Here is a 57671-nt window from a genome sequence, read left to right on the forward strand (position 1 = left end):
GCAATTTCCTCCTTGAGATCCTTATTTTCTTTCTCTAGTCTTTTTTGCTCTGCATCTGCTGGTCGAAGTTTACCTTTCCCTGGGAAGGCATCTTCTCCATGAAGGCTATACTGTTTTACCCATCTTCTAATACTTGTAGGGGTAACGCCAATATCTTTGGCTACATCAGTTGGTTTTTTGCCTAATTCTGTAACAAGCTTTACTATTTCTTTCTTATAATCTTCAGTGAATTTATTTTTATTACTCATAGCTGTAACACGTCCTTTCTAGGTTTATTATAGCAACCTTTATACGTGTCCAGCAAATCTAATACACTCTAAACTTATACCGTCTAATGCTTTAACTTCCTTTGCTCCCTTATAGGCATTATATATCTTTGTTAAATTATTTACCCTCAAAATCTCCATATTATATCCCCCTCATGTACTAAGAATACAGCATCTCTTATTTGTATATTATATATTCTTAGTATAAAAGGAAATCCACAATCTTTAAATGGATTTCCCTTACATAACCTTACATTTTGGAAAGGTTTTTTATTAAATTATATAATACCCTACTTGTTAAATATAATCTTAACTTGTGTTCCAACACCAATCACTGACTCTATTTCAACACTATGTCCAAGTTTTTTTGCTATAATCTTTACCATATAAAGCCCAATACCCGTTGAACTTCTTTCTATTCTACCATTACTTCCAGTGAAAAATGGTTCAAATACTCTTGATAGGTCTTCTTTAGTTATTCCAATACCTTCATCCTTAATAAATAGTCCAACTGTGTCACTGTTATTTACTTCATATACTTCTATCTTACTACCTTTTTTATTATTTGAATATTTTATAGCATTAGACAGTATTTGTTCTAACATGTATCCACACCATTTTTTATCAGTGTAGACATAAGTGTCCTCATCTATGTCCACTTTAGGAAATACTCTTTTATAAATATAGTCTCTTTTCTTCCCATTGACTACATCATTAACCAGTTCTCTTAAATTACAAGAACTTAAAACATAGTCCCTTGAGAAGTCCTCTAATCGGAGTACAGTTAAAGCTTCTTCCAAATTCTTTTTAAGTAAATTGTTTTCTTCTTTTATATCATTAATCTGTTTATCATCCTTAGTATGTGAACTGCTCTTTTCACAGGCTAGATCTATTACAGTTATGGAAGTTTTCATATTATGAATCCATTGGGAAAATAAATTATCTCTATCACTTATAAATTGCTTTAATGTATGAATCTCCTTAAGATAATTCTTGTGGATATGGCTTATTGTATCTAATATTTCTTCCTCGCTAGAATTATCACTTAAATTATCATAATCAGGGCTTACTTTACTCTCTTTTAATTTTTCTATAAACCCCCTATATCTTACAGTGACAATAATAAAATATACTAGTATTACAAATCCGCTTAACCTAAGGGGATATACAACTTCACTATTTTCGTATAGAAGATTATAAAATACTAACATAATAAGAGTATTCATTAACAGCGCAATTAACTCAACACTTTTAACTCTTAGTACCTTAACTATCAACTCTACTAAAGACATAGCCTACTCCTCTTTTTGTTATAATTGCATTATGAACTCCTAGGTTGCTTAACTTCTTCTTTACTCTAGTCATATTAACTGTCAAAGTATTATCATCGATAAAGTTAGTATCATCCCATAGGGCCTCTAAGAGATCTTCCCTAGTAATAATTTTTCCAACGTTGTTTAGTAGCATATTTAGTATTCTATACTCATTTTTTGTAAGATCTATAATCTTATCTTGATAATTTAGCTTCATACTATCATGGATTATAGATAACCCACCTTGATATTCTTCCTCTGCTTCACTATATTTACTTACTCTTCTTAATAGGGCATTTATTTTGGCGAGTAAAATCCCTATACTAAAGGGCTTTGTTACATAATCATCGGCTCCAATCTCCATTCCCCTTATCTGCTGGCCTTCATCGCTTCTAGCTGATAGTATTATTACTGGGATATTATATAATTTTCTTATAAGCTTTAAGAAGTAAAATCCATCAAAGCTAGGTAAATTAATATCTAGTACTATTAAATCAGGATTGACTTCCTCTACTTTATCCATTACATTATCAAAATCATCAATTCCTGAAACACTATACCCATAGGCTTCTAAATACTCACTAACATATTCTTTTAGTTTTATATCATCTTCTATCAATAAAATTTTCATAATTCCTCCCAAATTATCTAACTCAACAATAGTTTTATGATTGTAAATATAAATAAAATAAACGAAATTAGAGTCTTTCCAATATCAGAACATATGGATATTATTAGTAAACTAATTACTATGATAGGGTTTAGCAGCCTTAATAATTTTCTCGTAAATATACTCCATTACCATTCCATATATTTGTATCAAATTCCTTCTTTTCTAGCAGGTTTACTGGTATCTTATTTATTTTTATAAAGCCTGGTTTGATATCGGTTCCATCAATTCCTTCAATATACTCTTTCTGCCAAATATGTACAATTCCATCAATATCATTATCTCTGATTTCTTTACTAACTCCTCTTCCATAAAAAGACCCTGTATTAGTAACAATATTTAATCCAGATTGCAATGAACACTCCTTAAGGATTCTAACCGCTCTTCCTTCCCCTGGTGGTGTGGAGTCTACTAAAGAATCGCATCCTACCTCTTTCATCTTTATTAGATATGGAACCATTCTTTTTAAAATGTTTTTCTTATCATAATTTGTAGTCTCTATATGATCAGCGCCACTACTGTCACATATAATATGTTCATGCATCAGTGTTTTTCACATTTTATTGGCTTTTATTGCTCCTGTAACTGTACTTATCATTTTAACTCACCTCCGTTATTAAGTGTCATGTTAGAGTCACGGTAGACACGCCGGTTACCCGTCGCACCCCGCAGTCGAGTAAGCCAAAGGAATCTCCCCCTTAACTTCTCAGAGAACGGGACTTGAAAGACTCCCTTCATCCGGCTCTTATCATTCAACTCATTTTAATATTCCTGTTATGGTATTGCCAGTGTGCAAATAAATTTGGCTCTCTTTTCTTCACTTCAGATAGCCATTTTTCTGCTCTCTTTCTATGTCCTCTAAATCTTTTAAATTTGCACATTGCCCATTTATTTAAGTTTCAGTCCAAGAGCTATGACCACAATTTTCTTATTCATAGAACTTAAATTTATCTATTATCTTTTCTAAAGAGGCTTTAATGCCATAAGCTGGATGAGAATCATAACCCCCATGAATAGCAACTACTTCACATTTTATATCCTTTCCCATTTCATACATAGAACCATTTTTCCTCAAAGCATGGGCTTGAGGCCACACCTTTGTAAATATTTCATAGCTATACAGACTATCATCGTTATGAATTTCTATTGGGGCATGGCTATAATAGTTGCTAACAGTCTAAAGACCTCAAAATGCACTAATTCTATATTTTATCTTAAACAACCTTTCAAATGTATTTTTTATAAATAATCTAAGTACTAATTAATTCTGTACCATACACATCTTCCGTAGCATTAATAAGAAATATCAATACTCCTATTGCATACACTACACTAAGTATTCCAAGGACTGAAAACACTGAAACTTTGTCTAATAAAAATCCAAATACAGCTTGTCCTAGAGGTATTCCCAAACCGAAAATAAACTGTGTAGTAGCTAAGACCCTAGAACGCATATTATTGGGAATCATTCTTTGGAGATTAGTCTCAACTGGAGTATCATAAATTATATCTATACCTCCCATTATCGCTAATACTAACCCAACTAAAATCATATAACTCAAAATAAACTCCTTGAAGTATTTAATTGCAAAGGGTGAAACAATCAATGTGAATATTATTACAATAATAATACTTGAGAATAAACCTAATCTTATAATAGATCTTTCCTTCAAATTAGATAATAAAGTTCCTATAGCAATACTTCCTATGAACATTCCTACAACGTAAGATGATTGCAATATAGAAAACTGATAATCTGAAAATTTTATTACCTCCTTAAGTACAAATGGAATTACAACCGAAATTAGAGGAATAATTAGTGTACTGGAAAAAGTATAAAGGTAGCATATTTGCTTTATTCCTTCATTTCTTTTAATAAATCTAAACCCTTCTAGAAACTTTTCATATGAGTTGATAATTGAAACATTCTCTTCTACCTTACTCCTATTATATTTTATAAAACATTCACTTAACCCTGATAATATAAAGGATATTCCATTAATCAAAAATACAATTTTTATTCCTCCTAAACCATATATAATGGCTCCTAATATAGGCGCCATCACTTGAGTAAAATTTTCTATACCCTTTATTGTAGCATTTGATTTTGCTAATTCTTTATCTGCTACTAACTCTGGAATCATCGCTCTTGTAGCACATCTAAATATAATACTAAGCATCGACAGTATTGCTTGAACTATAAAAATAATAATCATATTTGTGTGTCCTAACATCGTTAATATAAACAAAGTCAATACTAAAATACCATTTGCCAAATCAGTAACCACCATAATATATTTTCTATTCCATACATCTCCTATTACCCCGCTTATAGGTAGTAGAATTAACCGGGGAATTGTACTCATTAAACCTAATATCCCAACCATTGTACCTGACTTAGTTATATCTAGAATATAAAGTATTATTGCTATGTCCTGAATACCACTTCCTATTATTGATATAAATCTCCCCATTGTATAAAGAGTAAAATTTCTATTATTAAAAATCATAAATGTCCCTCTATTCTTTTTGTTTTATAGCAATTTAATCAATTAACATTCAATAACTATCGAACGTTATGATAAAAAAATTATATAATTAGTTTATCTATAGAAGAATTAATTACTTTTCTTAATTCTTCTTTATCTAATGAAAAATAAGTTTTATTGTCTTCTTTTGTATTTATAATAAGATTATGAAATATTAGCATTGATGTATGATAGGATATATTTGAATTTGATAATTCTAATTCTTGTGCTATCTCTCTTCCATACATGCTTTTCTTTGATAATAGCTTAATAATATTTAATCTAGTTTCATCAGCCAGGGCTTTAAATATTTGGACATTTGACAGCAAGTCATGTTTTCCTTTAACAAAGATATCTTGATATCTATATCCAATTAAAAATATGTAATCATTCTCATCATTACTTGAGGACATACTTCCAAATTCATAGCTATATGATAGTATTAATATTACCCTCCTGAAATTCTTTAACTTATTAGGTTTTATATTAAATAGTAATTCTAAGTACTCATTACCGTATTTAGCTAATGTATTTTTAATTTCTTTAGTGTTTTTATATAATACCACTTTAATTTTTTCCTCTTCATAAACATATATGTTTTCATAAAACCATGTTAGTAATTCAATTAATTCTCTCTTCATTTTTTCAGGATCCACAAAAAATTGAAGAAGATCCCATTTTTGTTTTGAAGGTATTGATATCTTATCATTTATATATGCTGTTGCTTTTTTATAGTTATTAATTAATTCCTGCACTAAATCAGTAGATACTAATCCATCCTTTGGCCCATATCCAGTATCAATAAAATTTTTCAACATATCAGTTGGAGGTATTGATTTTAATACATTAATAAACTCTTCAATAGAATTTATTTTATAATCAACAATATAAGGAATTAAACACATACCATAATAAGTTTCTGAGTCAAAAAAGACACTCATTTTTGTCATAACTTCCTCAGAAATTTTCTTTTTACTTCTCCTTGTCCAATCTATTATATCTTCATTTAATTTAAAATTCATTACTAAATCTTTATATTCACTTATATTATCAATCATTTTCTCATTATTGTTCAATCTGTATAAACTTGCTAAGAAATCATAGGTCAAATTATTATGTACTTCTATATTATCAATTATCATAAATTTACCACCGTTCTATATATTTTGATTTTATTATATTTCAAGTTATATCGAATGTCAAGTAATGTTATATGATTTGCATTATTTATATAAAACCACGGTTATTTATGATCGGTTCTCCATTTATAATTCTAGATCCCACAACAATGCAATATCTACATTATCCAATGTATCCATAGGTGTATGGGAGATATTCATAACATCTTAGAAAAGTATATTTCGTGTTTTGAATTTTTACCTCAACTTCAATAAGTCTGTTGGATTTATAGCTTCGCCCTGCTTAGCTTTGAATTTGAACAAAGCTTATTGAAAGAATACCTTATGCAACTATTCCACCTAAAGTAGAATATGTTTTAACTAAAAGTGGACAATCGTTAGAACCTGTTTTAACAGAATTATGTCGTTGGGGCAAAGAGTATATGTTATAAAGATGTGCAACCTACGACTAGTGAAGCTAGTATCAGAAGTATTGCAAACAAACATATAATGGTAGATTATAAATCATAAAATTCATATATATCTCTTGTAACCCTGAGTTTATAGGGACATCAAAAAACCGCCGTCATTTATGGATACGGTTCACCGTAACTGGCATAATGTAGACCTCTTTATGTTATAAATAAGTATTGGGTCAAATGAAGTCTTACTATTCTAGATGTAAACTATCATAAAATCAATACTTAAAGTTAAATTTAATAAACAAAAATGAGCCACCTAAAACAAATTAGGTAGCACATTCCGTTTAAATAATCTTCATATATACTAGTATTCCTTTTCAAAAATTCATTCTTGCTATTGGTAAGTTTACCCCATGCAATTTTAAAGGACTTACTTTTCCAGTAAGTCCTTTAGTTCTTCTACCATAAAAAACCTCCCCTCATAATAAACTAACTGTCTACTACAAGGGGAGCATATCATTTATGATACGGCACTTCTGTTATTATAGCCATCCTTACTTATTTAATAATATTGTAAATGTTTCTCCAGCTTGCTCATAATCATTACTCATCCTACCACTTTCTTCCGGCAGTTTTGCAGCATATGGAGTTAAGGTAATTGAAGTAATTTCATCAGAAAAGTCTTTATAAAAATTCTCATATTTAAATACTAAATCTTCATTTGATTGCCTACTTAAATAGAAGTTTATTTCATTTCCTAAATTATCATGTCCTCTTAAATCTAATTGATAAAAACTTTTAGATTCGCCTTCTACTTTTCCTTCTATCTTTTGACTTACAGAATTGTATCTAAATTCTTCTAAGCGGTAGGTTTTATTAGCTATTTCGAAGGAATAATCTAATGGAAGTACATGAGTATCTTTCATTAACTCACTACCATCTGCTGTAAATTCAAAAATCCACTTTCCTTTCACTTTCCCTTCTACCACATTATCATTTTGAATAGTAAAGTAATTCAACTCATTAAAGGCAATTTTTATATCTAGATTTTCTTTAGTATCAATATCTTTAATAACAATATAATCAATTTGGGTAAATATCGTTTCAGTGTCGTCAACTTTTCCATATGAACCTGTGCCACCCCAAGGTCCAATCTTTTTTCCATTAATAAAAATGTTATAATCCAAACTAAACCCCTCTACAGGCCTATTTGTGTTTACTACTGTACAAATAATCAACTCATCTTTATCAATAATGACATCAGTTAATTTTATTTCTACCCCTTTATCCTCTATTACTTTGTTAACTACATTGCTATAAATCTCCACATCTCTTTCAACACCTAACGCTCTACCAATAGAATAAGATATTTCTGAAATCATTGATTGGGTGCTGGCATAAACTTCTCTTCCAGAACTTGTTTGACTAAAAATTCCTATAGTTAATACTAAGGCTGCTGCAATGCTTCCAAATTTCTTAGCCTTGTGTTTTTTTCTCTTGTTTTTAAAATTATTTTTTATAGTATTTTTTAAATATTTCTTTTCTATATCTGTAAGGTCTTGCTTTTCATAGTCATTAATATCAAAATCCATTTCATTCAATAGCTCATATATATTAGTATCCTTCACCTTTATACCCTCCCTGTTTATTAATCTTATCACGTAGCTTCTTCTTTCCTCTAGAAATCCTATTATAAAGAACCGATTTACTAATCCCCATATCTTGAGATAATTCATCTATGTTTTTATCTTGTAAATATAGCTTTTTAAAAATAATTTGATCCTTTTCCGATAAATTACTAAGGATTTTTTCTGTTTCCTCCCTAACTTCATTTATAAGAATTTCTCTAAGGGACTGATCTTCTACTTCAACAATTACCTCTTCCATATTTTCATTTTCTATATTCTTTAGATATTTCCTCACATAATCAATTGACTTATATCTTGCAATTCCACCTACCCAATTTTTAAAGGTAGATTTATTAGGGTTATAGTAATGAATATTTTTCCAAATAGCGAGCAAACAATCATTCATACATTCCTCATAAAATTCCATGAGGTAATAGAGGTGTTTTTTTAAAACCGTTTTTATAATCCAAGTATGGTTGTCAATAACATACTCTAAAGCTTTCTCGTTCCCCTTCTTCAACTCATCAATAAAATTTTCCTCTGTTATTTTCAATGCTTCACCTCCTTTGAGTTTTATTTCTACATGTAGATCATTTTATATACTTACCTTTCACTTAATATTTCGTAGCAAAACAAGTAAATCTATCAAAAATTTTAATATTTCTATTTCTGCTTAAAGCATGTAAATTAAACATAATCCTAACTGCAATATCTTTTTTTAAACTATCAAGCCCACTAATTTTTTAAAATTAGTGGGCTTATTCATACTCTTAGTTTTATCTATGTACGCTTCTTTTCATTGTATTTCTATTTTATAGTAATTGTAACCTTTTCACTTAAGTGTGAAGCTCTCCTTTATTATAGCCTAACTCATCTAGTTTATCTTTTTTCATTATATCCATTCTAAGGCCCTTCTCATTTTTACCCATAGACCTAGTATTGTGGCAATGCAGCCCAAGGATTTTTCCTCCAATCATATAAACCATCACTGTCTATTCATGTTATTTCTTTTTTCTCTAATATTATGAAGTATCTAAACTTCCTTCTTACTTCACACTATTAGATTCGATTTTTTTGCCCCCATCTACATATGGTATCTAGTATAGGAATTAAGGATTTTCCCCGCTCTGATAACTGGTATTCTACCTTCGGTGGTATTTGCGGATATTCAATTCTAACAATCAAGTTGTCAGATTCCAGCTGTTTTAATGTTGAGCTTAATGTTTTGAAAGAAATATTCCCTATGCGCCTTTTTAATTCATTGAAACGTAAAACTTCATATTCAGCCAACCAATATAAAATAATCATTTTATATTTTCCATTAATAATACTTAATGTATATCCAAATGCTGTATCTTTTAAGTCAACACCTGTTTTACTACCCATAAACACACTCTCCTTTCGGTAAGTATCTGTAGTAAATGTGCGTACTTCACACACCCTACATATAATTATATACTAAAGTGGCAATGAAGTTAAAACATTTTACAAGGGGAATGATTATGTCAAAAAATATTTTGGTTCTTACAGGTAGTCCAAGAAAGTATGGTAACAGCGATCTATTGGCAAATGCTTTTATTAAGGGCACACAATCTAAAGGACATAATGCAATTAAATTTGAAACTGCATTTAAGACAATACATGGGTGTAAAGCTTGTAATACCTGTTGGAGTACAGGTACCGCTTGTTCCTTTCATGATGGATTCACAGAACTAGAACCACTGTTGGAAAAAGCAGATGTCATAATATTTGCTTCTCCTTTATATTGGTTTGGAATGTCCGCACAAATCAAAGCGGTTATTGATAAGTTTTATTCATATGTAAGACCAACATGTAAAAATCAACTAAAAATAAAAGAAAGTATTTTACTTACATGTGGTGCAGAAAATGAAATAGAATGGTTCAATGGAATAATTGAAACCTATAGAGGTATAGTTAAATACATGAATTGGCAAGATAGAGGGGCTATAGTAGTTCCAGGTGTTTATGATATAAGTGATATTGAGAAAACTGATGCATTACAACGTGCTGAAAAGCTAGGAGCAAGCATTTAGCTACTCTACCTATAAATTTCAAATTCTTAAATCTATCTGATAAGGTACTAAGTATTTATACTTAAACTATAATAATGATTTTAAGGAGGATATTTCAATATGCTTGAACAAATAAGAACACGGAGAAGTATTAGAAAATATATAAATAGATCAATAGAAGAAGAAAAAATAACTCAACTAATAGAAAGTGCCAGACTTGCTCCTTCTGGTAGCAATTCGCAGCCTTGGCATTTCATTATAGTAAAATCAGAGTTAAATAGACAGAAACTAAGCTACGTATCTCATAATCAAAAATGGATGCTTTCTGCCCCAGTCTTTATTGTATGTGTCGCAGACATGCGCTCTAGAGTAAAGGGGGAGGATATATCAATTAATGAGAGTAGTCCCCATCCCGAGCTAAAGCAAATCATTAGAGATACCACTATTGCTATTGAGCATATGGTAATCGAAGCTGAAAATTTGGGCTTAGGAACCTGCTGGGTGGCATGGTTTACTCAAGAAGAAATACGCCCGATTCTAAATATTCCTTCTGATAAATATGTTGTTAGCATTATCACTGTTGGATATAGTAGCGAAATGCCAAAGGCTCGTCCCCGAAAAAAACTAGATGAAATCATACATAATGAAAGCTGGTAGTAATAATTTGTTAGTAAATATAAGAAGATATAATCTTACATTTTTCACAAGTTCAAATAGAAATCTATATACTTTTAAATGTAAAATAGGCTCTGAAAAATATTCCAGAACCTATTTTAATGCATCTGTCTAATTTTACACCAACCAAGGCCTAGTATGTCTAGCAACGTGCTTCTATCGTCAAGCTTTATTCCATTTTAGAGTTTACACAGAATTTGGGATATACCCTTAGCTTTTTCTACAAATAGGTTGGATACATCATTTGTTTTTCTAGTTATACCAGCAAATATTCTAAAGCATACCTTGCACGATCCAATCAACGATTATGATTATTGGATTGAACGAGCAATTTTCTGACATTCCTCTCTGCCTATATCAGCACAATCAATTAGCATATAATTAACTTTTTCTGTTGTCCAAACTACAGCGTTATCATACATGATACCAGGGTTGCCATTGATATCAATCTTAATTGGTTTTTCCCCTGCACCTGCTTCCCCTGCTGTTTCTTCACAATTAAATCGTTGCGACATATAAATATACCCCTCTTCTCCCTTCTTTGTAAAGTAAAGACTTATAATTTTACGATTCTTTATGTCTTCTAATCGTTCCCCTTCCTTTTCAGGGTGTAGTTCTGCATAATCAAAAACATAACCTTCTGGCAAGTAGTTTGGCATCTTTACCTCAAAACAAGTATATTGGCTAAGTATACTAGTATCTGTGATTTTAAATGATTCTTCTTCATCCTCTGCAACTATTATAGAATTCGCCTCTGCCCATTTCTTTTCGCGGGATGCAGTTAGAATACCATCCTTTGCTACATCCTCACTAACAAAGGCTATAACTTGCTCTCCCTCTGCTGTGTATAATTCTCCAATAGTTTTCGGCATTATTTCAATAAGATTTCCATTGCTATCAAAAAGTTTTCCTTTATATTCGGCAGGCACAGGCTCTCCAGTCCTGAGATCTAGATATTCAGCACCTATATTTCCTAATGAGATACGCTGTACAAAGCTTTGAACTAAATTTTGTGCAGAAGTAGTTTGTAATGCAAGTATTCCCACGATAAACAAAGAAGCAATTGCCACTGCTGGCTTTTTAAATCTTCTGTACGCATGTATCTTTTTTTCTTCTTCACATTTCTCTAGATTAGCTCTAAATCTCTCTCGCATTCTTTCTACTCCTTCCCCTGTACTAAAGTCCATTTCTATAAGATCCTTTTCTATTTCTGATAGCTCTTCATAGCCCTGCTCTATACTCTTTTTAAACATAACACATCCTCCTTCACTATTTCCTTTCGTAGCTTTTTTATTATACGATAGACAATACTCCCTACATTTGTTTCCGATATATTCATTAACTTTGCGATTTCTACATTCGCCAGTTGAGCCCCATATTTTAAAGCAATAATATTCTTTTCTCTTTGATTTAATTTGTTAACTAACTTAATCAGCTGATAGCTATTTTCTTCAATAACCGCCTCTTCTTCTGGTGTTTTTTGCGGTGAATTTAATCCTACTATACTTTCAAAATCAAAAGGAATCCATCCCCACTTCTTTTTTTCACGCAAATAATCGTTTACACAGTTTTTGGCAATACCAAATAACCACCCTTCAAAATGTCCTTTATTCGGTTGATAAGTTTGATATCTACTGATGACCTTTTCAAATACCTGATTGGTTAAATCCTCAGCATCATAGGAATTGCTAATTCGATAATAAATATAGTTGTATACACGTCTATGATAATTTTCAAAGATCTCTATAAACACTTCTTTTCCCAACCGAATCACCTCCCTTGTCTCTATAATCCTTGCTTCTACTTACTTCCTCTTGATTTTTTATTTCACTTAGCTAAGTCTTTCATCTAGTAATACGAATATTATAGAAATCCATCACACTTTTTTTAATTTAAAACACCTACAATATTTTATAAAAATTGGAATAGCTTTTCTTTTAAGAAGAAAATATCGAAGAAAGTCATCAGTTCACAAAGACCAATGACTTTTTATTTAATCACTATTGACTACTAACTGAACTATCTTTTATCCTTATGATTCTATCACCTGATATTTAGTCAGAAGCATATACTATTCCTACCGTCACTTCTCTGTTCTCTACATATGTATAGTAAGCAAGGTCCGTTCCCACTTGCCTACGATTAGCCAGCCGTATATTTTGAAAATACTAACCTTTGTAGAAAACCGCAGTTACAACGGTGCGGTTCACCGTATCGCTGTAACTGCGGTTTTTCTATGAGTAGAGAAAAGTGAAACTGCTACCTCTCACATTTAGTTCAATTTCCAAAGTGGTTATTTAAAAACTGAAGGACTCGCTCTGAGTACTCTTTGTCATTTTGTGGGTTTAAAAGACTATCTCTTTCTACAATAAAATGATGGTATCCTTCTCTTACCCAACTTTCAGCATGTTCGGGAGCATTTTTCATAATTCTTTCAAAATTCGAAAACGGCACTTCCGGATCTTCACTAGAATGCATAATCAGTACAGGTCTTTCCCCTGCATTTCTTATCTGAATCTTAGGACTTATATCGATTGATTCAAACCCATATTTAAGTGTTGTATGAAGCTTCATAAAAGGTTTTTGCATATAAGCAAATGCTTTTGGCACCCTCATATTAATCATAGTATCACAAAATACATCCTCCCACGATGAAAAGGCTGACATACTTATTAATCCATCTATTTCGGGAATTTGTCCAAATGAATTTATTGCAGTAGCCCCTCCCATGGATGCCCCGTGAATTACAATTGGTACATTTTTGTATTTATTATTTGACTTGATATACTCTACTACTGCTTTAGCATCTAAGTGTTCTTTGTACCCTAATCCGATTACATTTCCTTCGCTTTCACCGTGGGCTCTTAGTTCAAGTAATATAGATGCATACCCGTTTTCTTGCAACATCTTAGAATGACCAAAAAAAGCTGTAATAGAAGGATTATGAATACCTGAAATAAGTATTACTACGGCTTTGGGTTCTGATACAAATACCTCATGAGCTATTATATTAAGACCATCAGCCGTTTTTAGTTTTAACTTTTCAGAGGTTATCTCAAAGTCTTCTGCTGTGTATACGTCTTCATACTCTACATGTATGTTAATAAATTTACTCATAGTAAATATCTGTACTGCTAAGAAAATTGTTAACATTATCCCAATAAGAATAGATAATATATTTATATACTTTTTAATTTTTTTATTCTTATGTTTCTCTACCATAGTTATGGAACTTATATTTACTTTATTATCCAAATTGCTTTATCCTCCATTCTCCACTAATTTTTTTAAAAGTACAAACATATGCTAGCTAAAAATAATTTTTCCAATTTAAATCCTATTTTACAAATAATTACCATATGCTAAGATATCATTGGTGTAGCATATATCAAACAATCAAACAATTTAGATTACTCCATGTCCCTAGGTACTATACTGTGAAAATACTCACTTTCAAAGAAAAAGAATACCTTATTTAAAGATATTCTTCTAATTTTAATTAAATCCTTTTTATGGCATTCATTAATCCTCTAGGAAATCTTTTCAATCCCTTGTTGTTATATCTATTTTGATTTAGATAAATAGTAAGCGTATTCTAATGGTCGTTTATAAATAAGTTCTTTGCACTCTAATTCTTCTATATTATCGTATATTGTTTTTTGAGGTTTACCATTCACCTCAATAATCCAGAGCTTTCCTGTAACATCTAATCCAAAATCCACTGCCATTTCTCCCAATTGCCCCCTCTTTGCTTCAATAATTCTAGCAGCTATTAAACTCACTTTATTCAACTCTTCAAAAACTTTATCCCTTTTCACAGGACATTTATACAACTGGTCAAACACCTTGACAGATGTATATACCTTTTGACACAAGCTAGTATTAAAGATATTATGATAGGCTATGCGACTGACAATAGTTGTAGTATCCCAATTCCCCACTATATTTTTTTGCACTAAAACTCGTATGTCAAAATACATACCGTCTATCTGGGCAAGATCAACCCCTTGTTGCACAATATATTTTCTACCCCAAGTATATTGAATTATTTTATTAAAAAAATCATCATTTCCTGTAATAATTTCCCTTGGAAGGAGGGTATCCTTATACACTTCTTTTTGATCATCTTCCCCTAGTTTTATTAAATAAACGCCTTTTCCTTTATGTCCAAGACTAGGCTTAAGATAAAACCTCTTGTACTTCTCCAACAGATTTATAATATTGTCCTTATTACATGGAAATGTTTCCGGTAGATAATCTTTAATTATAGAATTTGAAAGAATCTTATAGATCCACCACTTATTGAAATGATTAATTAAATTAAAACATTTGTTTTTACCAATATATTTTTCAAGACGACGAATTGTCTTTCTCACATTTCGGTAACACCGATTATAGATTACATCCGGAAAAGGAAAAGATGCTTCAATCCATTTTCCATCTTCTAGATAGATTCCTTGTATCTCTTTTTTACTCCAGATAATATCTGCAGGAGCAAATGTGAAGAGTTTTAGATTTAAATCATTGATGTAGAAAAAGGTATTTGATAATTCTCTCCTTCTTCTGTTTGATTGCATTATACCTATTAAAGGGGCATTATCCACCTAGTACCACTCCCTTAATTACTTATTATTAGTATCTTATGGGCAATAGCTGCACCTGTTACTATTGAAAGCATTCTAGCAACATAAATGAAACCATTTGGAATTATTCTTGTAGGTAAGTAATACAAAACGTAACAAAGAGTAATGTATATCATATTGATAAATAGAGTAGTGTAAATTGATAGGACAAAATTGAGGGTTTCCGGGAAGTTTACACACTTTATGAAAGATGTTAAATATAATATAAAAACTAAAATCATCCCAAATAATATTACCTCCCATTGGTACTATTAGGGATGGAAGGGAGTTATAGTCATGGGAATTCGGATGTTAAATGTTTTAGCTTGGGGATTTAACGGTTCTGGTCAACTGGGTGACGGGACCAACACCAATAGTAATGTTCCTGTCACCGTCAACGGATTAACTAATGTCGTCGCCATTGCAGGAGGAGGTGCTCATAGTCTCGCCCTTCTTTCTGATGGAACGGTCCACGCTTGGGGATTAAACAGTGCTGGTCAACTGGGTGACGGCACCAACACCAGTAGTAATGTTCCTGTCACCGTTAGCGGATTAACTAATGTCATCGCCATTGCTGCAGGAGGTGCTCATAGTCTCGCCCTTCTTTCTGATGGAACGGTCCACGCTTGGGGATTAAACAGTGCTGGTCAACTGGGTGACGGCACCAACACCAGTAGTAATGTTCCTGTCACCGTTAGCGGATTAACTAATGTCATCGCCATTGCTGCAGGAGGTGCTCATAGTCTCGCCCTTCTTTCTGATGGAACGGTCCGCGCTTGGGGAAATAACTTTTCTGGTCAACTGGGTGACGGCACCAACACCAATAGTAATATTCCTGTCACCGTCAACGGATTAACTAATGTCATAGCCATTGCAGGAGAAGCTAATCATAGTCTCGCCCTTCTTTCTGATGGGACGGTCCGAGCTTGGGGACGTAACATTGAAGGTCAACTGGGTGACGGCACCAACACCAGTAGTAATGTTCCTGTTACCGTTAGCGGATTAACTAATGTCATCGCCATTGCAGGAGGAGTTAACCATAGTCTCGCCCTTCTTTCTGATGGAACGGTCCGCGCTTGGGGATTTAACGGTTCGGGTCAATTGGGTGACGGCACCAACATCAGTAGTAATGTTCCTGTCACCGTCAGCGGATTAACAAATGTCATCGCCATTGCAGGAGGAGGTAATCATAGTCTCGCCCTTCTTTCTGATGGAACGGTCCGCGCTTGGGGACGTAACATTGAAGGTCAACTGGGTGACGGCACCAACACCAATAGTAATATTCCTGTTACCGTTAGCGGATTAACTAATGTCATCGCTATTGCTGGAGGAGGTGCTTATAGCCTCGCCCTTCTTTCTGATGGAACGGTCCGTGCTTGGGGAAGTAACTTTTTGGGTCAACTGGGTGACGGGACCAACACCAGTAGTAATGTTCCTGTCACCGTCAGCGGATTAACTAATGCCATCGCCATTGCAGCAGGGGAGTCTCATAGTTTAGCGATTGAAATACAGTGATTGGAAAAACAAGACCGTATGAGGGCTAATTTCTCAATTGAATCGAAGGAAGATAGGAAAGACTAGATGAAATAGATCAATCTGGTTTTATTACAATAATAGTTTATTATTCTAACGGGAATCGAGAGTAAATTAACTTGATTTCCGTTTTTATAAGGGTGTTTTACAGATGGAGGTGAGTCTATAACTCACCAAAAACCTCAGTTATTTATGATACGGTTCACCGTACCGGTGTACTGGCGGTTTTATATTGTCAAAACAAATGATCGTTAGATCGGTCCCCTCGACTCACATACCAAAAATATTAAGTCTAATGCTTTTTTATCATCAAAAAATATTGAATTTTCAAGACTCATAGAGGTATTTCTATATGCGAAGTTTTAGTTAGTTACTTTATAGAATCCATTAGTTCAAAGAAATATTTGGGTTCATGAGTTTTATACACATTATACCACGACTGTAATGTTTCTGGCTTTAAAACATCTAAAACTTTCAACACCTGCATCGTAAATTCTAGTGGAGCTATTCCAGATGCAGTAACTAAGTTTTCATCTATTACTGATGGCTCGAATTTATAATATTTTTTACCTGTATAATTTGGAACTACCATTTTAAGAAATCCCAAGTCATTGCTTGTGTGATTTCGAGAATCTAGTAACCCCTTCTTTGCAAGGCCTAATGTTGCACCACAAATTGCTGCAACTACAGTTCCTTGCAACAAAGCTTTTTCAGTTTTTTCCAATACAGTATCATGAATTGATTCTGTCCATGTAAATCCACCTGGTAGAATCAAAACATCTGTGGTTTCAAGATTACACTCATCAAGAGAAATTTCCGGTATTACTTTTAATCCTCCCATTGTAGTAATAGGATTTCTATCACTTCCAACTGTAATCACTGTTAAAGGCTGCAATCCTTTCTTAAAATATCTCCCTGAGTTTAGTTCAGCCGTCAAATAACCTATTTCCCAGTCTGACATTGTGTTAAAAACATAAAGATACACTTTTTTTCTGTTCATATATATACTCTCCTTCTATAATTAATTGATACAATTTATTTAAAACAGCATTCCTGTTTATAATCCTAATTATAAAACAACTTCACTGACAGCTTCGGTCAGTGAAGTTGTTAAACTTGATAATATTTTATTAATTCTGCTAGAACTTCAACAATTCTTTGCTTTAAACTTAATGGTTCAATTACTTGAACAGATTTCCCATAAGGTAAAAGTAAATACGGTACGTACTTATGAATTATTTCCTCTTGAAGTAGAAATATAACTTTATCTGAAGTTCGTTCTTTAAACTGATGTCCCAAAAACCAATGCTGACATAAGTTATCCAACGCACTTGTCTTACCACCGACCACTAATTTCATAAGCTCTTTTTCATCTTCTACTGCTGGCACTAGTTTTTCCATAAAATTTTTACCTGCTGAAAAACCTTTTGGACGATTAAACTTGATTTCTGTTTCCTTAATATTTGTAATTCGGTCTACTCTAAAACAACGGATTTCATTTCTAGTATGACAAAATGCAATAATATACCACTTATTATTCCAGTAAACTATTCCATATGGGTCAACAATCCTACACTTTGATTGAGCTTCTTGGCTTGTATGATACTCAATTTCTATAGATACTTCATTGATTACATTCTTATCCAGTTTCCTCAACACTACCTCTATAGCTGACTTTCCAACCGAACTTATTACTTCAAGTCCTTCTAAATGTCGCTTCAATACTCTTTCCTGCTCTTGATTTGAATACATTTTTAGTTTCGATGTTGCTCTGTTTAGTTCCTCACCAAAAAAGTATCCCGCTTCTTTTGCAAAAACAGCGGCCTGAAGCAGTGCAGTTTGCTCCTCAACATCAAAGAAGAGCGGAGTTTCAATAAAATTATTCAATAAGGTGTACCCTCCATTATGACCTGTATCAGATATAATAGGTACACCGCTAGCTGAAAGTTTATCAATATAACGGTATACAGTCCTTATATTAATCTCTAGCTTTTCAGCTATTTGCTTTGCAGTAATTTTTCTACCAGACTTAAGCATCCATAGAATCGCCATCATATTATCAATTTTTGTCATATTTCACTTCCTTTCTATTCTTCTTAAGAAAATTTTTCTTCGGAAGGACTTAACAATCTATCCAATTCTACTTCCATTAAACCCCAGAGATTTAGCAAATGGGGCCGGTCCTTGCTAGCCTACTAATTGGATTTGATTATTACTATGTTTATTGCTTTGTAATACTTATATTTAAGTTATAGTACGGTCTCTAAACCGTATCATAACTCAAATAAACTCCCCTCAGCATATAACCTTATTTTCCTTACTTCATATAAGTTAATAATTAAAAATTAAATATATAAATCCTTTTTTATCCCAGTATTTATAAGACTTTCAATTAAAAACCGCCCTCATTTATGGTACGGTTCACCGTACCGGTGTACTGGCGGTTTTATATTGTCAAAACAAATGAGTCGTTGGATCGGTCCCCTCGACTCACATTCAAAAGCAGAGTCAATAAGCACCGCCCCTTATAATGACTCTACTTGTCTCTTTATTGACTTATTTTAAGTCAAGTTTCATGTAAATAATTATTAAAGATTGGAATTCATTATAATGTCGTGTATACTCCATCCTAACGAACCTGCACACCATCCTTGATTAGCTAATAGCACCACATCTAAATCAATGCTAGGATAATAATATAGTCTACAACTAACTCCGTATTCTTCCCCAGTATGACCACATCGAACTATCTCCTTGCTTTCTTTATTTAATATGAATTCATTTCCATAGCCATACATCCATATGTAACCCCTTGGCGTATCATCATATTCCAGAACCTTTGGCATAAACATCCCCTTTGACATTTTTTCACCAAGTAATTCATTATTTCTTAATGCTTTTATAAACTTTATTAGGTCCTCAGCACTTGAGGTAGCTCCCCCATCTGAAGCGGCATCAGGTGTTGTTATGTAAATGTTCTTTTTCCAGCCTATAATTTTTTCGTCACCATCTAATATAGCTTCATAACCTTCAGCCACTAACTCATCTACACCGTCTAAAGAAAGAAAATCTGAATCATTCATATTTATCTTTGAGAATATATATTCTCTAATATAATCAAAATAGGTTAAGCCTGATGCTTTTTCTATTATAAGACCCAATAATATATATCCTGCACCACTATAATGGTATTTTTCATTAACCTTACTAACTGGTTCTTTATACATAAATAGCTCTAAATAATCTTCTAGTTTACGCATTTTATAGATTGGGATACTAGACCAAAGCTTTTCCCACTCTTCACCACCTAGATCTTCATCAAAATAATCCCCGATACCAGAGGTATGTGTAAGTAAACTTTCAACTGTTACATCTTTTGGAATTTTAGTATTTTCAAGGTTTAAATATTCAACAGCTTTAGTATTAAAAGATAACTTTTCAGCTTCAATTAATTGAAGAATGCCTACTGCTGTGAACATTTTAGATATTGATGCAATTCTAAAGCGAGTTTTCAATGTGTTATTTATTCTCCAAGTTCTATTTGCATATCCATAGGCTCCCGAAAAAATTTCTTCATTTTCTTTTTTAAATAATACAACACCTGAAAACTGGTTTTTATCCACCTTTTCAGAAATCAATTTATTAATCTGTTCGCATAATTTCATAATCATCCCCCTTAACCCGCAATATGAAAATGATACCATATTAATACATCTTTGTATGCTTAAATATTGAAATAACATTACGATTTTATAAATTTTTAACACATAGTTATTGCATGTTTGCTAAGTAAGTCATATCCTAGTAATATTGATACTTCACAAGAAAACCACCTTCATTTATGGTACGGTTCACCGTATCGTTGTAACTGCGGTTTTTTACCAGAAATATATCTACCTTGGAAAAAAACAGATTATACCATGGGTTTAATTGTGTCAACATCCCAGTCACCTTGTCACAAGTACGACAAAAACCCAACAATAAACTGTTCAATGTTGGGTTTCAGAAAACTAAGTTAGAAACTGATTATTCTTTACGGATTTATTTCGCCGTTTTATTGATAAAATCAATTTCATACTGGCTTTCACCGTATTTTCTTTCGTTGTCAGTAATAGTACCCTCTGTGAGGACGATACGCAGAACGATTGAGTTCGGATTGTATTCGTCGCCAACTTCATCGAACCAGTTGAAGATTTTTTAAATTTGGATCTGATTTCCGCATTCTTCTCGTCCTTGACTCAACCTAGATTTTCAGCCGTGCCATGGAAAGCATACCAGCGACGGAAACCTCGTTGTTCTTCTCAATTTGTAGCATTTTATTTTTTTGGCATCTGTAGAAATATAAAATACGCCTTCTTCATAATAAGCGCATACCATACGGACAGCAGGACGAGGATTACCTTCAGTGTTCGGGTATAGTTATATTATTTTTCATGCTGTAATTATAGTCAAATTGTAATATGTAATCTGCCTTACCCTTCGAACTTATTCTTAACCCTTCTCCTTAATGGGAAACAATAAATCAAGCTGTAAATCTTCCATATTACTGCCCTTTTGTACAAGATTATAAAAGTTCAACGTTTCTTCAAATCCTTGTCCTGCAACGGTTTCCGGCGATACCCATCGAGGAGAACCCCAATCGTTATCATACTTATCACTTGCATTAACCCATTCTTTAAGCCACCGCCAGTCCGAAAAATCCCACGCTCGGAGTACATGAGCGGCATATAATCCACCGCTGAAATCTCGTTTCACGAGTGGTGACGGTATTTCCATATCGTCGGGAACAGATACCCATACTTCATAAACCTGCGAGTTTTCACCAATTCCTGTTGCTCCCCCAGAACAGTCAAAACCAAAGCTTCGCGCATCAGGTTTTATTTTTAATAAACCGCTTTCATTTGTAAATCTACTTATCATATCTAATGCTTTACCTTCACAGCCCTCTCCCGAAGCGTAAGCAGCGGCTATGGTCATAGGTGGCAAATAGACAATGCGGACATCTTTGTCCTCCAGTTTGTTTAAATTTTCACTTGCTTTGTTTAATTCTTTCATTGATAAATCCTCCTTCGTTTCTTTAATTTGGTTGTCAGAAAAAGAAAGAGAGTTTATAACAGAAAACAGTACTTCGTCACCGAGTAATTTCAAATTTACATCGGCTTTTTCATTTATTTCCTCCGCAAAACGTGTCAATATAGATTTAACGGTAGACAGTGCTATGATTTCATTATCAAGCTGATTTATATTTTGCCTGAAAATCTCAACAATTTGAACTGCATCAGAATTATTAAGTATACTTATTATTTGCTTCACAGGGACACGTAATTTGCGTAAGATTATTATTTGTCGTAAACGAATTACGGCACTTTCGTCATAAACCCGATATGCATAATCGTCTTTCCGTAGGCTTTCTATTAACCCCACTTGCTCATAATAACGCAACATTCTTGCAGAAATTCCGTAATCCTTAGACACTTGACCGATTTTTTGAAGTTCCATGTTATACCTCTTTTCTTTTAACTATGTTTAAGTATAAAGTACGACACGGTGTCAGAGTCAAGGTGTTTTATAAAACATTTTATCAAATACGGATTATATAAAGTATCAAACTCTCCCGCACTCAACACGGAATTTTACTATACTGATATAATTATACCTTACGAGTATCCTGTTGCATTATGATGAAATGTTGAAGGCGTACGATAACCCAAACAAGTTCGTAATATCATATAATCTCATTTTTCTGCTTAATATAAGTTAATAATTAGAGAGTAATAAAACACATTGTCTTGTGTCTTAGTTTTTTTCAATGCTTTTACAAAAACCGCAGTCATTTATGATACGGTTCACCGTATCGCTGAATTGGCGGTTTTTTATCCAGTTTAAGTAATGGTTCTGTTAAAATAATTTATCTATCTTGGGACAACGTACCTGTCCCCTCGTCCCTGTTTTTAAAGCCCCATTAACTAAACTAATTGTTCTAGTACATCTACCGCCTGTTTATAGAAATCATATGCATTATTTCTAGCCCAAGAACAAATTTCTAAACATAATGATATCAAATAATACTTATGCTTGTTCTCAAAGTCTTCACTCAAATCTAAGTTTTTACGATATCCAGAAATGAAAAGATTAATATCTTTGTTAAAGTAATTTTTTAATACCATTTTTGTTAAGTCAGATTCTGGATCACTTGGATAACTCAACTCAAAATCAATAATACCAACAATTTTTATATCATTTCCTGACCTATCTACCAAAATATTTCTATCACTAAAATCATTATGACATAGACTAAACATATTTACAGATGATAAAGCATCTTCAAGATCGACCATCTTTGAATACCCTAATTTAAATAAATTATTTTCTGGATAATTTTGTGATAATAGTTCATTTCCTCTTCTTCTATTTTTTTCTGTTTCAAAATCTTCAAAGGTCAACCAAGATCTTTTATTCTTCATATTTTCGTCCCATTCACCAAAGCGGTGTGCTTTACTTATTTGATGAAAGTTGGATAATACATGACCCATATCATAAACTATCTTTTTATGTTGACTTCGAGTAATTTCATTAACTATTTGTGATAGCGTAATTCCTTCTAACTTACTCATTATTATCCAACATAAGCTATCTTCAAATATCCCATAATCAATTAATTTAGGAATATTAACTTCTTTATTCTTTAAAAATTTTAATGATGCTACTTCAGCTTCCCATCGTCTTTTATCACTATATATCTTTAATACTTGATCTGTATTAGGTATGAAATACACATTATTTCTTTCAAGCTCCTTATGACCTATATTACTCATATCAATTTTTATATTAAAATAATAAATAATAAATCTCTGAAATAAATCGTTGCTAATCACCGAGTCTCACCTCATTTTTTAAATTTTATTTGGAAATACTTATGTTCATTAATGCATACAAAGGAACCGCAGTCATTTATGATACGGTTCACCCTTAATAATCCGAAATCCCCTATAAACCTGCTCTAGTAATATCAGCCTCATCAGCTGATGGGGAAATGTCATTGGTGAAAAGGATAGCTTAAAGTCAGCTCTTTTAAGCAGAATATCGGCTACCCCCAATGACCCCCCTATAATAAATACTATTTGACTATTTCCACTTACACCTAGGTCTTGAAGTTTGTTTGCTAAATCCTCTGATGATATCATTTTCCCCTTAATATCAAGCACAATTACGTACATACCGTCCTTTATGTGTTTAAAAATACCCTCTGCTTCTTTATCCTTAATCATTTTAATTTCAGTATCACTTAAGTTCTCTGGTGCCTTTTCATCTGCTACTTCAATTATATTTAATTTACAGTATCTTGTTAATCTTTTGCTATATTCATCAACTCCAGCCTTCAAATATTTTTCTTTTAATCTTCCTACCGAAATAATAGTAATATTCATTAATAAAACCTCCATCTAGATTTATCAATGTCTAGATTTTATCATATATTTTCATTTAATAATGGCAGAGTTTCTTAGGAAGCTTCTTTCTTAAGTTTTACCTCAAATATGGTTTCATTAGAGTCACTATTAGCCTCTATCTTTCCTCCATGGAGCTCCACAATAGTTTTAGCTATTGCCAAACCTAAACCAGCCCCTCCCTGCTCATGGGAACGAGATTTTTCAACTCTATAAAAACGATCGAATAAATGTGGTATATCCTTTGCTGGAATAGGCTCTCCATAGTTGATAAAGCTTATGGAAACTTCGTCATTACTTTCACGTAATCTAATATCTAAATATTTACCCTCTCTACCATATCGGATCGCATTAGCAATTAAATTTTCAAAAACCCTTACCAGCATATTGGCATCTGCCTGGACATATACCTCCCTTTGAGATGTTTTTAATCGACAGGCCATGGAGGCTTCATTGAATAACGGTACAAATTCTTCTGTCAGCTGCTGAAGCAACTCTACCATATCAATTTTTTGAAAATTTATCTTCACACCACTATAGTTTACCCTTGTGTATTCAAAAAGCTCATCAATTAACTCCTTTAACCGTTTTGACTTGGAATAAGCAATATCAATATAATATCGAAGTGCAACCTCATCTCGATATTGATCATTAACCACCAGCTGCAAATAGCCTAAAATGGAGGTAAGTGGGGTTCGAAGGTCATGGGAAACACTGGTGATCAATTCGGTTTTTGCTCTTTCAGCCTTTAGCTCCTCCTCAATTGATTCCTTTAGTTGGGAAGTCATTAAGTTAATGTTATCAGCCAGCACACCCAACTCATCATTGGAACGAACAGGTATTTTTATATCAAAATCTCCTTTTGCAACTTGATTCAAATTTTCCGTGATTTCCTCTAAATACCTTATGCTTCTTTGACTTAAAACAAAGAAATACAAAAGGAAGAGTATTAATCCAGTTAAAACACTTACAGGAAATACACCGATATTAATTTCAAGAAATTTTAAAATCAAATAAAGAATTCGTATATGGCTTACATACGTAGAAAGTATTATTAAGAGAATTACTGTTGCAATTGACAATACTATACTCATGCTAAATACCAGCAAAATCTTCCACCTAATACTTGATTGAGGTTTCGTTTTCAACTTTATAGCCTACCCCCCATACAGTTTTAATTAAAAAAGGCTTCTTTGGGTCACTTTCAAGCTTCTCTCTGAGCTTTCGAATATGGACTCGGACAGTATTATCTGATTCTAAATAATCTTCCTTCCATACATTTTGGAAAATAGCATCAACAGTAAATACCTTGCCAGGGTGTTTTGCAAGTAAATATAGAATATCAAACTCTATCGGCGTTAAGCTAATCTCTTGATTAAAGAGACTAACTTTATGTGTCTCTTTATTTATCACCAATCCATTAACTGAAATAACATTTTCTTCCCCACCATTATCATATTGCCGATTAAAGGTAATAAATCTTCTTAGCTGTGATTTAACTCTAGCTAGTAACTCCATAGGATTAAAGGGCTTAGTCATATAGTCATCTGCCCCTGTGGTCAGACCCATTACTTTATCCATATCCTCGGATTTGGCACTTAGCATAAGGATGGGAATATTCCTTACCTTCCTTATTCTTCTGCAGGTTTCTAAGCCATCTATTCCCGGCATCATTATATCTAATATAACAAGTTGAATAGCTTCCTTTTCTAATTTTTCTAAAGCCTCTATCCCTGTATTTGCCTTATATACCTGATAACCCTCATTTGCTAAATATATTTCTATTAAATCAGCGATTTCCTTTTCATCATCGACGATCAGAATCTTTTCTTTATCCATATCCCATATCCCTCCCTTATCAAATCATATAAACTTATAGTTTTATATAATTTTTCCTGCTAGACATTTTATTATAGCCATTATACCAAGCATTTCTCCCCCTGCCAAATTCTTTCTGTTAAGACTTCTACTGGCTTCCCATTATAATAGTACACTCTTGGAACTCTATAGCCAATCATTGAAGGAATTTCCTGAGGCACACTTTCTATATGGCTTGCCAAGTCCTCTAATGTGATTTCTTCCCCCTGCTGCTTGCCAATTAATGTTACTTGTGTTCCCACTGGAATCTTTTTAGGCAGCTTAATCATTAACTGATCCATACATATCTTCCCAACAATTGGAGCTTTTTTGCCCTCCACCAACAGGTAAAACCCTTGAAAACATCTATACCATCCGTCTGCATATCCCACAGGTATTGTTGCAATCCATTCATCTTCCTGGGCTTCATAGGCTGTATCATAGCCAACCACACTCCCCTTTTTAACCTTTTTTATGTGGAGGATTCGTGAATGGAAGGAAAGGGCTGTTTCCAATGAAATAGGTGTATCCCTCTTGATCTCCTTGGATGGATAGATTCCAAACATTCCAACACCTACTCTAACGATATCAAGGGAGCATTCAGGATATTTTAAGGTGGCAGCTGTGTTGCTACAATGATAGGCTTGGATTTCAAGTCCTTTATCCTTAGCCCATTCCATAACTTCAGAAAACAACTGAAATTGTCGTCTAAAAAAGGAGTCATCTTCTCTATTTGCGGTGGCAAAATGGGTGTACATTCCTTCTATAAATATATCCTCTGTTGATAGCATAGGAAGAATTTCCTCAAGCTCCTGTATGTTTCTTAGTCCAAGCCTTCCCAACCCTGTGTCAATTTTTATATGAACCTTAAGGGGCCTTGGGTCCTTCTTATGCTTTCTCATCTCCTTCAGCCATGAGGACTGAAAAATGGTTACCGATAGATCATTTTCAATTGCAAGATTTACATCACTTGGCAAGATTGGTGTTAAAACTAGAATTGGTGCTTCTATTCCATTCCTTCGAAGAAACAGAGCTTCTCTTAAAATAGAAACTGCTAACCCCTCTGCTCCTGCCCGTAGTGCAATTTTCGATACCTGTAGATCTCCATGTCCATAGGCATCGGCTTTTACAGCTGCCATCAGCTTGGTTGATGGAGGGAGATATTTTCGAAGCTCCTTTACATTATTTTCAATTTTGTCTAAGTGAATTTCCACCCAAGTATCTCTATGGAGCAACTCTGGATTCATGCACTTTTACCTCCTTTTTTGTGAAGGTCCTCTGTCATTAAGATATCTACAAGAGTTTCCAGCTCCTCTTCTCTTGAGCCCTTTATTAAAACAATAGCGCCAATTTCTATTACCTCCTTAACAATATCAATTAAATCTTGGAGGGAGGTACAATGAATAACTTTTCCCCTAGAGAATTTTCCCATTGCTGCAGATGCAATTTCCATTGACAATTGCCCAATAGTAAAAAGATAGTCAATCTGATTCGGATCAATATCGGCTGCTGCAGCTTGATGAAGCTTTACTCCAGCTTCACCTAACCCGTTCATATCTCCTAAAATAGCAATTTTTTGTCTATATCCCTTTAAGCTATATAGGGTTTCTAGCGTTGCCTTGAGGCTGAGGGGATTTGATTTATAGGAATCATTTAGGATAGCAATATCTTTTGCTTGAATTAATTCGTTCCTCCCACCTGTGGCCTCAACTCTTAATAGTCCCTCTTTTATATGATCCAGGGAAATGTCAAAATAGTCGGCAACAATAATAGCTGCTGTAGCATTGTACATTTGATGCTTTCCAAGCATTGGTAAGAAGAAGTCTCCGCCAGCTACCTCTTCAAGACTAAAATAGATTCCTTCTTCATCTAAACCCTTTAACTGGGGTCGGTAATTTGAATTTTCTCCAAAGGTTTTAACTTCTAAGTTTTTAAGCAGAGACTCTGGTATTTTCTTTAAAAAAGCATCCTCAGCAGAGTACACAAATAATCCATTTGATTTCAATCCTTCTAAGATTTCCAGCTTAGCTTTCAGAATATTATCCTTTGTCTTAAGCCCATCTAAATGCGCTTCACCAATATTTGTTATAATGGCTGCATTGGGTGCTGCAATAGATGTTAGCAACTGTATTTCTCCTAAAGCCGACATCCCCATCTCAATAACAGCTATTTCAGTATCTTCACTCATTTCTAATAGGGTTAAGGGGACCCCAATATGATTATTTAAGTTTCCAAAGGTTTTGTGGGTTTTATATTTCATTTTCAGTAGACCTGCTAAAATATCCTTTGTAGAAGTTTTTCCGTTGCTTCCGGTTATTCCTATAATTTTAACTGGTAATTGCTGACGATAGGTCTTGGCTAAGTTTTGTAGTGCCATAAGAGTATCATCAACAAAAATCAAGGGTATTTTCGTTTTGGGAAGGCTTTCATGACGACTCCACAAAGCCGCCTTAGCTCCACCCTCTACTGCCTTTTCTATATAATGATGCCCATTGAAACGATCTCCAATAATGGGTACGAATAACTGATTTGGTTTAATTCCTCTAGAGTCGGTGGATACCCCTTTAACTATATGTTCCTCATAGGATTTTGGTAGGCCAGTGCCCCCTATCATCTCTTGAATTTCTCTTAATGTTCTAGTTATCATTTTTTCCTCTCCTTCAATATTTTTTTCTTTTGTTGGTGATTTTCAAAGGCAAGCTCAATTAGTTTTTCGATCAGCTGTCCATAGGTTGTTCCATCGGTTTTTTCCCACAGGGCAGGAAACATACTAAAGCTAGTAAATCCAGGCATTGTATTAACTTCGTTTACATAAAATTGATCTTTGTCAGTAACAAAATAGTCTACCCTTAGTAAACCAGTACAATTTAATAGTTTAAATATTTCACCTGCATTCTCCAACATTTTTTTCTAGTATGGGGAGTTAAGACTGCTGGAATAACGGGAATTAGTTGGCCATCAACATACTTAGCTTCATAGTCCATAAATGATTTTACTTGAATATACTCTCCCACAACGGAGCACTGTGGCTCATCATTACCAATCACAGCTATTTGCATCTCTCGCCCTAATATTTCCTCTTCAACAATAATTTTTTGGTCATACAGCAAAGCTTCGTCTATGGCTTTTTTAAGCTCTATTGGACTATGACAACGACTAATCCCTACACTAGAGCCCATTTTTGCTGGTTTCACAAAACAGGGATACCCAATTATTTCTTCAGTTCGACAACAAATATTTTCTGGATTATTTGCCCAGTGATGATAATTAAAGAAGATGTATTTGGCTTGAGGGATATTATACTTTGAAAATATCTCCTTCATAACAACCTTATCTATACCAATTGCTGATGCTAAAACTGTATTCCCTACATAGGGAACCTCCAACAGCTCAAGAAATCCCTGCAGTGTGCCATCTTCCCCATTGGTTCCATGTAACGCAGGAAATATAATACTCTTTTCATCTTCCTTAAAATCCTCAGTTAAAAATCTACCCATGGAACTACCGACTGTGGTACTACTATGTTTTTGTAGATGCTTAACATCTTCTATGCTTGATTTTTGTAGCTCCAAACAGCACCAGTGTCCCTCTTTTGATATATAAACTGGATACACATTGTATTTTTCCTTATCCAATGCATTGATTACAGAAAAGCCAGTTATAAGTGACACTTCATGCTCTGCTGATTTTCCTCCGTAAATCACATATACGTTTGTCTTCATGTTTATTTCCTCCCATCTTTTCCTTTGATTTTCGCCTCGGTTTAGCTTTAGTTTATCGTAGGTCGGGGGGAAAAACCTTCGGATAATCTTGAAGAATTTCTTAAGATTTTATTAAGATGGACAAAAAAAAGAAGCACATGTATTGTGCTTCTAAATGTAAATAGATAAAAATCTTCATATGATAAAGCAGATGTTACTATACTTTATAAACATTATATTGAGCAATCTCTATCTCCTTTTCATTAGAGCTTTCCTTCTCACTCAATATTCTTTCAAATCTATATTGTTCTTGCCTTAAAGCTAATTCCATAAAGTAAAGAAATATCCCCATATCGATACAATTGTATAATAAAAGCCTTTCCTTAGGAAAAATCGATTTCACTTCTGTGGAACGAAAAATTCGGATCAGTTGATTCTCATGAACTACACGCCAAGGTTGAGAATTACAAGCACTTGGTGCAAATCCCACAACATTAGTGACATTGGTTATATGTTCACCACTCCAAATTATTTCTAACTCCTTACGTTTTGCTTTCGTATAGTCTTTCCTAAACTCCTCTGGTCGAGCCTTTCCAAAAGCCAACATAATAACATAGTCAAGTCCATCATACTGCAACTTATCAGTTTTTCCTACCCCATACCAACACACACCGATATTTTGTGATGCCAGCCATAGATCTAATTGCTCCAAGGTATATCCAATATTTATTAAGCAATTTTCTTTTTCTTCACTATACACCAAAAGACAGTACTCACCACGCTTGCACGATGTCTCTTGACGTTTAACAATCCTATACTTTATTTTAACATCATCAAGTAAAGGTACAAGTATCTTAAGGTGTTGCTGAATTTTTTGTAGTTCCTCACTAGAAAGTGATAAAGAATCATCGAAGCGCCTAAAGGACTTACGTTTAAAAATCATATCGTACAAATTATACATAATAATCATCTCCCAGGTTAAGTTTATACTCAAATGGTAATATGTTATAAAATTATTATCAACATAATTTTTAAAACTCTATCTAAAGACCATTTTCATAATAACCAGCCTGAAATTTTGTTTATTTGATCAATCAGTAGATAAAAATCTATCCTTCCATAAATTGTACCAATTCTTTGTTAAACTAATAAATGGACCAAACCCTATATCTCTATTAATTCCATCTTAGTTGCCACACCACCAGGATGCAGACAATATACTATAAATTGTTTAACATATATGAAATCACTTGATAAGAAATAACCGATCTATTATTAAAAATATCCAACAGCCCATTTGGATGGAGGGCAAAGATTCCATTCTGAAGCATGGCTACTCCATAGCCCCTTTCGTCTGCACCATTGTATGTTGCTAATACACAATGTTCGGCTGCATTACCACACAATACAACAAAATCAACATTTCTTTCCTTTAATATTTCCTCTAAATTGGTTCTCCAAAAACTATTACTGAATTCCTTCAAAACTTCTATATCACTATCCTCAACATTTAACTCCTTTACATTTTGAAAGTTTTCATCGTCGCCACCTTCAATATCTCTAACAATTATTACAGGTTTATGGGCTTTTCTGAATAATGCTGCTGTTTCATTTATGTATTCAAAAGTATTGCTATATCCTTGCTCCCCTCTTCTTTGACCTATAAAAGCTTCTTGCACATCAATTATTAATAATGCGATATTCATTAATTTGTTACCTCCTTAAATAGTATGTGATTCCAACTTTGGTTCAATTATGTCAATATCAATTTAACCCCTTTATTTGCTGGACTTACTTTAGAGCTTCAGCCGATACTATAGTAATATATTACCATTAATGAATATCACATAACAAGCATATTTAATCTGTGTAGATATGTAACATAAAAACTAAATTTTGAATAAGATAATTAATACCTTTAAACAAAAGGGGGTATTATCTTGAGCTTATCGGTTACTTTTGAAAGTGTTATATCATTATTTATTATAATATTAGTAGGGGTTTATGGGAGTAAGAGAAAGATCATCACAGCAGAAATGAATAAGCTATTAGTCAACATTCTTATACAGATAGCTCTCCCTTTTATGATTCTTTCTTCCTTCATATATACTTATGATGAAACTATTAAATCTAATGTAATCAAAACATTTTATTATTCTATTGCAGCCTATATAATAATGATTGCTGTATCTTATTTGATTTTACTACCCATTAAGAAGGATAAAAAAACAATATTACACTTTTCAAATGTATTTGTTAACACAGGATATATTGGCTTTCCCATATTAAACTCTGTGTATGGGCCAGAGGGCATTATATATGGTTCAATTTTTAACTTATTTTTTGTAATATTATTATGGACCTATGGACTAATTTTATTTAAGGGTAATTTTCAGACTGGTGAATTAAAGATGGAGCTAAAAAAAATTCTTCTAAATCCATCTATAATAGCAGTTTGTTTAGGTATTATAATCATGATATTTAAAATCACATTACCTAGACCCATATTATCCAGTGTTCAATCCATTGGTAATATCACAGGTCCTTTATCCATGATTATTATTGGTGTTATACTCTCAAATGTTAGTATGAAAAAGTACCTAAAGGACTGGACCCTCTATTATGGCATAACTGTTAAGCTAATTGTTATTCCAGTTATTATGTACTTAATATCGTTATGGGTAGGAGATTCATCAAAAGCTATTAATACGGTAATTATTATGTCTGCCATGCCAGCCTCCGCCATGACTTCTATATTGGCTGAGCATTTTGATAAAGAAAAAGAATATGCAGCTGTTGTTGTATCGGTAACCACTTTACTTTCTTTAATTACTGTTACTTATCTTTTAAAAATAATACTAAATTAAAGCTGCTGGTAGCTTTAAGAAGGGTCCCTTCTTTTACATCCATAAAATATAGTTTTATGCCCTTTCCTAATATGTAAATATTAGTATGCTTCTAGGGTTGCTGAAACCCTAGCTTTATATTCGAAATATCCATAAAGGGTGAATCCAATCAATATATAAATAGACCCTATTGCTAAATCTACTCCTAATAGCTGAAGTGCAGTAGATAAATTGCCTTTTTCCATAATAATTCTTGAAGCATCAATGCTTCGGGTCAGCGGAATTATATTTGATAAAAAGTACATTGCCGACGGAAGTCTTTCTCTGCTAAAGCTGGCTCCTGTTAGTATATACAGCATCATATTAGCCACATTTAAAAAAAGGTGAATTTCCCTCATAACAAGAGCAATACTACCTAAAACTAATCCTATACCCATTCCCCCAACCATAGCTGTTAATATTGACAGGGTAAATAGTAGTATATTTATACCTGTAAAATCTAATCCAAAAAATATTACTCCTATTACTAACCCTATTACCACAGTTAAGGATGCATCTAAAACATTAAAGAATACCCTAGCAATATAAACATAGAGCTTATTGGCTGGGGATGCAATAATTAACTGCAAGGTCCCTTGATCCCGATCATTTCTAAGCATTGTTCCTACTGCAAATACAGCATTTTTTGTGCATAATAAAAAGGCATTTCCTAGAATCCAGGGTGTAATATCCTGAGATTTGTATACAAACTGTATTAAAAGAGTATAAAAAATCATTTGTAATGCTGGGTCTACAATTTTATAAATAACATATAGCTTGGGATCTAACCAGCCCAGCAAAGCTTTAAAGGATATAAGAGATATTCTGAAAAATTTCTTCATTATATCACCTCCAAAGTTGCTTCTTTTCTAGCCTTAATATCAATTATATTATAGAATTTTAAATAACCAAATATATAAATAACAGTAACAATAATCAAACCCCCAAAATGTTTATTATAGTTGCTGTAAAGGTCTATGCCTGCTATACTCATTCTAGCCAGCTTTAAAACATAGGTTGGACTCAGCACATAGGCTAAGGGCCTTATCCATATAGGTAATACTTCGATTGGAAAAAAAGCACCACATAGTATAAAGACGGGATAATCAATGCAGTTCATCAGGACTCTAGTGTTTCTAGATATAGCCAGTAAACCCGATAGTAGCATTGCAATAAATATAAATGAAACTATACCCACCAACATACTTATAGAGAATAATATTGGATGCTCTATAGTAAACTTTGTTTTAAATAATAGTGTCACAACCAAAAAACTAACTACCATAGAACATACTCCTAGTATTGTATTGCCAATAACTTTACCAAGCATGATAATTCTAAATTTTGTTGGAGCACAAAAAATTACCTCCAATGCTCCCATAAATCTTTCCCTGTCTATATCACCGGCAGAGGAAAAGCTGATTGAACTCCACATGCTTGTAATGGCTGTCCCTAGAAAGACATAGGAGATTATGTTTTCATCTGTTTCACCCATATAGATGAAATAGAAGGTTATTGCAGCCAGTATAGGATAAGCTATAATACAGAATTTGAACATTGATCTAGAAAAGGATTGCTTCATTTGCAGTATACAGCTTGCAATAATTACTTTAATATTATTACGCACAATGGTCCCCTCCAATAATCTTGAAATAGACATCCTCTAAAGTTGCTTCTCTCATTACTATGGATTTAACCATATTGTCACTTAACTGTTGATTAACTAAGCCCATTATCTCCCTTGGATTTCTACAATCTATAACTAGTTTATGACCTAAATCATAGGAATTAGCAACTACTCTGGTGACATTCATAATACTTTTTAATTTTGAGAGTGTGTCCTCCTTCAAAGTATGAAGATCCACCTCAATTACTGATGAATCAATGTTTTCTTTTAGCTTTTCACTGGTATTTAGGGCAAATAACTTTCCTTTATCTATAATGGCAATACGGTCACAAAGCTCATCTGCCTCCTGCATATAATGGGTGGTAAGTAAAATGGTTTTCCCCTGACTAGATAATTGTTTTATTATCTTTCTTAGTGTTCTTGCTCCTATAGGGTCCAATCCAATAGTAGGCTCGTCAAGAAATAAAATTTCAGGATCATTTACAAGTCCTCTGGCAATCTGTAGTCTCTGCTTCATACCCTTCGAAAAGGTTTCCACCTTATAATGCGCTCGGTCCTTAAGCTCCACCATCTCTAATAAATTTATGATTCTATCTTTTTTTATTTTTTCTGGAACTTGGTATAAGTCACAAAAGTAGGACAAATTGTCATAGGCAGAAAGCCTCCAGTATAGACTTCTCTCACCACCGAAAATAAAATTTATTTTCTTTCTCAGCTCTTTTTCCTCTCCAAAACACTTATGTCCCAAAACCAATGCTTCACCCGATGTGGGAGCCAAAAGAGTTGTCAGTATTTTAATGGTGCTGGTTTTGCCTGCACCATTAGGCCCAAGAAGACCAAAGATTTCACCCTTCTCCACTTCAAAGCTAATATCATTTATTGCATTTACTATTTTTTTCTCCTTCTTTATAATTCCTATTGTTGTTTCATAATCTCGGCGTAGATTCTTTACTATTATGGCACTCAAATAAATACCTCCTCTTATAATTCTATACATATCAAATTTCATAATCATCGTATCATCTTGCTTTCTATAAATCAAGAACAAAATAAATTTTTGAATAAAAAAAACTAGATAAGAAATCTAGTTTTTTTATTTATGATACTATATAGAGTATTAAATTATAAGTTTATAGTACATTAAACATTCCTATATGATAGCTTTCACTCATTGATATAGCTTAGTCTTGCACAATAAAATCCTTTAAGACATCACATAAATGATTATACTCCTTTATATTTAAACTGAAGTATTTTATATTTTTATCTCGTTCTTCATGTATTAGCCCTATAGACCTTAATTGTTCCAGGTGGTGGGACACAGTAGAGGTTCCAATTCCTATCTCTTTAGCTATCTCTTTACCAAACATAGCCTTAACAGAAAGTTTTTGAATAATCTCAAGTCTTGTATTATCCCCTATAATTTTTAATGCATTGGCTAAACTGTTTTTATTATAATAGTTGATCTCGTCTATTGGATATACAACCATCTGGGTCTCTTTATTAAAGGTTCGCATGGGTTTATTTATATAAAAGTAGGAAGGCACAAAATAGTAGGTGGTAAAATCAAATACTCGTTTAAACTTTTTGCCCATAATGTCTTGTGCTACATTTAAAGGCACTTTAGTTTTTAGATCATTATGAACCTTAGCTATACGCTCCTCATATATATCAGTATTTGCTATAGTTTTTATTGCCTCCTTGTTTAATACATTCAGTATATCTATTAGCTGTCGTATAAACTCATCAGTATTTTCAAAGGCAAGTCTTAAATGTTCCCAATCATGGTCAGATAGAAACTTATTCTCCTTTACTATTTCATGTATTATATCAAAGTCGTCTATTATTAGCTTAATTCTTTCCTTAGTAAATACTTCACCACATAGAAGATATAGAAAATCAACCTTTGTATAGCTTTGAAATACTTCTTCTATATATGAAATATCATCCATACCTTCATCATACAAAAAGAATTCAAATAGCTCGCATCCACCGACTCTTAGCCCCTTAAGCATATCTAAAAAGCTATTTTGTCTTTTGCTAAATTCAAAATCCCTATAGTTTCTTGAATTTATTATTCTATTTAATAACGCAATCAATTCAACGTAATATATTGGTTTATTTATAACTCTTAACTCAAAATCACTAGCCATACCATCACCTTTTCTATTATATTACTTGAATTATACCATCTAATTTCATAGTTGTCGAATCTACTTTACCTATTTTATCCTTTGGAGTGCGGGAAATATTCATAACATCATCTCCTGCATTGGAAGAATCATCGAATTATTCCTTCACAAGATAATCATCATTATAAAGGCTGACAACCTTCGCAATAATAGATACTGCCTCCTAAATAGCTTTCCTTTTTCATGGATTTGCCGCATACAGCACATGGCTTATCTAGGGTGTGCTTGCTGAGTTTTGTTTTATATCCACCAGGGCAGCCGAATAAATCCTTCTCAGTATTCCGGCCTCCTAGATTAGTCATTTCCAACAGAATACCCTTTATTGAATTGAATAAATCATCTCTATCTATACAGGACAAATCATTTATTTTTCTCTTTGGGTGAATTTTAGCATTATACAAAATGTCCTGCAAAGTACCGTTTCCTAACCCCGGTATCCTTTGTTCTGTAGCAAGGAAGGCCTTCACACTTTGTTTTTGCACTTTAGGTTCTGATATCATCTTATTAAAATATTGCCTGTCAAACTGCATGGACAGGGGTGACGGTCGTTCCTTTGCAATCTTATAATAAACATTATCGGATTCACCGTCCACAAAACCCCATATCCCTCCGTACATCTGGATAGAAGCACTTAGTGCCGTACAATCCTGGAATTCAATTAAAAGCTGATGTTTCACGGGACGGACAGCACCTTCATGATGAAACCTGAGTCCTACACCATCACCTATAAGTAATACTGCTTTCTCAACCCTAATTTCAACCAATCCTCCATAACTTTTTGCTCCGTCAACTATTTTTCCTGCAAACAGGGAATGGTAATCGTGAGGGTTCCCATGGTAAAATGCAAATTTATGGGGGTGTTTATCAGCAATTGTGCTTGAAATCTTCTTCCCAACAATAATATCATTAATTTGATTAGCAATAGTTACTGCTTCGGGTAACTCAAGCATTATAACAACCTCCATTTTTTTATTTAATAGCCATTATCACTTTTTATAGATAGCTATTTATTCAACTCCATGGATTATTGCATCCACTAATTCACCGACTCTACATAGCTATAATTTCATAAACTTATCCTTTTATTATTAGTCCAAATAGCTTTGAAAACTCCACTGCTTGCATCGGTGAAATAATTGCACCCCTAAGATCTTCGGGTCTTACACCTACTCCTTCAAAATTCGAATCACTCAAGTCTATTCCTAACAGGCTAGTTCCCGACATTTGACTTAATCTAAAATTGCATTTTTTAAGCTCAACCTTATCAATTTTACTGTGCTGGAGATTACTGTTTTCAAGTATACAATCTGATAGAATTACATTTTTCATATGTATATAATTCATTAGAAGAAATTTACCATTGCAATTACTCATATATACATTCTGAAGTGTAGCATCATTGAGATTTACGCCCATTAGCTTACAGTCTATAAACTCAGTTCTGTGTATTATTGCCCCAATCAAACTTGCATTTGATAAATCACAGTTTTCAAAAATTACATCAGTAAGCTCTAATGAGTCCAATATAATACCTTTAAAATCGACTTTTTGAAAGATCACCCCTTCAAAGGTTACCTTACTAGCTTTTCTTATTTGTATCGTATAGTTTGATATGCAGGCATTCTTTATAACACTCTCATCTTCAAAATCAATACCATTCATGCACTTTTTTGCAATTTCCTTTGTTAATTTTGGCTTAATAACCTTTGGTAGAACTTGTTTGTTACTCATAGAGAGGACTCCTTAACTTATTTTATAATCTTAAAAGTATACCGTCTACTTTTATTATATTATTTTCTACTCCGCCATTTCCAAGGCTATATTCATCATATTGGTAAATGCATTTTGTCGTTCTTCAGAAGTTGTTACTTCTTTAGTTGCTAAATTGTCTGACACAGTAAATTTTCCCTCCAGTATAAATTTATGTTCTGACCCTGTTACTAAAACTATGTCCTCAAGTCACTTTTAATGGTTATTCCAGTGTAACTCTTGCTACTCTTTTACTTTTATCTAAATTAATTCGGTATCTTCATTCAATAATATTCCTACTGTTATCATCATAAAAATACCCGCAGTTCCTATTAATAAAGCTTGCATGGAAATAAAATCTGCCAACAATCCCCCAACAACCATACCTATGGGCATACCAGCCATCATCAAAGTTCCGAGAACAGCATCTACTCTTCCCATTAATTCATTAGGCACTTTTCTTTGAAATAAAACATTAATGGGTATATTAATCATTGCCATTAAAACTCCAATAATTAGAAATCCAATTATAAATCCATTGATCAGTACTTGATTTGTATAATATGCTGATTGAGTTAAATGGAATAAAATAGCCAATCCTATTAAAGGAATCAGTACCAAGGTCACTACTACCTTTAAAAATTTGCCCACTTTTTCCCTTTGAGGTAATGCCCCTATAAATATTGCCCCTAATATCATTCCCACTCCTAAAGCTGATTGTACATAGGATAACTGAATGGGCTCTGTTTTTATAATTTGATTGAAGATATATGGAACAAATATAGTTAACATAGGGGCTAATGCAACATTTATAAAGAAACCGGCCCAGATTAAAACGTATATCCACCGCTCTTTTTTTATATACAAGTAGCCTTCTTTCATTTGCTCTATTAGCTCAGTCCACCCTTTAGTCTGATTATTTTCATTAGCTTCAGTATCTGTCTTTATTTTATCACCCTGTGGTAAGGTAATAAACATTTCAGATACACCTGATAAGATATAAGAAGCAGCTTTCAATATAAAAATTCCTTCTACTCCTATAACTGCATATAATATTCCACCTAAAATTAACCCTACAAAGTTAGCACCAGAATTTACTATGGAGTTTAAGGAATTTGCCTTAGTTAATTGTTCCTCCCTCACTATTAATGGAGTCACTGCCATTGAAGCTGGATTAAATAAGGCACTACAAACATTAATTATAATGGTTACACTAAATAATGCTACAAGAAGAATGGTAGTAGCTACCTGTAAATAAAAGAAAACTCCTGCTATCGCTACTGCAATCCCTCTTATCAAATCCATGCCATATATAACTCTTCTACGATCCCAACGATCTGCCAATACCCCACCAATAGGTCCCATTATAATTAGTGTGACCATTCCAATAGCCAAGTATAATGACATCAAAACACCTGTTCCTGTGAGATTTAGTATAAACCAAGTAATTGCTAAGGTATATATAGCATCTCCTAATTGAGATACTAGCTTTCCTATAAACAATAACATAAAATTTCTATTCTTAAACAGATTTTGTGGATTTTCCAATTCTATCATTTTCATAGTTGTTTCCATAATTGCCTCCATATTCTTTACTTCCATTTTAAGTTATCTACAGGCTGGAAGAGTCTAACCCTTTAGACCCTTCGTAATAAATTCTACTAAGTAGTTCATGGTTTGGGGAAAGTACTTGCTACCGATTTCCTCCTTATGTAAATCCACAAAGGATAATGAATCAAACAATGCCAATATTTCTTCAGAAGCTATGTCCCTACGTATTTTCCCTTCCTTCTGCCAGTTTTCAATAAGATCGAAAAAAAACTGATAAAAGATGTCTTCCTCTTCATTTGTTATAACTTCCTTATAAAGCTTTTCTATAATTTTATGGTAAGTTTCTCTATTGTACCATTCAACTAAAATGGGATTGCTTTTCATTTCTTCAAAGATCCTTAAGACTACCTCTTTGATTATTGGTGCTGGATCACCATTTAAGTCCACCAAATCAAGAATTCTTCTTTTCATCTCCATATTTTCATCTATGAAAATCTTCATAAATAACTCTTCTTTTGATGTATAGTAATTGTAAAAGGTTCCAACCCCAATTCCAACTTTTTTTGTTATTGCAGAGATATTCGTATCCTTAAAGCCCTGTTGACTAAATAGATCCTTTGCTACATTATAAATACATTCTTTTATATTATTCATAGTAAACCTCCGAGAATGGATGATTTTTTGTTTATTAATAAATCATGTTCAATTTGACGCATGTTAATCATAATATACGGGGTATTTATTTTACACACTCCTTTTCTAAACCTATACTTCTTCAATTATTGACGTTCCTCCAGAATGATCATTACATGTCCTCTGCCGATTCTCATAAATTCTTAATTCCCATTTGGTAATACTACTGGCTATGAAAAAATCTGTATTCTGTTTGCTTTTGAATTTTTTCCCATCATAATTGATCATGTTCTTCTCCATTCGTCTTCTAACAATTTGTTTTTAACCATGCAGAGAATAATCAAGATATATCTAATTTCCCTTTAGGGATATAATGCGTGAATGAATTATTTTTTATTCACTCATATAATATCATTGAACAATAATATTAGTCAATAAAAAAATACTGATTCTTTTTATTTTATATATGGAATCAGCGTTTCTTCGTTTTTACTTATTATTTCGTAAAATCTTATCCATTGCTTTTTCCTTTGCTAACTCATCTATCAGCTTATCCAAATAGCGAATCTCCTTCATACTGTTCTTCGATGTCTTCCACTCTAACACCGCAGACCACACCTTTAATCAAAGCCCTTGAAGAGTTTAGTAGGGGAGCTTCTTCAAGGAAGGTCTCAAAGTCTGTCTGCCATTCTATTCCTTGAGATCACACTATTAAGTGACATTACTGATAATTTCTTTTAATGCAGTAACCAAGTTCTCCAACAATACTATATCCACATTGTCTATTGTATCCTTTGGCGTATGGGAAATATTCATGACAACATCTCTGCAATTTGATGATGTAACCGCTATGCAGGGGACACCCTTCTGAAGAAACATTGTATGATCACCTTCATACCATTCTTCTCCTTTGATTAGGGTTTTATAATTACCAATAACACTCATCACTTCCTTTGTCTCGTGATCTGACAGATTATAAAACGAAAGTGCTGATTTTGAATCCTTATGTCCGACGCCATCAATGTTGATAACTAATCTCACGTCTTCAAAATTTCCATTGTTTTGATTGATATATAACATTTGTCCCGGTACTGCATAATAATCTTCACCATTAAAGGGAATCACTTCGATATCATAAAGCCCTTTGTATTCTCTTAGTTCTTCTGCTAAAGCCATTAATATTGCCACGCCAGTTCCATTATCCAATGCACCTGGTGTGTTTTTCTTCGTATCTATGTGGGCACATAATATAATTCTCCCTTTTCCTTCACCTTTTTTTCTTGCAATTGGATTATATGATTTGGCTGAAATTCTTTCCGCTTCGATTGACAGCTGAACTTTCTGTCCAATGAATTTTATTAACCTTTCACCATCTACATTTTTCATATAAACCGATGGTATATCAAAATCTCCATCTTCAAATACTGGAAAAGGATAGAGTCCCCCTGATACACCTTCTCCATGACCAGTAATACAAACAATTGCCTTAGGCTTTTTCTCTTCTAATAAGGATATCATCTGCTTGTGCTCCTCTGGATTATAAAACACAAAGTTTTTTGGCATAATTTGTTCTTTCGTCAACTCATTAGTAATCGCCAGTATTTTACCCCAAGCATCTATTTTCTTTAATTCATCAAATGTAGATACATGCACCAATTCTGCTCTTGCATCACAGGGTAGGGAATAGGGACTTGCAAAGGCCTGATACTCCTGGTGTCCAGCCTTTAATAGTACTTCACTACATTCCCACTCAATACAATCGAAATCATCCTTTTGCATATCATAGCCCAATGATGCCATGAAATTATAAAAGAAATCTACTGCTTCTCTATTACCATCACTTCCCACATTACGCTGACCTATTTCCAGTGTTAGCTTTTCAAGATGCCTCCTAATAAAACCTTTACCTTTCACTGATAATCCCATTATCTACACCTCCAAGTTTTGATAAAACCATTTCCTTTCTGAATTATATCATCGCGGTAAAGGGTGGTGTATAAGTGTAGGGTTAAATAAATTATATTCTATGGGTAAAGACCGTTGATCATCCTTTCCAGAAAAATCACTTCTATATTGGCATAATAATTGCAGCAATTTTAATAATGAGAACTATAAGGATGATGTTTTTCCATAAGGGTACATATCCTTAAGCCTCCCGCTACTGGAAATCTTGAAACTAATAGTTTAACTAAACACTTTGAAATTAGAGGGAAGTAAATTGGTATGCTGGTGATATGGACTAAATCATCAAGGAGGTGGATCTAAATCTATAAAATAAAATGAAAAACTATTCAAGTTAAAAGGCTTTATGATAATTATTTCATACTTGTTAGTCATGTCTTGGAATACATTAGTGAGATTCATGGCTAGGATATTCTAAGATTAGGAAACAAGCTGTTCTGTTCTATTGGATGTAAAGAAATTGTGAAGAAAGAGGGGAAACACATGGATAAATCATGGTATAGCTACATAGGAGTGAGTGTACTTCTTGGTGCATTGACTATAGCTGTAAGGGAAAATGTTATAATTTTATCAATCGTTGTATGGGTTTTTGTTTTGCTTAACTTATCTATTATTTTAATTATTTCTAAATCGGCCACTTTACTAAGTAACACCTTAAATAAAATTGTCAATGGTCAACTTAATATAAACATCAAGAAATCTAGAATAAATATAATTAATAAAATTGGTGAGAAAATTAACCTATATCTTATGAAAATTCGCAACCTAGTTTGTCAATATCAAAACCTTTCAGAAAAGATTATAAAAGAATTTAGTCTTATTAAGATTCAATCAGAAAATCTCAAAGATGCTTCCGGTGAAATCGCTAGTACAATTCAAGGTATAGCTGAAGCAGTAAACAATCAATCAGAATCTACTGCTAGAGTCAGAAGGAATATCGAGGAATTTTCTATAGGAATAGGGAAAATACATGAAAATGCTAAGATATCTTTTTCTGTTGCCAAAGATTCAAAAACTATAGTTGAAGAAACTTTTGAAACATTTCGCCAAACCTTTAGTAAAATAGAAGAAATAAAGGATTACAACGATAATGTATTAATAGATATGACACGTTTGAATAAATCGATAAAACAAATAAGTATCATAACGGAAGCGGTGGAAAACATAGCTTCTCAGACTCATCTCTTGGCCCTGAACGCCTCCATAGAAGCTGCAAGAGCAGGAGAAGCCGGAAGAGGGTTTGCCGTTGTAGCTGGAGAAGTAAGTAAGCTGGCAGACGATTCTTCAAATTCTGCACAAAAGATAAAGGAACTGGTAGAAGAGATAACTAAAGAGATTAGTGAGTTAACGGTTAATATTGGAGGTCAAACCCAAACCATTGGAAATAATATAACATATGCAAAGAACGCTTTAGAAAAGTCAATGGACATAAAAGCAGCTGTAGATGGAAATATAAGAGCAGTGGAGTCCATAGTGAAATTAACTAAGGGCCAGATAGAAAAAATTGAAGATATAACTCATGCAATAGAGATAATAGATGAGAATACACAGCAAAATGCAGCTGTATCAGAGGAAATAAGTGCCTCTACAGAGGAACAGCTATCTATAATCGAAACTATGTACAACTCTATTATATATCTGGATAATGCCGTGGAATATAGTAATAACATAATAGAAAAGTTTGTAGAAGGGTTTAAGATAACAGATAAAATCAAAGAAAAGGTAGAAAAAGCACAAAAACTTGTGAAGGAAATAGCTTCCTCTAAAGAAATACTAGAGCTGAAAGAAGAAAAATTACACGAACACCTTGTAAATAAGCAACGTTCTTTAGAGTTTATCGAGCTTGTTTCTTTTATCACTAAGGAAGGATATCAGAAAATTACAACTGAAGATGTTCCAGAGGAGCATAGGGATGTAAGTGCGCGGCCGTATTTTCTGAAGGCAATTTCTGGAGAAACTTTTATTAGCAAAGAATACATTTCAACATTCACTAATAATTACAATATAACTATTGCGGTACCAATATTCAAAGGTCAAGTAACAATAGGTGTTATTTTAGCAGATGTTAATCTTAATGAAAGCTAGTATAATAATAAGTAATAGCAATGAAAATATTGAAGGGGGGCCATCATAACATTAGCATTTTGTTAACGAAATTTCTCAGAATAAAGGGCGGTGGCCTGTAGTCAAATAGATTCGAGAGAAGTACATATCCTATGTAATAGTAAAAAATAGCGAAAAAACTTTTTGACGGATCAGGCCTTATAGCAGCTGGTTTACAAAAACCTATTGGCGTTGATTTTTCAGCCAATGATAAGCGATAAAAGCAAGGGTTGCTGCACCAAGTGGAAGAACGTCTTCGTTAAATATAACTTTAGGATTATGGGAACCGCCTTGGTGATATTGTGGATCTACTCCACCAGCACCAATACCTAAAAAAACAGAAGGAATTGCCTCAGCAATCAAAGCGAAGTCTTCGGAACCCATTTGTTTAGGAAAAGGAATGATTTGTATGCCAAGTTCATCTATATATTTTTTAAGATTTAATGTCAATGGGATATTATTGACTGTAGGTGGAATCTCTCCAATATATTCTACACTACAATCAGCCCGGAAGACCTTAGCAGTGGAGGTAGCAATCTCCTCCAACCGTTTTTTTGCAATAACACGAACTTCATTGGAAAATGTACGGATGCTTCCTGTCATAACTGCCGTTTGAGGAATTATATTAGGTGCATCTCCAGCATGAAAAGAGCCAATAGTGATTACTACTGGTTCCTGAGGGTCAATTTCTCGAGTAAGAATTTCCTGGAGTGCATTATAAATCTGTACAGCTGCATAGATAGGATCGATATTTTTTTGGGGGATTGCACCATGACCACCCCTCCCTGTAACTGTTATTCGAAATACATCAGAGGAGGCTAGAATTGAACCAGTTCCCCAATACATCATCCCAACCTGCATATTGCCCGGAAAAACATGTAAAGCCACAGCCGCATCAACCTTTGGATTTTCCAGTATACCGGCTTTGAGCATTGCAGCAGCACCAGCCATATTTTCTTCATTCGGTTGGAACATAAGTTTTACAGTGCCATCTAAATCCTGTTCATATTGCTTAAGAATTTTTGCAGCTCCTAATAATATAGCAGTATGTATATCATGTCCACAGGTATGGGCATAACCATTGATAGATGAAAACTCCAATCCGCTATCTTCCTCCATTGAAAGAGCATCCATATCAGCACGTAGGAGAAAAACTTTCCCTCCTTTTTCCCCTCCTATAGTGGCTGTAATTCCACTTTTGCATATTTCTTGGGGCACAATGCCCATCTCCATCAGCTTTTTCATTACAAAAGCTGTGGTTTGAGGAAGGTCGTCCCCAACTTCAGGAACTTGATGCAAAATTCTTCGATTGCTAATTAATTCTTCTTTTATCTTGTAGGCATCATCTAAAAAATAAGGCATTGTTACACAACCTTTCATATAATTAATATCCTTATATTTGATTATTAGCAAGAATAGTGCCAAATTCTATATTGTTGAAAGTTAATTATGATAGACATAAATAATAGAATCCCTAGTATGTTGAAAGGATGGTTTTTGTGCAAAAAAAGATCGCATTAATCACTTTGGATTCGCAAGCTGTATTTTTTTATGCTTTACAAATTAAAGATTTGTTTGGAGACATTATTGAAATTGACACCTATAATATTCAAGATCGGTCAGCATTTTCCGTTCGTAAAGCAGATCTTTATGTGATTTCTACTGATGCTTTTGAAAGTAGTGATGATATAAACAAATATCTTCCATTAGATAGTAACATGGTTGAAATTCGGGTAACATTTACAAAACAAAGTCTAAGGGAGCTTTTGTCTCTGCAGAAGGGGACACGGGCAATGTTTGTAAATTTAAGCAGCAAAATGGCAATAGAGGGTATAACTCGGCTTAACCAGCTTGGTGTAAATAATATTGAGTTTGTTCCTGTATATCCTGACACGAAAGAAATTCCAAGATTGGATTTTGCAATTACCCCAGGTGAAAAAAGATATGTGCCGCCCTTTGTTACTCACATTATGGATATAGGACCTAGAGTATTAGATGCAGCAACAATTGTTGAGATTGCCCTAAAACTAGATTTAGAATATCTTTTGGAGCAAAGTAAATTTAAAGAATACTTCAGCTCAATAGCAGATAATAGCTATAATTTTAATTTGCTATTTGGTCGATCTATTCGGTTGGAGAGTCAATTGGAAATTTTGATGAGCATTTTAGATGAGGGCATTATAGGTGTAAATGAGGAAAATAACGTGTTTGTTTGCAGTCCTAAAGTCGAGCAAATTATAGGGATAAAGAGAACCCTTGTTATGAATAGACCCGCAAAGCAAGCTTTACCTTTTATACCCTTTGATGAATGCTGTAAAAATTTATACGAGGTTAAATCTAGATTAATTAAGATTGGAGATACGGATATTAGCCTTTCAGTCACCCCTGTTATACGTGGTGGTAAGTATATTGGAGGATTTGCTGTAGTAAAACGTTTTAGCGACGAAGAATATAATCAGCATAAACTAAGAATGCAGTTAATGCATAAAGGGCATAAAGCAAAATATACCTTCGATTCCATTATAGGTAATGGTCCTTCAATAAAGAAAGCCTGTGATATTGCAAAAAAGATGGCTGTCACAAATGGATCAATCTTGATTACAGGTGAAAGCGGTTCTGGGAAAGAGCTTTTTGCTCATGCCATTCATAATCATTCGTCAAGACGTGATTGTCCATTTGTAGCTATTAATTGTGCTGCAATTCCAGATAACCTATTGGAAAGTGAGTTGTTTGGTTATGAAGAAGGTGCCTTCACAGGAGCAAAGAGAGGAGGCAAATTAGGTCTTTTTGAATTTGCACATAAAGGTACCTTGTTTTTGGACGAGATTGAAGGAATGAGTTCAAATTTGCAGATAAAGCTTCTACGGGTGATTCAAGAGAAAGAGGTTTTGCGGGTAGGGGGAAACAAAATTATCAGCGTAGATGTACGGGTTATTGCGGCCACCAATGAGGATATCGCTGACATGGTTGAAGCTGGAAGCTTTCGTAAGGATTTATATTATAGACTTAATACACTGCCAATTGTATTACCTCCTTTAAGGGAGCGAGAAGATGATATAATGTTACTTTTTGAGCGCATGAAAATAGAATTTGGAGGGAAATTCATGTTATCTCCAGAAGCAGAATATGCATTTCTGCAGCATAACTGGAGTGGAAATGTAAGAGAGCTACGAAATTATGTAGAGTATCTTACTTATATGAATATTCCCGTAGTTAATTATGAGGATTTGCCTCCTGCATTAAAAACCAAACCTTCGGTTGCAGGGCAGTATAAAATAGGAATGAAGGAAAAAGCAGAGATTGATATGTTTTTAAAGGGAATAGGCAGCCGTACAGAAGAGTATATTTTTATTTTGACACAGCTTTGGGAGGCTACCAAAAACCGAAGAGCCATCGGCCGCAAAGCCATTGCTAAAGAAGCAGAAAGGCAAGGATTTTTCATTACTGAACAGGAGATACGAGCACTACTTTTGCAGATGGATCAATTTCAATTTGTCAAAGTCTCAAAAGGACGAGGTGGCAGCAAAATTACAGAGAAGGGTCTTCAATTACTAAAAAAGTTAAATTAAAAGGTTAATATGGTTAATGTTTAACAACTTTAACCAATTAATGATAAAGATAGCTTTACCATGGTTTTAATATTTTGAGTTATTTTTTGTAGTATAAGTCCATTAAAAATAATATTTAGATTGCAATATATTTGGTATAGTTTTTGCTTATTTAATTATATCGAAATGCTATATGAAAGGATGATTCTAATTATGAAATACAATTTTGATGCACCTATTGACCGCAGCAACAATTTTTCTGCCAAGTATGATGAACGAAAAAAGAAGTTCGGTAGGGAAGATATCATTCCTCTTTGGATTGCCGATATGGATTTTATGACTGCTCAACCTATCATCGATGCTATTCTGCAAAGAGGTAAGCAAGGTATTTTTGGATACGTTTCTCGTCCTGACTCATATTTTGAAGCAGTATGCAATTGGCAAAAACGTCGCAATAATTGGGAAATTCATGAGAACTTAGTTGGATTCAATGTAGGGGTTGTGCCTGCTTTATGTACAGCCATTAAAGAATTTAGTGAAGAAAATGATAAAATATTATTTTTGACTCCCGTTTATTCTGAATTTTTTGATTCAGTAGAAAAATGGAATCGTAAGGTTCTTACCAGCTCTTTAAATGAAGAAAACCATTACTACACTGTGGACTTTCAAGATTTTGAAGCAAAGTTGAAGCAGGGTCCAAAAATATTTATCCTCTGCAACCCACATAACCCTGTCGGCAGAGTTTGGACAAAAGAAGAGCTTGTTAAAATGGGTGAATTATGCTTAAAGTATAATGTTATGGTCATTTCAGATGAAATTCATTCTGATTTGATGTTATGGGGGAATAAACATATACCTTTTGCTTCAATTTCTGAAGATTTTTCAAATAATACAATAACCTGTACTTCTGCTACTAAAACCTTCAATCTTGCAGGTTTACAAGCATCAACTACCATCTTTCCTAATGAAGAAATAAAAAAAAGATTCGAAGATTTCTGGCAACGTATGGATATTACCAGAAATAATTGCTTTAGCTTAGTGGCGATGGAGGCAGCTTATAATTATGGTGAAGAGTGGTTAGAACAACTGCTACCCTATATAGAAGGTAATATGCTCTATGTAAAAGATTTCTGTGATAAAAACATTCCCCAAATAAAAACGTTTCTGCCTGAAAGTACTTATTTGATGTGGTTAGATTGCACCAAACTAAACCTAGAAGGTGACGCACTTGTAAATTTTATGATAAATGAAGCAGGTCTTGGATTGGGGGATGGAAGAGCTTTTGGAGCAAATAAAGGATATATGAGGTTGAATGTTGCGTGTCCTAGAGTAACTCTTGAGAAGGCAATGGAGAATTTGAAACAGGCCGTAGATAGATTCATAGGATGATCATCTGATTCCCATAGCTGTTTTACTAATACAGCTGTAAATATACAAAAGGAGGCAAACAAATGGAAAGAATGGAATCGAAGCAGAAAAAGGAAAAAAAGGGATTTATCGTTCGGGCATTGGATAGTGTTGAACGAGTAGGAAATGTACTGCCTGATCCAGCAACTTTATTTGTAATTCTTGCTCTAATTACTGTTATCATATCCTTTATATGTGCTAAAGCTGGCATTTCAGTTACGTATGAAGGTTATAACAGTGCAACAGGAGCGATTGAAGAAATCACTGTAAAGGCTGTTAATCTGCTTGATCAAAATAGTATTCGTCATCTGGTTACAACTGTAGTAAGCAATTTCACAGGCTTCTTTGCATTAGGAACTGTATTTACAATTATCTTAGGTGTTGGTGTAGCTGAAGGCACAGGTTTTATGGCAACCCTACTGAAAAAAGTTGTAGCAGTAACTCCAAGAAGAGCTGTGACAGCTGTGGTTGTTTTTCTAGGAATTATGTCAAATATCGCTTCTTCAACAGGATATGTTGTATTGGTTCCCTTAGGAGCAATTCTCTTTATGGCTTTTAAAAGGCACCCAATTGCAGGACTTGCAGCAGCTTTTGCTGGAGTTTCTGGGGGCTGGAGTGCAAACCTGTTGATAGGAACAAATGATCCTATGTTTGCAGGTATGTCTACACAAGCGGCTCAAATGATCGATCCCAGTTATACAGTAATGCCTGTTGCAAATTGGTATTTCATGTTTGTTTCTACCTTTTTCGTCACTTTAGTAGGTACATTAGTTACCGAAAAATTAGTTGAGCCTAGATTAGGCACCTATGATTTTTCCAGCACCGAATCAATACAAGATATTTCCTTTGATGAAAAAAGAGGTATGCGTTTTGCCGGAATTTCTGCACTTCTCTATTTTGTTGCTATGCTTATTTTGGTTTTACCCCAAAATGCACTTTTAAGAAACCCTGAAACTTCTGGCATCCTAAGGTCTCCATTCATGAGTGGAATTATTTTCTTTATGATGCTACTATTTTTAATCCCTGGTATTTTTTATGGCATCGGCGCTAGAGTGATTAAGAGCGATAAGGATGTTGTTGCCTTAATGAATAAAGCAATTTCTGGACTTTCCAGCTTTATGGTTTTAATATTCTTTGCTGCACAGTTTACTGCGTTTTTTAATTATTCTAATCTGGGTACTATCATTTCTGTAGGAGGTGCTAACTTCTTAGAGTCTGTTGGATTTGTAGGTTTACCCTTAATTATCTGTTTTATTATCCTCACAGCCTTTATCAATGTATTTATTGCAGTTGATTCAGCAAAGTGGGCAATCATGGCTCCTATTTTTGTACCAATGTTTATGAGGTTGGGGCTTTCGCCAGAATTAACTCAAGTTGCCTATAGAATAGGAGATTCCAGCACAAATATTATCGCACCTTTAATGCCTTTCTTTGTATTAACAGTAGCCTTTTTTCAAAAATATGATAAAAAAGCAGGGATTGGAAGTGTAGTTTCTACAATGCTTCCATACTCTATCTTCTTCCTCATTGGATGGATAATACTGTTTGTGCTATGGTATATATTAGGTTTACCCCTTGGCCCAGGTGCTCCCCTATTATATACAACTCCATAGGTTAACTATTATTCTTTAAATATTATCTTTTTATTAAAGAGAAAGCGTACTTACATAAGTACGCTTTCTCCACAAGGAGGAGAGCATATTGTTGTCAAAGCAGCATAAAATAAAAGAATTAATGGATAGAAATTGTATTGATGGTGCAATAATATCTTCACCAGAGAATTTCCACTACATTACTGGTTTTGCCAGTCATCAACATACTGTTTCCAGGCAACCCTCATTTTCAAGTGTGGTTATGGTTGCAGATAATTCTGTAAAAACCCATGTAATCGTAATGGATTTTGAAGTGATGACACTGCAGGAAAAGATGCCGGATTTTATTGTAAAAAAATACGATACATGGGTTGGTATTCGCCAATGGGATGAGATTGCTCATGCTATAACAAGAGATCAGTCAAATATTGTTGAAACTTCTATGGATATATTAATGAAAACAATCAATGAATTGAATCTAGCTAATAAAACCATTGGAATCGAATTGGATTTTCTACCTTTAACTTATTACAATACTTTAAGAGAAAGTCTGCCAGAAGCAAAATTTGTGAATATCTCCGACTTGTTTATCCTATCCAGGAGTGTAAAAACGGTTGAGGAGATCGAATTGTTTAAAAAGCTTACCTGCAGTCTTGATGAAGCCCTAACTCATGCTAGTCAGTGGGTTAAGGCCGGCATATCGGAGCAACAGGTGGCTCAGGAGTTTCGAAAACATGTTATGGCTTCGGGGTTTTGTGCACCTAGCTCATGGAGCACCTTTAGCACAGGTATAAACAGTTCTAGGCTCTCTCTGCCAAGTGATAGAATCATACAGGATGGTGATGTGTTCAAATTCGATGGTGGCGTAAATGCAGAATTTGATTTTTATACAACTGATACCGCTAGATCATGGATTGTTGGAGAGGGGCATCCTGCCCTTTTAGCTTTAAAGAATAGACTGTATGAGGGACAGCGAAGGATGATTAAGGCAGCCAAGCCAGGTCTTCCCATAAATGAATTGTTCCACATCGGTTTTGATTATGTAAAAGAGAAGTACAACTCCTATCGCAGAGGGCATTTAGGCCATAGCATTAGCATGGGGCCTCAAACTGCAGAATTACCCTGCATTAGTCCAAACGAAACTCGTCCTCTTGAGGCTGGTATGGTCCTCTGTGTAGAAGTCCCTTGTTATATTCATGGCAAGGGAGGCTTTAACATCGAGGATATGATTTTGATAACTGAGGATGGCTGCCAGCTGCTGACTTACAGAACACCACATTATCTTTAATATATGGAAAATGAAAGGGGGTAATGACATGAAAGTTTTAATTGTAGGCGGTGTGGCAGGTGGAGCAAGTACTGCAGCCAGATTAAGAAGAAATGATGAAAATGCTGAGATAATTATGCTTGAAAAAGGAGACTACGTATCCTTTGCCAACTGCGGACTACCCTATTATGTTGGTAAAGTAATTAAAAGCAAAGAGGCTTTGCTTCTTCAAACGCCAGAAAGTTTTTATAATCGGTTTCACATAGATGTACGGGTGAGGAGCGAGGTGTTTTCAGTAAATTATGCAAAAAAAACTGTTTCTGTTAGAAATTGTGAAACTGGCGAAAGCTACATTGAAAGCTATGACAAGCTAGTACTTTCTCCCGGAGCAAAACCCATTATTCCTAAAATAAAGGGAATGGATCTAAAGCATGTATTTACTTTAAGAAATATCCCAGATGCTTTTGCTATTGAGGAGTTTATAATACATAATAAGACCAAATCCTGTGCAGTAATAGGCGGAGGATTTATTGGGCTTGAGATGGCGGAAAATCTCAAAAGTTCAGGGTTGGAAGTAAGTGTAATTGAAGCGGGATCCCATGTGATGCCGTCAATTGATACAGACATGGCTTATGATGTACAAAATTATATTCGTTCTAAAGGAATAAAACTCTATCTTAATAGCAGAGCTCAGGAAATTACGAACTCATCTGTTATATTCGAAAATGGCATAGAGGTCGCAGCCGACATGATTATTATGAGTATTGGTATAACACCTGACACCGAATTTTTAAAGGATAGTCACATTTTACTTGGTGAGAGAGGTGAGATTCTCGTAAATGATTATATGGAAACATCGGTTAACGATATTTTCGCCCTCGGTGATGCTGTTAGCATAAAGAACATTATTAGTGGACAACGAGTTTTGATTCCTCTAGCATCTCCAGCAAATAAACAGGGAAGAATTGTAGCAGATAACCTTTGTGGTAAAAACCAAAAATACAATGGGAGTCAAGGCACCTCCATCATTAAGCTGTTTGAAATGACGGTTGCTTCTACTGGAGAAAAGGAAGAATCACTTATTCGTAATAATATTCCGTATAAGAAAGTGTTTACTTATTCCTCTTCCCATGCAGGATATTATCCTGATGGGAAAATGATGTCATTAAAGCTATTGTTCTCTCCTCTTGATGGTAAAATTTTAGCAGTACAGATTGTTGGCTATGATGGTGTAGATAAACGTATCGATGTACTTGCAAATGCTGTTCGTTTTGGACTTACTGTCTACGATCTACAAGAAATGGAGCTTGCTTATGCGCCACCCTTCTCCTCTGCTAAAGATCCTGTTAACATGTTAGGATATGTAGCCAGCAATGTACTCGATGGGAAAATGAAGGTTTTCTACCTGGAGGATATTTCTTCACTCCCAAAGGAAGCAATTTTGATTGATGTTCGTACTGTTGAGGAGTTCGAAAATGGACATATTAATGGAGCAGTTAATATTCCTCTTGACAGTTTGAGGAGTTGCTTAAACGCACTTGATAAGAATAAAGTAATTTACCTTACTTGTCAAATCGGATTGAGAGGATATATAGCTCAGCGAATTTTGGATCAAAAAGGCTATTCCTCCTTTAACCTTAGTGGTGGCTATCGTCTCTATAGAGCAGCAGAAATTAACAAAGCGGGTTTATTATAAATCAATGTACAAGCCAACTTCGGGAAAATGCCACAAAGTTGGCCTGTATAACTTATAATAGTCTCTTGACACACTATCACTTGTTACATGGATCATTATAGCCATTACTATAAAAATCGTAGTTAGTGCACTCTTCCTTATATTTATAGCAATTATCTTAGTCAATAGTCACTGTAAAAAGCACTGGATCTGAAGCAAGAGGAACTTACATAATACGTTTTTAGTCCAAATTACATGAGTGCTATTGAGCATGGTGCAAAAATTCCAATACTTGAAACTTTTATTCGTATTATAAATGCATAAAATATTCCCGCTGCAATCAATCCATGTCTTCTTCGTCAAGAATGTCTAAATCAAACCAAAATTCTGACCCCTTCTGCCATTCGGAAGTAAAATGGAGCTTAGAGTCATGGGCTTCAATAAATGACTTAGCAATAAATAAACCTAATCCAAAGCCCATTTTGTCATTATCATGCCCCTTATAGAACATATTAAAAATTTTGTCCATTTCCTTCTCTGCGATACCTATTCCCTCATCTATGACCTTGAAGATGAGTTTTTTATCTTCTTGGAGGATATAAACTTTGATTACACTACCTTCAGCGGAGAATTTCACAGCATTATTTAGAAGGTTATTCCAGGCTCGACTGATTTTGATTGAGTCTATCTGAAGTGTACCTTCACCGTAAGCATTTATTCCTTCGAATTTTCGTTGAGAATCTAATATATATTGCTTTGCAGTTTCAAAAATTTTTGATGCAAATTCGCTACTACTTATCTTTTCTGTATATAGCTTTGGGGCATTCTGAGCTTCATATGCTGAATCAAGAATGTCACAGGTGATCTTCTCGATGTCCTCAGCACTATGATATATCCCTTCAATAAATTTCTTTTTTACTTCGTCATCTTTTATGGCTCCCGACATTATGCCTTTAGCATATCCTTTAATTAGTGTAATAGATGTCTTGAGATCATGAGATAGAACTGAAATGAATGTTGCAGTTCTAGCGCTTGATTCCTCTATTGTACGAGACATATCCTGTGACGTCTTAATAATCTGTTCACTTTCATGCTTAAACTGGTACACAATAGAAGCTAGATATTCCCTTAAGTTCTTTAATGATCTAGTTAGGTTACTAATTTCATCCTTAGATTTTTCATCGTTTTCAGGTACCATTGGTTTTTTAGATTCTTTAAAACTATTTATGGAATCTGATATAGATTTTGAAATTAAAATATTACCTTGTGCAGCATTGTTAATATACTTGGTAATTGCTACAATAGGAACTGATATTTTATTGGAAATATAGGTGCCAACAAAAATAGCCAAAATAGTAGCAATAATACCGATTGTAATGACATATATTAAGAGACTTAATGATTTTTCCTGCATTTCTGATTCAGGAAGTACAGCTATCAATATCCATTGATTACTCTCAATTAATTTATATATCTGCAGCTCCTTTAATCCGTCGTAATTCTTCTTAGCTATGGAGCTTACAGTACTATATTGTCTATTAAGTCTAAATTCATTAGGAATATAATAATTCATATCAGTTGCTTCTGTAGCAATGATCTTTTCCTTTGGGTGAGATAGTATAAGGTTGTTGGAATCAATAATGACATAGTAGCCTGTTTTTCCTAACTGGAAGTTTTTAATAAAGTCCGAAAGATATTCAGCATAGATAGCAATTCCTGCATAGGATAATACTTGGTTGGATGAATTCATAATAGGACTGACTGTAATAATAATCATAGTGCCATCAGATTTAGCAATTAATATATCGCTTGTAACGGTTTTTTTTAAGGTTTGAGATTCTTGGAAATATTCTCTCGTTGAAAGATCAAGATTCATTGCTTCAGCCATGGTTGAGGAAACAATACGGCCTTCTTCATTAAGAATAAACAAATCCATATAAATATTATTTATATTATTTTTTTCATTCATTAGTATAGTCAGATACTTGTTAAGTGTTTCTGCATCCACCTTACCTTCCAGAAAACTCTTAACCTTTAGATCTAGTGCCAGCTTTTCTGTCTCAAGCTGAGTTATCTTAATTAATAAATCAATGTTTTCTTGCGCTCTGTCTAATTGTGCCTTCATAAGATTTTCTGCATCATGGTTAATAATCGTTGCTGATTTATTATAGATGATATAACTCATTATTATTAATATGAAGATAATAATGGAACAAATAGTTAGTGTAATTCGTCTTTTTAAACTCATGGACATCACCTATCAACTGAATTTTAAAAGTGTCTATATCTATAAATAGAAAAGCTGTTATAGATATAGACACTTTTATTTTAACATAAAAACCATGATATTTGTTCTTGCTACTTAGTTGTTATTTACCAACACTCTATTAGAAGAATATGAATGCTATTGGTGCAGCAAGAATTAAGGTAAGAATAGTTCTTTCTATCCAAATGATTAATATTTCTGTAAGCGTAATGGGTATGTCAGTTGATAAAATACATGGAATAGAAGCTGAGAAAAACAAAATAGATGATACAGAAACCACTGCAATAACAAACCTAGTAACGATTGGTGCACTTGTCACCAATAGAGCAGGTAGGAACATTTCAGCAATTTCCAAGGCAGAAGCCTTTGCTGCCAGCATCGGCTCAGGGATTCTCAGCAGTAATGTAAATGGATAAAAGATATACCCTATAATATCGAATATAGGTGTATATTTAGCAAGCAATAAGCCAAATAAGCCTACTGATAGGATGGTTGGTAATATCCCCATAGCCATGATAATCCCATCTTTTAGGTTAACTTTGATATTATTCAATAGTGGAGCTGATTGAGATGTAGCCTTTAATCCTTCATTAAAGGCATTCTTAAATATGTTGCCCTTTAGTTCTGGCTCTGGATCTCCCACTTCAACAAAATACGCATCACTTTTACTGCTCAGAGGCTTGATTCTAACAGTAATAGCTGTAACTGCGAAGGTAATTACTAAAGTGGACCAGAAATAAATATTCCAATAATCCATCAGTTCAAGAGTTCTTGCAACTACGATCATAAAGGTGGCTGATACTGTAGAGAATCCAGTTGCAATGATTGAAGCTTCTTTGACGGTATATTTCCCTTCTTTAAAAACCCTGTTGGTGATTAATAGTCCTATGGAATAACTGCCTACGAATGATGCTACTGCATCTATGGCAGATCTGCCTGGTGTCTTCCAGATAGGTCTCATGATAGGACGTAACAAAACACCAATAAATTCTAATAAGCCATATCCAACTAGAAATGCTAAGAAAACAGAACCAATGGGTACAATCATTCCTACAGGAATAACAAGCTTGTTGAATAAGAACGGTAGCATATCCGCTTCAAAAAGAATTTCTGGTCCTATCATGAAATAAGTCATAAAAGCAAAAACAATACCTAATAGTTTGAATACAGAGAAAACCGTTGTCACTGCATCCTTATTCCATGTCTTGACAACAAATGGTCTAATCCCACCAAAGATAATAATAATAAGTGCATAAATTGGTGTAACACCTCCAAGATTATCCCTTAGGGCTGTTACCAAATGATCCAACAGGATGGTTGAACGTCCATTTATACTAATGGGGATGAAAAACATAAAAATACCAATTGCACTGAAGCATATTAGTTTCAGTAGATTTTCTGTG

At 33.8% G+C, this 57671-nt stretch carries 51 protein-coding genes and 2 pseudogenes (1 of these 53 running past the window's edge); 11 read left to right on the plus strand and 42 right to left on the minus strand.

The features are described 5' to 3' along the window. From BLP68_RS09165 to BLP68_RS09190, 7 genes are all read right to left on the minus strand, one after another. Positions 1 to 248, minus strand: a 248-nt coding sequence (locus BLP68_RS09165; protein WP_143003082.1) for a transposase, incomplete at its 3' end; no start/stop codon positions are given. A gap of 308 nt (positions 249 to 556) precedes the next feature. After that, the gene (locus BLP68_RS09170) at positions 557 to 1558 is read right to left on the minus strand and encodes a sensor histidine kinase (RefSeq protein WP_091542749.1); all 1002 of its coding nucleotides are present in this window, start codon (positions 1556 to 1558) and stop codon (positions 557 to 559) included. Continuing rightward, positions 1533 to 2210 (minus strand): response regulator transcription factor, encoded by a 678-nt coding sequence (locus BLP68_RS09175; RefSeq protein ID WP_091542751.1) that lies wholly within the window; start codon positions 2208 to 2210, stop codon positions 1533 to 1535. The genes BLP68_RS09170 and BLP68_RS09175 overlap by 26 nt, the downstream gene beginning before the upstream one ends. Positions 2211 to 2349: 139 nt before the next feature. Continuing rightward, positions 2350 to 2793, minus strand: a complete 444-nt coding sequence (locus tag BLP68_RS09180) for a phosphotriesterase family protein (protein ID WP_091542754.1) — start codon at positions 2791 to 2793, stop codon at positions 2350 to 2352. 384 nt (positions 2794 to 3177) lie between these two features. After that, positions 3178 to 3306: a hypothetical protein gene (locus tag BLP68_RS22255; protein ID WP_278278210.1), complete on the minus strand. Its 129-nt coding sequence runs from the start codon at positions 3304 to 3306 to the stop codon at positions 3178 to 3180. Between the two features lie 193 nt (positions 3307 to 3499). Continuing rightward, positions 3500 to 4759 (minus strand): MFS transporter, encoded by a 1260-nt coding sequence (locus tag BLP68_RS09185; RefSeq protein ID WP_091542757.1) that lies wholly within the window; start codon positions 4757 to 4759, stop codon positions 3500 to 3502. 80 nt (positions 4760 to 4839) lie between these two features. Beyond that, complete coding sequence (locus tag BLP68_RS09190) at positions 4840 to 5919, minus strand: ArsR/SmtB family transcription factor (protein ID WP_091542760.1); 1080 nt, start codon at positions 5917 to 5919, stop codon at positions 4840 to 4842. Between the two features lie 305 nt (positions 5920 to 6224). On the opposite strand from BLP68_RS09190, the gene BLP68_RS09195 reads away from it, so the two are divergent. Then, positions 6225 to 6347 (plus strand): winged helix-turn-helix transcriptional regulator, encoded by a 123-nt coding sequence (locus tag BLP68_RS09195; protein ID WP_091542977.1) that lies wholly within the window; start codon positions 6225 to 6227, stop codon positions 6345 to 6347. 524 nt (positions 6348 to 6871) lie between these two features. Here BLP68_RS09195 and BLP68_RS09200 read toward each other — a convergent pair. From BLP68_RS09200 to BLP68_RS09210, 4 genes are all read right to left on the minus strand, one after another. Beyond that, the gene (locus tag BLP68_RS09200) at positions 6872 to 7945 is read right to left on the minus strand and encodes a DUF4179 domain-containing protein (RefSeq protein WP_207647902.1); all 1074 of its coding nucleotides are present in this window, start codon (positions 7943 to 7945) and stop codon (positions 6872 to 6874) included. After that, complete coding sequence (locus tag BLP68_RS09205; protein WP_091542762.1) at positions 7932 to 8498, minus strand: sigma-70 family RNA polymerase sigma factor; 567 nt, start codon at positions 8496 to 8498, stop codon at positions 7932 to 7934. Before BLP68_RS09205 ends, BLP68_RS09200 begins: the two co-directional genes overlap by 14 nt. A 283-nt stretch (positions 8499 to 8781) precedes the next feature. Beyond that, complete coding sequence (locus BLP68_RS21730; protein WP_176758949.1) at positions 8782 to 8922, minus strand: hypothetical protein; 141 nt, start codon at positions 8920 to 8922, stop codon at positions 8782 to 8784. A gap of 82 nt (positions 8923 to 9004) precedes the next feature. Beyond that, positions 9005 to 9331: a winged helix-turn-helix transcriptional regulator gene (locus BLP68_RS09210; RefSeq protein ID WP_091542765.1), complete on the minus strand. Its 327-nt coding sequence runs from the start codon at positions 9329 to 9331 to the stop codon at positions 9005 to 9007. Positions 9332 to 9447: 116 nt separating this feature from the next. Here BLP68_RS09210 and BLP68_RS09215 point away from each other — a divergent pair, with 116 nt between their 5' ends. Together BLP68_RS09215 and BLP68_RS09220 are read left to right on the plus strand one after the other, a co-directional pair. After that, on the plus strand, positions 9448 to 9999 hold the full coding sequence (locus BLP68_RS09215) for a flavodoxin family protein (protein ID WP_091542766.1): 552 nt from the start codon (positions 9448 to 9450) through the stop codon (positions 9997 to 9999). Positions 10000 to 10098: 99 nt separating this feature from the next. Continuing rightward, a complete protein-coding gene (locus tag BLP68_RS09220) occupies positions 10099 to 10635 on the plus strand; it encodes a nitroreductase family protein (protein WP_091542769.1) in 537 nt (178 codons plus the stop codon). 329 nt (positions 10636 to 10964) lie between these two features. Here BLP68_RS09220 and BLP68_RS09225 read toward each other — a convergent pair whose 3' ends face one another. The 4 genes from BLP68_RS09225 to BLP68_RS09240 all read right to left on the minus strand — a co-directional run bounded on the left by BLP68_RS09225 (position 10965) and on the right by BLP68_RS09240 (position 15257). Beyond that, positions 10965 to 11906: a DUF4367 domain-containing protein gene (locus BLP68_RS09225; protein WP_091542772.1), complete on the minus strand. Its 942-nt coding sequence runs from the start codon at positions 11904 to 11906 to the stop codon at positions 10965 to 10967. After that, positions 11888 to 12418 (minus strand): sigma-70 family RNA polymerase sigma factor, encoded by a 531-nt coding sequence (locus tag BLP68_RS09230; RefSeq protein WP_176758950.1) that lies wholly within the window; start codon positions 12416 to 12418, stop codon positions 11888 to 11890. The genes BLP68_RS09225 and BLP68_RS09230 overlap by 19 nt, the downstream gene beginning before the upstream one ends. 512 nt (positions 12419 to 12930) lie before the next feature. Then, the gene (locus tag BLP68_RS09235) at positions 12931 to 13908 is read right to left on the minus strand and encodes an alpha/beta hydrolase (RefSeq protein ID WP_091542777.1); all 978 of its coding nucleotides are present in this window, start codon (positions 13906 to 13908) and stop codon (positions 12931 to 12933) included. Positions 13909 to 14216: 308 nt separating this feature from the next. Continuing rightward, positions 14217 to 15257, minus strand: coding sequence for a YheC/YheD family endospore coat-associated protein (locus BLP68_RS09240; protein WP_091542779.1), 1041 nt, complete (start codon positions 15255 to 15257; stop codon positions 14217 to 14219). A gap of 315 nt (positions 15258 to 15572) precedes the next feature. Here BLP68_RS09240 and BLP68_RS09245 point away from each other — a divergent pair, with 315 nt between their 5' ends. Next, positions 15573 to 16790 (plus strand): RCC1-like domain-containing protein, encoded by a 1218-nt coding sequence (locus tag BLP68_RS09245; protein ID WP_091542783.1) that lies wholly within the window; start codon positions 15573 to 15575, stop codon positions 16788 to 16790. Between the two features lie 388 nt (positions 16791 to 17178). On the opposite strand, the gene BLP68_RS09250 is transcribed toward BLP68_RS09245, so the two are convergent. From BLP68_RS09250 to BLP68_RS09315, 13 genes and pseudogenes are all read right to left on the minus strand, one after another. Next, a complete protein-coding gene (locus tag BLP68_RS09250) occupies positions 17179 to 17808 on the minus strand; it encodes a type 1 glutamine amidotransferase family protein (RefSeq protein WP_091542786.1) in 630 nt (209 codons plus the stop codon). A gap of 110 nt (positions 17809 to 17918) precedes the next feature. Next, positions 17919 to 18881 (minus strand): helix-turn-helix transcriptional regulator, encoded by a 963-nt coding sequence (locus BLP68_RS09255; RefSeq protein WP_091542789.1) that lies wholly within the window; start codon positions 18879 to 18881, stop codon positions 17919 to 17921. Positions 18882 to 19396: 515 nt separating this feature from the next. Continuing rightward, positions 19397 to 20473, minus strand: a complete 1077-nt coding sequence (locus tag BLP68_RS09260) for a serine hydrolase domain-containing protein (RefSeq protein WP_176758951.1) — start codon at positions 20471 to 20473, stop codon at positions 19397 to 19399. Positions 20474 to 21299: 826 nt separating this feature from the next. Further along, positions 21300 to 22307, minus strand: coding sequence for a MerR family transcriptional regulator (locus BLP68_RS09270; RefSeq protein WP_091542795.1), 1008 nt, complete (start codon positions 22305 to 22307; stop codon positions 21300 to 21302). A gap of 467 nt (positions 22308 to 22774) precedes the next feature. Next, positions 22775 to 23683: an aminoglycoside phosphotransferase family protein gene (locus BLP68_RS09275; RefSeq protein ID WP_091542797.1), complete on the minus strand. Its 909-nt coding sequence runs from the start codon at positions 23681 to 23683 to the stop codon at positions 22775 to 22777. A gap of 72 nt (positions 23684 to 23755) precedes the next feature. Then, the gene (rlmH, locus tag BLP68_RS09280; protein WP_091542800.1) at positions 23756 to 24235 is read right to left on the minus strand and encodes a 23S rRNA (pseudouridine(1915)-N(3))-methyltransferase RlmH; all 480 of its coding nucleotides are present in this window, start codon (positions 24233 to 24235) and stop codon (positions 23756 to 23758) included. 74 nt (positions 24236 to 24309) lie between these two features. Further along, on the minus strand, positions 24310 to 25362 hold the full coding sequence (locus tag BLP68_RS09285; protein WP_207647903.1) for a sensor histidine kinase: 1053 nt from the start codon (positions 25360 to 25362) through the stop codon (positions 24310 to 24312). Between the two features lie 10 nt (positions 25363 to 25372). Then, positions 25373 to 26092 carry a response regulator transcription factor gene (locus tag BLP68_RS09290; protein WP_091542801.1) on the minus strand — a complete coding sequence of 240 codons (720 nt, stop codon included), beginning with the start codon at positions 26090 to 26092 and terminating at the stop codon, positions 25373 to 25375. An 80-nt stretch (positions 26093 to 26172) separates the two neighbouring features. Then, entirely contained in the window at positions 26173 to 27357 is a 1185-nt protein-coding gene (alr, locus tag BLP68_RS09295; protein ID WP_091542804.1) for an alanine racemase, read from the minus strand. After that, positions 27354 to 28757: a UDP-N-acetylmuramoyl-tripeptide--D-alanyl-D-alanine ligase gene (locus BLP68_RS09300; protein ID WP_091542807.1), complete on the minus strand. Its 1404-nt coding sequence runs from the start codon at positions 28755 to 28757 to the stop codon at positions 27354 to 27356. The genes alr and BLP68_RS09300 overlap by 4 nt, the downstream gene beginning before the upstream one ends. After that, positions 28754 to 29832 (minus strand): annotated as a pseudogene (locus tag BLP68_RS09305) (D-alanine--D-alanine ligase). The gene BLP68_RS09300 and the pseudogene BLP68_RS09305 overlap by 4 nt, the downstream one beginning before the upstream one ends. Before the next feature lie 196 nt (positions 29833 to 30028). Next, complete coding sequence (locus BLP68_RS09310) at positions 30029 to 30772, minus strand: nitroreductase family protein (protein WP_091542811.1); 744 nt, start codon at positions 30770 to 30772, stop codon at positions 30029 to 30031. Between the two features lie 259 nt (positions 30773 to 31031). Next, a complete protein-coding gene (locus BLP68_RS09315; RefSeq protein ID WP_091542814.1) occupies positions 31032 to 31517 on the minus strand; it encodes an isochorismatase family protein in 486 nt (161 codons plus the stop codon). A gap of 234 nt (positions 31518 to 31751) precedes the next feature. On the opposite strand from BLP68_RS09315, the gene BLP68_RS09320 reads away from it, so the two are divergent. Next, positions 31752 to 32678 (plus strand): AEC family transporter, encoded by a 927-nt coding sequence (locus BLP68_RS09320; protein WP_091542816.1) that lies wholly within the window; start codon positions 31752 to 31754, stop codon positions 32676 to 32678. Positions 32679 to 32758: 80 nt separating this feature from the next. Here the strand turns inward: BLP68_RS09320 and BLP68_RS09325 are convergent, their stop codons facing one another. The 11 genes and pseudogenes from BLP68_RS09325 to BLP68_RS09370 all read right to left on the minus strand — a co-directional run bounded on the left by BLP68_RS09325 (position 32759) and on the right by BLP68_RS09370 (position 42374). Then, entirely contained in the window at positions 32759 to 33538 is a 780-nt protein-coding gene (locus BLP68_RS09325; protein ID WP_091542818.1) for an ABC transporter permease, read from the minus strand. Next, the gene (locus tag BLP68_RS09330; protein ID WP_176758952.1) at positions 33538 to 34323 is read right to left on the minus strand and encodes an ABC transporter permease; all 786 of its coding nucleotides are present in this window, start codon (positions 34321 to 34323) and stop codon (positions 33538 to 33540) included. Before BLP68_RS09330 ends, BLP68_RS09325 begins: the two co-directional genes overlap by 1 nt. Next, the gene (locus BLP68_RS09335; RefSeq protein ID WP_091542824.1) at positions 34316 to 35290 is read right to left on the minus strand and encodes an ABC transporter ATP-binding protein; all 975 of its coding nucleotides are present in this window, start codon (positions 35288 to 35290) and stop codon (positions 34316 to 34318) included. Before BLP68_RS09335 ends, BLP68_RS09330 begins: the two co-directional genes overlap by 8 nt. Before the next feature lie 214 nt (positions 35291 to 35504). Continuing rightward, positions 35505 to 36476, minus strand: coding sequence for an ArsR/SmtB family transcription factor (locus BLP68_RS09340; protein WP_091542826.1), 972 nt, complete (start codon positions 36474 to 36476; stop codon positions 35505 to 35507). Positions 36477 to 36637: 161 nt separating this feature from the next. Then, positions 36638 to 37465, minus strand: coding sequence for an endonuclease VIII (locus BLP68_RS09345; protein ID WP_091542828.1), 828 nt, complete (start codon positions 37463 to 37465; stop codon positions 36638 to 36640). Positions 37466 to 37589: 124 nt separating this feature from the next. Further along, a complete protein-coding gene (locus BLP68_RS09350; protein ID WP_091542830.1) occupies positions 37590 to 38246 on the minus strand; it encodes a pentapeptide repeat-containing protein in 657 nt (218 codons plus the stop codon). Between the two features lie 279 nt (positions 38247 to 38525). Next, positions 38526 to 39851: an MFS transporter gene (locus BLP68_RS09355; RefSeq protein WP_176758953.1), complete on the minus strand. Its 1326-nt coding sequence runs from the start codon at positions 39849 to 39851 to the stop codon at positions 38526 to 38528. Positions 39852 to 39893: 42 nt separating this feature from the next. Continuing rightward, positions 39894 to 40469: a TetR/AcrR family transcriptional regulator gene (locus BLP68_RS09360; protein WP_091542833.1), complete on the minus strand. Its 576-nt coding sequence runs from the start codon at positions 40467 to 40469 to the stop codon at positions 39894 to 39896. A gap of 111 nt (positions 40470 to 40580) precedes the next feature. Continuing rightward, entirely contained in the window at positions 40581 to 40736 is a 156-nt protein-coding gene (locus BLP68_RS21735; protein WP_176758954.1) for a hypothetical protein, read from the minus strand. 201 nt (positions 40737 to 40937) lie between these two features. Beyond that, positions 40938 to 41142: pseudogene (locus BLP68_RS22445) on the minus strand (DUF2200 family protein). Between the two features lie 17 nt (positions 41143 to 41159). Then, positions 41160 to 42374, minus strand: coding sequence for a M28 family peptidase (locus BLP68_RS09370; protein WP_091542834.1), 1215 nt, complete (start codon positions 42372 to 42374; stop codon positions 41160 to 41162). 519 nt (positions 42375 to 42893) lie between these two features. On the opposite strand from BLP68_RS09370, the gene BLP68_RS09375 reads away from it, so the two are divergent. Continuing rightward, a complete protein-coding gene (locus BLP68_RS09375) occupies positions 42894 to 44495 on the plus strand; it encodes a methyl-accepting chemotaxis protein (protein ID WP_091542836.1) in 1602 nt (533 codons plus the stop codon). A 201-nt stretch (positions 44496 to 44696) separates the two neighbouring features. On the opposite strand, the gene BLP68_RS09380 is transcribed toward BLP68_RS09375, so the two are convergent. Continuing rightward, a complete protein-coding gene (locus BLP68_RS09380) occupies positions 44697 to 45893 on the minus strand; it encodes a M20 metallopeptidase family protein (protein WP_242876946.1) in 1197 nt (398 codons plus the stop codon). A 119-nt stretch (positions 45894 to 46012) separates the two neighbouring features. Between BLP68_RS09380 and BLP68_RS09385 the strand changes: the two genes are divergently transcribed. From BLP68_RS09385 to BLP68_RS09405, 5 genes are all read left to right on the plus strand, one after another. After that, on the plus strand, positions 46013 to 48082 hold the full coding sequence (locus tag BLP68_RS09385) for a sigma 54-interacting transcriptional regulator (protein WP_242876947.1): 2070 nt from the start codon (positions 46013 to 46015) through the stop codon (positions 48080 to 48082). Positions 48083 to 48274: 192 nt separating this feature from the next. After that, complete coding sequence (locus tag BLP68_RS09390) at positions 48275 to 49450, plus strand: MalY/PatB family protein (RefSeq protein ID WP_091542840.1); 1176 nt, start codon at positions 48275 to 48277, stop codon at positions 49448 to 49450. A gap of 62 nt (positions 49451 to 49512) precedes the next feature. Beyond that, on the plus strand, positions 49513 to 51081 hold the full coding sequence (locus tag BLP68_RS09395) for an AbgT family transporter (RefSeq protein WP_330389124.1): 1569 nt from the start codon (positions 49513 to 49515) through the stop codon (positions 51079 to 51081). A gap of 91 nt (positions 51082 to 51172) precedes the next feature. Continuing rightward, positions 51173 to 52348, plus strand: coding sequence for a M24 family metallopeptidase (locus BLP68_RS09400; protein ID WP_242876948.1), 1176 nt, complete (start codon positions 51173 to 51175; stop codon positions 52346 to 52348). A gap of 28 nt (positions 52349 to 52376) precedes the next feature. After that, the gene (locus BLP68_RS09405; protein WP_091542843.1) at positions 52377 to 54023 is read left to right on the plus strand and encodes a CoA-disulfide reductase; all 1647 of its coding nucleotides are present in this window, start codon (positions 52377 to 52379) and stop codon (positions 54021 to 54023) included. 319 nt (positions 54024 to 54342) lie between these two features. Here BLP68_RS09405 and BLP68_RS09410 read toward each other — a convergent pair whose 3' ends face one another. Beyond that, on the minus strand, positions 54343 to 56250 hold the full coding sequence (locus BLP68_RS09410) for an ATP-binding protein (protein ID WP_176758955.1): 1908 nt from the start codon (positions 56248 to 56250) through the stop codon (positions 54343 to 54345). 139 nt (positions 56251 to 56389) lie between these two features. Continuing rightward, positions 56390 to 57671, minus strand: partial view of a YjiH family protein gene (locus BLP68_RS09415; protein ID WP_091542846.1) — the 3' portion only. It continues 41 nt past the right edge of the window; 1282 of the gene's 1323 nt are visible here — the last part of the coding sequence; the start codon falls outside the window, past its right edge — the gene reads right to left on this strand; the stop codon is at positions 56390 to 56392.

Source organism: Alkaliphilus peptidifermentans DSM 18978, from assembly GCF_900101495.1.
In the GTDB taxonomy this organism is placed as follows: domain Bacteria; phylum Bacillota; class Clostridia; order Peptostreptococcales; family Natronincolaceae; genus Alkaliphilus_C; species Alkaliphilus_C peptidifermentans.

Coding starts and splice junctions, on each gene's coding strand:
- BLP68_RS09190 (WP_091542760.1), bottom strand. CDS start 5,919: ATGATAATTGATAATATAGAAGTACATAATAATTTGACCTATGATTTC.
- BLP68_RS09245 (WP_091542783.1), top strand. CDS start 15,573: ATGGGAATTCGGATGTTAAATGTTTTAGCTTGGGGATTTAACGGTTCT.
- BLP68_RS09380 (WP_242876946.1), bottom strand. CDS start 45,893: ATGAAAGGTTGTGTAACAATGCCTTATTTTTTAGATGATGCCTACAAG.
- BLP68_RS21735 (WP_176758954.1), bottom strand. CDS start 40,736: ATGATCAATTATGATGGGAAAAAATTCAAAAGCAAACAGAATACAGAT.
- BLP68_RS09255 (WP_091542789.1), bottom strand. CDS start 18,881: ATGACAAAAATTGATAATATGATGGCGATTCTATGGATGCTTAAGTCT.
- BLP68_RS09350 (WP_091542830.1), bottom strand. CDS start 38,246: ATGAGTAACAAACAAGTTCTACCAAAGGTTATTAAGCCAAAATTAACA.
- BLP68_RS09210 (WP_091542765.1), bottom strand. CDS start 9,331: ATGGGTAGTAAAACAGGTGTTGACTTAAAAGATACAGCATTTGGATAT.
- BLP68_RS09215 (WP_091542766.1), top strand. CDS start 9,448: ATGTCAAAAAATATTTTGGTTCTTACAGGTAGTCCAAGAAAGTATGGT.
- BLP68_RS09360 (WP_091542833.1), bottom strand. CDS start 40,469: ATGAATAATATAAAAGAATGTATTTATAATGTAGCAAAGGATCTATTT.
- BLP68_RS09300 (WP_091542807.1), bottom strand. CDS start 28,757: ATGATAACTAGAACATTAAGAGAAATTCAAGAGATGATAGGGGGCACT.
- BLP68_RS09180 (WP_091542754.1), bottom strand. CDS start 2,793: ATGCATGAACATATTATATGTGACAGTAGTGGCGCTGATCATATAGAG.
- BLP68_RS09405 (WP_091542843.1), top strand. CDS start 52,377: ATGAAAGTTTTAATTGTAGGCGGTGTGGCAGGTGGAGCAAGTACTGCA.
- rlmH (WP_091542800.1), bottom strand. CDS start 24,235: ATGAATATTACTATTATTTCGGTAGGAAGATTAAAAGAAAAATATTTG.
- BLP68_RS09250 (WP_091542786.1), bottom strand. CDS start 17,808: ATGAACAGAAAAAAAGTGTATCTTTATGTTTTTAACACAATGTCAGAC.
- BLP68_RS09370 (WP_091542834.1), bottom strand. CDS start 42,374: ATGGGATTATCAGTGAAAGGTAAAGGTTTTATTAGGAGGCATCTTGAA.
- BLP68_RS21730 (WP_176758949.1), bottom strand. CDS start 8,922: ATGATTGGAGGAAAAATCCTTGGGCTGCATTGCCACAATACTAGGTCT.
- BLP68_RS09315 (WP_091542814.1), bottom strand. CDS start 31,517: ATGAATATCGCATTATTAATAATTGATGTGCAAGAAGCTTTTATAGGT.
- BLP68_RS09290 (WP_091542801.1), bottom strand. CDS start 26,092: ATGGATAAAGAAAAGATTCTGATCGTCGATGATGAAAAGGAAATCGCT.
- BLP68_RS09340 (WP_091542826.1), bottom strand. CDS start 36,476: ATGGCTAGTGATTTTGAGTTAAGAGTTATAAATAAACCAATATATTAC.
- BLP68_RS22255 (WP_278278210.1), bottom strand. CDS start 3,306: ATGTATGAAATGGGAAAGGATATAAAATGTGAAGTAGTTGCTATTCAT.
- BLP68_RS09175 (WP_091542751.1), bottom strand. CDS start 2,210: ATGAAAATTTTATTGATAGAAGATGATATAAAACTAAAAGAATATGTT.
- BLP68_RS09345 (WP_091542828.1), bottom strand. CDS start 37,465: ATGCTTGAGTTACCCGAAGCAGTAACTATTGCTAATCAAATTAATGAT.
- BLP68_RS09355 (WP_176758953.1), bottom strand. CDS start 39,851: ATGGAGGCAATTATGGAAACAACTATGAAAATGATAGAATTGGAAAAT.
- BLP68_RS09185 (WP_091542757.1), bottom strand. CDS start 4,759: ATGATTTTTAATAATAGAAATTTTACTCTTTATACAATGGGGAGATTT.
- BLP68_RS09310 (WP_091542811.1), bottom strand. CDS start 30,772: ATGTATAATTTGTACGATATGATTTTTAAACGTAAGTCCTTTAGGCGC.
- BLP68_RS09170 (WP_091542749.1), bottom strand. CDS start 1,558: ATGTCTTTAGTAGAGTTGATAGTTAAGGTACTAAGAGTTAAAAGTGTT.
- BLP68_RS09395 (WP_330389124.1), top strand. CDS start 49,513: ATGGAAAGAATGGAATCGAAGCAGAAAAAGGAAAAAAAGGGATTTATC.
- BLP68_RS09225 (WP_091542772.1), bottom strand. CDS start 11,906: ATGTTTAAAAAGAGTATAGAGCAGGGCTATGAAGAGCTATCAGAAATA.
- BLP68_RS09270 (WP_091542795.1), bottom strand. CDS start 22,307: ATGGAACTTCAAAAAATCGGTCAAGTGTCTAAGGATTACGGAATTTCT.
- BLP68_RS09375 (WP_091542836.1), top strand. CDS start 42,894: ATGGATAAATCATGGTATAGCTACATAGGAGTGAGTGTACTTCTTGGT.
- BLP68_RS09220 (WP_091542769.1), top strand. CDS start 10,099: ATGCTTGAACAAATAAGAACACGGAGAAGTATTAGAAAATATATAAAT.
- BLP68_RS09410 (WP_176758955.1), bottom strand. CDS start 56,250: ATGAGTTTAAAAAGACGAATTACACTAACTATTTGTTCCATTATTATC.
- alr (WP_091542804.1), bottom strand. CDS start 27,357: ATGAATCCAGAGTTGCTCCATAGAGATACTTGGGTGGAAATTCACTTA.
- BLP68_RS09260 (WP_176758951.1), bottom strand. CDS start 20,473: ATGAAATTATGCGAACAGATTAATAAATTGATTTCTGAAAAGGTGGAT.
- BLP68_RS09325 (WP_091542818.1), bottom strand. CDS start 33,538: ATGAAGAAATTTTTCAGAATATCTCTTATATCCTTTAAAGCTTTGCTG.
- BLP68_RS09390 (WP_091542840.1), top strand. CDS start 48,275: ATGAAATACAATTTTGATGCACCTATTGACCGCAGCAACAATTTTTCT.